This is a genomic window from Streptococcus sp. 20925_1_22 (assembly GCF_041431685.1).
Taxonomy (GTDB): domain Bacteria; phylum Bacillota; class Bacilli; order Lactobacillales; family Streptococcaceae; genus Streptococcus.
In genome coordinates this window covers 1-57,671 of record NZ_JAPVYE010000003.1, presented here as the reverse complement: position 1 = coordinate 57,671, position 57,671 = coordinate 1, and the positions used below count along the sequence as shown (strand labels likewise).

50 protein-coding genes, 3 tRNA genes, 1 pseudogene and 2 CRISPR repeat arrays (1 of these 56 running past the window's edge) are annotated in these 57,671 nt (G+C 42.2%); of the genes and pseudogenes, 9 read left to right on the top strand and 45 right to left on the bottom strand.

Annotated elements, in window-relative coordinates:
- The 5 genes from O3621_RS04725 to O3621_RS04705 form a co-directional block, all read left to right on the top strand.
- On the top strand, positions 1-954 hold the 3' portion of the coding sequence (locus O3621_RS04725) for a cysteine desulfurase family protein (RefSeq protein ID WP_314449670.1). 159 nt of this gene lie to the left of the window's left edge; only the last 954 of its 1,113 coding nucleotides appear in the window; its start codon lies beyond the left edge, outside the window; it ends in the stop codon at positions 952-954.
- 1 nt (position 955) lies between these two features.
- Complete coding sequence (locus tag O3621_RS04720) at positions 956-1,303, top strand: DUF1831 domain-containing protein (RefSeq protein ID WP_314449671.1); 348 nt, start codon at positions 956-958, stop codon at positions 1,301-1,303.
- Between the two features lie 122 nt (positions 1,304-1,425).
- On the top strand, positions 1,426-1,647 hold the full coding sequence (locus O3621_RS04715) for a DUF4649 family protein (protein ID WP_314449672.1): 222 nt from the start codon (positions 1,426-1,428) through the stop codon (positions 1,645-1,647).
- A gap of 120 nt (positions 1,648-1,767) precedes the next feature.
- Positions 1,768-2,415, top strand: a complete 648-nt coding sequence (locus O3621_RS04710; RefSeq protein ID WP_002906518.1) for a redox-sensing transcriptional repressor Rex — start codon at positions 1,768-1,770, stop codon at positions 2,413-2,415.
- A 24-nt stretch (positions 2,416-2,439) separates the two neighbouring features.
- On the top strand, positions 2,440-3,132 hold the full coding sequence (locus O3621_RS04705) for a gamma-glutamyl-gamma-aminobutyrate hydrolase family protein (protein ID WP_295505300.1): 693 nt from the start codon (positions 2,440-2,442) through the stop codon (positions 3,130-3,132).
- A 68-nt stretch (positions 3,133-3,200) separates the two neighbouring features.
- Here O3621_RS04705 and radC read toward each other — a convergent pair whose 3' ends face one another.
- The 3 genes from radC to gyrA form a co-directional block, all read right to left on the bottom strand.
- A complete protein-coding gene (radC, locus tag O3621_RS04700) occupies positions 3,201-3,884 on the bottom strand; it encodes a DNA repair protein RadC (RefSeq protein ID WP_002909693.1) in 684 nt (227 codons plus the stop codon).
- 156 nt (positions 3,885-4,040) lie between these two features.
- Positions 4,041-4,796: a class A sortase gene (locus O3621_RS04695; protein ID WP_125434240.1), complete on the bottom strand. Its 756-nt coding sequence runs from the start codon at positions 4,794-4,796 to the stop codon at positions 4,041-4,043.
- A gap of 14 nt (positions 4,797-4,810) precedes the next feature.
- Entirely contained in the window at positions 4,811-7,270 is a 2,460-nt protein-coding gene (gyrA, locus tag O3621_RS04690; protein WP_164549635.1) for a DNA gyrase subunit A, read from the bottom strand.
- Between the two features lie 194 nt (positions 7,271-7,464).
- Here gyrA and O3621_RS04685 point away from each other — a divergent pair, with 194 nt between their 5' ends.
- Positions 7,465-8,451, top strand: coding sequence for an L-lactate dehydrogenase (locus O3621_RS04685; RefSeq protein ID WP_002909689.1), 987 nt, complete (start codon positions 7,465-7,467; stop codon positions 8,449-8,451).
- A gap of 44 nt (positions 8,452-8,495) precedes the next feature.
- Here the strand turns inward: O3621_RS04685 and O3621_RS04680 are convergent, their stop codons facing one another.
- The 15 genes and pseudogenes from O3621_RS04680 to parE all read right to left on the bottom strand — a co-directional run bounded on the left by O3621_RS04680 (position 8,496) and on the right by parE (position 21,233).
- Positions 8,496-8,912 carry an NUDIX hydrolase gene (locus tag O3621_RS04680; protein ID WP_126435535.1) on the bottom strand — a complete coding sequence of 139 codons (417 nt, stop codon included), beginning with the start codon at positions 8,910-8,912 and terminating at the stop codon, positions 8,496-8,498.
- Between the two features lie 57 nt (positions 8,913-8,969).
- Positions 8,970-9,041 (bottom strand) — tRNA-Arg (locus tag O3621_RS04675).
- An 87-nt stretch (positions 9,042-9,128) separates the two neighbouring features.
- Entirely contained in the window at positions 9,129-10,331 is a 1,203-nt protein-coding gene (gene rpsA, locus O3621_RS04670; protein WP_002897515.1) for a 30S ribosomal protein S1, read from the bottom strand.
- Positions 10,332-10,494: 163 nt separating this feature from the next.
- Positions 10,495-10,566: transfer RNA gene (locus O3621_RS04665), tRNA-Gln, on the bottom strand.
- 49 nt (positions 10,567-10,615) lie between these two features.
- Positions 10,616-10,696 (bottom strand) — tRNA-Tyr (locus O3621_RS04660).
- A gap of 50 nt (positions 10,697-10,746) precedes the next feature.
- Positions 10,747-10,977 carry a DUF2969 domain-containing protein gene (locus O3621_RS04655; protein ID WP_002918960.1) on the bottom strand — a complete coding sequence of 77 codons (231 nt, stop codon included), beginning with the start codon at positions 10,975-10,977 and terminating at the stop codon, positions 10,747-10,749.
- A gap of 105 nt (positions 10,978-11,082) precedes the next feature.
- Positions 11,083-12,108 (bottom strand): annotated as a pseudogene (locus tag O3621_RS04650) (branched-chain amino acid aminotransferase); the annotation flags it as partial.
- 167 nt (positions 12,109-12,275) lie between these two features.
- Positions 12,276-14,726, bottom strand: a complete 2,451-nt coding sequence (gene parC, locus O3621_RS04645) for a DNA topoisomerase IV subunit A (protein ID WP_032914308.1) — start codon at positions 14,724-14,726, stop codon at positions 12,276-12,278.
- 242 nt (positions 14,727-14,968) lie between these two features.
- Entirely contained in the window at positions 14,969-15,787 is an 819-nt protein-coding gene (locus O3621_RS04640; RefSeq protein ID WP_315686248.1) for an aminoglycoside 6-adenylyltransferase, read from the bottom strand.
- Between the two features lie 16 nt (positions 15,788-15,803).
- Positions 15,804-16,340 carry a GNAT family N-acetyltransferase gene (locus O3621_RS04635; RefSeq protein WP_315686249.1) on the bottom strand — a complete coding sequence of 179 codons (537 nt, stop codon included), beginning with the start codon at positions 16,338-16,340 and terminating at the stop codon, positions 15,804-15,806.
- A gap of 29 nt (positions 16,341-16,369) precedes the next feature.
- Positions 16,370-16,975: a protein adenylyltransferase Fic gene (gene fic / locus O3621_RS04630; RefSeq protein WP_315686251.1), complete on the bottom strand. Its 606-nt coding sequence runs from the start codon at positions 16,973-16,975 to the stop codon at positions 16,370-16,372.
- Between the two features lie 13 nt (positions 16,976-16,988).
- Entirely contained in the window at positions 16,989-17,363 is a 375-nt protein-coding gene (locus O3621_RS04625) for a GNAT family N-acetyltransferase (protein ID WP_315686252.1), read from the bottom strand.
- Between the two features lie 30 nt (positions 17,364-17,393).
- Positions 17,394-18,137: a DUF6261 family protein gene (locus O3621_RS04620; RefSeq protein WP_315686254.1), complete on the bottom strand. Its 744-nt coding sequence runs from the start codon at positions 18,135-18,137 to the stop codon at positions 17,394-17,396.
- A 195-nt stretch (positions 18,138-18,332) separates the two neighbouring features.
- On the bottom strand, positions 18,333-19,271 hold the full coding sequence (locus O3621_RS04615) for a hypothetical protein (RefSeq protein ID WP_315686256.1): 939 nt from the start codon (positions 19,269-19,271) through the stop codon (positions 18,333-18,335).
- An 18-nt stretch (positions 19,272-19,289) separates the two neighbouring features.
- The gene (parE, locus tag O3621_RS04610) at positions 19,290-21,233 is read right to left on the bottom strand and encodes a DNA topoisomerase IV subunit B (RefSeq protein WP_002900288.1); all 1,944 of its coding nucleotides are present in this window, start codon (positions 21,231-21,233) and stop codon (positions 19,290-19,292) included.
- A gap of 190 nt (positions 21,234-21,423) precedes the next feature.
- Between parE and plsY the strand changes: the two genes are divergently transcribed.
- The gene (gene plsY, locus O3621_RS04605; RefSeq protein ID WP_315686257.1) at positions 21,424-22,074 is read left to right on the top strand and encodes a glycerol-3-phosphate 1-O-acyltransferase PlsY; all 651 of its coding nucleotides are present in this window, start codon (positions 21,424-21,426) and stop codon (positions 22,072-22,074) included.
- A gap of 39 nt (positions 22,075-22,113) precedes the next feature.
- Here the strand turns inward: plsY and nt5e are convergent, their stop codons facing one another.
- From nt5e to O3621_RS04550, 11 genes are all read right to left on the bottom strand, one after another.
- Positions 22,114-24,261 (bottom strand): cell surface ecto-5'-nucleotidase Nt5e, encoded by a 2,148-nt coding sequence (gene nt5e / locus O3621_RS04600; protein ID WP_371513788.1) that lies wholly within the window; start codon positions 24,259-24,261, stop codon positions 22,114-22,116.
- 162 nt (positions 24,262-24,423) lie between these two features.
- Complete coding sequence (locus tag O3621_RS04595) at positions 24,424-25,692, bottom strand: dihydroorotase (protein WP_125331104.1); 1,269 nt, start codon at positions 25,690-25,692, stop codon at positions 24,424-24,426.
- A gap of 12 nt (positions 25,693-25,704) precedes the next feature.
- Positions 25,705-26,169, bottom strand: a complete 465-nt coding sequence (locus O3621_RS04590; RefSeq protein WP_002900284.1) for an 8-oxo-dGTP diphosphatase — start codon at positions 26,167-26,169, stop codon at positions 25,705-25,707.
- Positions 26,170-26,177: 8 nt separating this feature from the next.
- Positions 26,178-26,831, bottom strand: a complete 654-nt coding sequence (locus tag O3621_RS04585; protein WP_125331017.1) for a uracil-DNA glycosylase — start codon at positions 26,829-26,831, stop codon at positions 26,178-26,180.
- Positions 26,832-26,864: 33 nt separating this feature from the next.
- A complete protein-coding gene (locus O3621_RS04580; protein WP_371513786.1) occupies positions 26,865-27,620 on the bottom strand; it encodes a DUF4336 domain-containing protein in 756 nt (251 codons plus the stop codon).
- Entirely contained in the window at positions 27,617-29,155 is a 1,539-nt protein-coding gene (locus tag O3621_RS04575; RefSeq protein ID WP_371513784.1) for a glycosyltransferase family 39 protein, read from the bottom strand. The genes O3621_RS04580 and O3621_RS04575 overlap by 4 nt, the downstream gene beginning before the upstream one ends.
- A gap of 111 nt (positions 29,156-29,266) precedes the next feature.
- Positions 29,267-29,896, bottom strand: a complete 630-nt coding sequence (gene pyrE, locus O3621_RS04570; RefSeq protein WP_009660524.1) for an orotate phosphoribosyltransferase — start codon at positions 29,894-29,896, stop codon at positions 29,267-29,269.
- An 84-nt stretch (positions 29,897-29,980) separates the two neighbouring features.
- Positions 29,981-30,673: an orotidine-5'-phosphate decarboxylase gene (gene pyrF / locus O3621_RS04565; protein WP_125331012.1), complete on the bottom strand. Its 693-nt coding sequence runs from the start codon at positions 30,671-30,673 to the stop codon at positions 29,981-29,983.
- A 247-nt stretch (positions 30,674-30,920) separates the two neighbouring features.
- Positions 30,921-31,859 carry a dihydroorotate dehydrogenase gene (locus O3621_RS04560; protein ID WP_125331011.1) on the bottom strand — a complete coding sequence of 313 codons (939 nt, stop codon included), beginning with the start codon at positions 31,857-31,859 and terminating at the stop codon, positions 30,921-30,923.
- Positions 31,860-31,870: 11 nt separating this feature from the next.
- The gene (locus tag O3621_RS04555; RefSeq protein WP_371513781.1) at positions 31,871-32,677 is read right to left on the bottom strand and encodes a dihydroorotate dehydrogenase electron transfer subunit; all 807 of its coding nucleotides are present in this window, start codon (positions 32,675-32,677) and stop codon (positions 31,871-31,873) included.
- 205 nt (positions 32,678-32,882) lie between these two features.
- On the bottom strand, positions 32,883-33,740 hold the full coding sequence (locus O3621_RS04550; protein ID WP_002915127.1) for a hypothetical protein: 858 nt from the start codon (positions 33,738-33,740) through the stop codon (positions 32,883-32,885).
- A 308-nt stretch (positions 33,741-34,048) separates the two neighbouring features.
- Here O3621_RS04550 and O3621_RS04545 point away from each other — a divergent pair, with 308 nt between their 5' ends.
- Entirely contained in the window at positions 34,049-34,957 is a 909-nt protein-coding gene (locus O3621_RS04545) for a LysR family transcriptional regulator (RefSeq protein WP_002897493.1), read from the top strand.
- Between the two features lie 79 nt (positions 34,958-35,036).
- Here the strand turns inward: O3621_RS04545 and csm6 are convergent, their stop codons facing one another.
- The 16 genes from csm6 to rpiA form a co-directional block, all read right to left on the bottom strand.
- A complete protein-coding gene (csm6, locus tag O3621_RS04540; RefSeq protein ID WP_111675767.1) occupies positions 35,037-36,317 on the bottom strand; it encodes a type III-A CRISPR-associated CARF protein Csm6 in 1,281 nt (426 codons plus the stop codon).
- A complete protein-coding gene (locus O3621_RS04535; protein WP_111675766.1) occupies positions 36,314-37,483 on the bottom strand; it encodes a type III-A CRISPR-associated protein Csm6 in 1,170 nt (389 codons plus the stop codon). Before O3621_RS04535 ends, csm6 begins: the two co-directional genes overlap by 4 nt.
- The gene (gene csm5, locus O3621_RS04530) at positions 37,480-38,559 is read right to left on the bottom strand and encodes a type III-A CRISPR-associated RAMP protein Csm5 (protein WP_371513777.1); all 1,080 of its coding nucleotides are present in this window, start codon (positions 38,557-38,559) and stop codon (positions 37,480-37,482) included. The genes O3621_RS04535 and csm5 overlap by 4 nt, the downstream gene beginning before the upstream one ends.
- Position 38,560: 1 nt before the next feature.
- Positions 38,561-39,460, bottom strand: coding sequence for a type III-A CRISPR-associated RAMP protein Csm4 (gene csm4 / locus O3621_RS04525; protein WP_111675764.1), 900 nt, complete (start codon positions 39,458-39,460; stop codon positions 38,561-38,563).
- 1 nt (position 39,461) lies between these two features.
- Positions 39,462-40,124, bottom strand: a complete 663-nt coding sequence (gene csm3 / locus O3621_RS04520) for a type III-A CRISPR-associated RAMP protein Csm3 (protein WP_111675763.1) — start codon at positions 40,122-40,124, stop codon at positions 39,462-39,464.
- Positions 40,124-40,513, bottom strand: coding sequence for a type III-A CRISPR-associated protein Csm2 (gene csm2 / locus O3621_RS04515; protein WP_048771740.1), 390 nt, complete (start codon positions 40,511-40,513; stop codon positions 40,124-40,126). Before csm2 ends, csm3 begins: the two co-directional genes overlap by 1 nt.
- Positions 40,514-40,516: 3 nt before the next feature.
- Positions 40,517-42,721 (bottom strand): type III-A CRISPR-associated protein Cas10/Csm1, encoded by a 2,205-nt coding sequence (gene cas10 / locus O3621_RS04510; protein WP_111675762.1) that lies wholly within the window; start codon positions 42,719-42,721, stop codon positions 40,517-40,519.
- A complete protein-coding gene (gene cas6, locus O3621_RS04505; protein WP_111675761.1) occupies positions 42,702-43,436 on the bottom strand; it encodes a CRISPR-associated endoribonuclease Cas6 in 735 nt (244 codons plus the stop codon). The genes cas10 and cas6 overlap by 20 nt, the downstream gene beginning before the upstream one ends.
- Before the next feature lie 200 nt (positions 43,437-43,636).
- Positions 43,637-46,405: direct repeats of the CRISPR family, unit length 37 nt; unit sequence GTTTCCGTCCCCTCTCGAGGTGACTGGGGTGTCTTAC.
- Between the two features lie 103 nt (positions 46,406-46,508).
- Positions 46,509-46,835: a CRISPR-associated endonuclease Cas2 gene (gene cas2 / locus O3621_RS04500; protein WP_048771728.1), complete on the bottom strand. Its 327-nt coding sequence runs from the start codon at positions 46,833-46,835 to the stop codon at positions 46,509-46,511.
- A 2-nt stretch (positions 46,836-46,837) separates the two neighbouring features.
- On the bottom strand, positions 46,838-47,839 hold the full coding sequence (cas1, locus tag O3621_RS04495; protein ID WP_125338508.1) for a CRISPR-associated endonuclease Cas1: 1,002 nt from the start codon (positions 47,837-47,839) through the stop codon (positions 46,838-46,840).
- Between the two features lie 112 nt (positions 47,840-47,951).
- The gene (locus tag O3621_RS04490) at positions 47,952-48,689 is read right to left on the bottom strand and encodes an NAD-dependent protein deacylase (protein WP_101771382.1); all 738 of its coding nucleotides are present in this window, start codon (positions 48,687-48,689) and stop codon (positions 47,952-47,954) included.
- Between the two features lie 11 nt (positions 48,690-48,700).
- Positions 48,701-49,462, bottom strand: coding sequence for a hypothetical protein (locus O3621_RS04485; protein WP_125342458.1), 762 nt, complete (start codon positions 49,460-49,462; stop codon positions 48,701-48,703).
- Complete coding sequence (deoD, locus tag O3621_RS04480; RefSeq protein WP_371513772.1) at positions 49,459-50,172, bottom strand: purine-nucleoside phosphorylase; 714 nt, start codon at positions 50,170-50,172, stop codon at positions 49,459-49,461. The genes O3621_RS04485 and deoD overlap by 4 nt, the downstream gene beginning before the upstream one ends.
- 335 nt (positions 50,173-50,507) lie before the next feature.
- Positions 50,508-51,320 carry a purine-nucleoside phosphorylase gene (locus tag O3621_RS04475; RefSeq protein ID WP_371513770.1) on the bottom strand — a complete coding sequence of 271 codons (813 nt, stop codon included), beginning with the start codon at positions 51,318-51,320 and terminating at the stop codon, positions 50,508-50,510.
- Between the two features lie 28 nt (positions 51,321-51,348).
- Entirely contained in the window at positions 51,349-52,560 is a 1,212-nt protein-coding gene (locus O3621_RS04470) for a phosphopentomutase (protein WP_111675752.1), read from the bottom strand.
- A gap of 13 nt (positions 52,561-52,573) precedes the next feature.
- Positions 52,574-53,251 (bottom strand): ribose-5-phosphate isomerase RpiA, encoded by a 678-nt coding sequence (gene rpiA, locus O3621_RS04465; protein ID WP_111675751.1) that lies wholly within the window; start codon positions 53,249-53,251, stop codon positions 52,574-52,576.
- A 176-nt stretch (positions 53,252-53,427) separates the two neighbouring features.
- Between rpiA and mnmE the strand changes: the two genes are divergently transcribed.
- Positions 53,428-54,801 carry a tRNA uridine-5-carboxymethylaminomethyl(34) synthesis GTPase MnmE gene (gene mnmE, locus O3621_RS04460; protein ID WP_111675750.1) on the top strand — a complete coding sequence of 458 codons (1,374 nt, stop codon included), beginning with the start codon at positions 53,428-53,430 and terminating at the stop codon, positions 54,799-54,801.
- Between the two features lie 33 nt (positions 54,802-54,834).
- Positions 54,835-57,642: a CRISPR direct-repeat array (repeat unit 36 nt; unit sequence GTTTTGGAACCATTCGAAACAACACAGCTCTAAAAC).
- Between the last annotated feature and the right edge of the window lie 29 nt (positions 57,643-57,671).

Genomic DNA, 57,671 nt, shown 5'->3' with positions numbered 1-57,671 from the left:
GCCCTGCATACTCAAAGCAATAAGATTCTTTTTACTTCAGGCGGCACTGAAAGCAATAATACTGCTATCAAAGGCTATGCCCTTCGTCACCAGAACCGAGGAAAGCATATTGTGACCACTGCTATTGAACACCATGCTGTCTTAGAAGTGGTGGAGTACTTAGTAGACAAATTCGGCTTTGAAGCTACTTTTGTTCAGCCGGTGGATGGTCAGATTCGAGCGGAGGATATTAAAAAGGCACTTAGACCTGACACTATTCTTGTGTCCGTCATGGCGGTTAATAACGAGACGGGTGCTGTCCTTCCTATTAAGGAAATTGGTGAATTACTGCAAGAACATCCTGCTGCTTTTCACGTTGATGCCGTTCAAGCAATTGGTAAACTTCCCATCTACCCAGACGAGCTAGGGATTGACTTTCTATCTGCTTCAGCGCATAAGTTTCATGGTCCCAAAGGTGTTGGCTTCCTTTATGCCAAGAAGATGGATTTTGACAATTTCATGCACGGTGGTGACCAGGAAGAAAAGCACCGGGCTGGAACTGAAAATCTAATCTCTATCACAGGCATGGCGGCGGCTCTGTCAGAGAGCATGGAACATCTAGAGGGAAATCTAGAGCATGCGCAAGACTTAAAAAACAGCTTACTTGCTGACTTATCGGACATTGACTTTTACTTAAATGAAAGTCAGCCCAGCTTGCCTTACGTCATCAATTTGGGATTTCCCAATCAAAAAAATGACCTGCTTCTACTTCAAATGGATTTAAATGGCTTTTCCATTTCAACAGGCTCAGCCTGCACGGCCGGAGCTATACAACCCAGTCATGTCTTGCAAGCTATGTATGGCAAGGATTCCAACCGCTTGTATGAGTCCATTCGGATCAGTACTTCGGACCAGACGACTCTGCAAGAGATTCAATCATTTACAAAGAAATTAAAAGAAATTTTAGGAGGATAAGATGGCCTTTCAAACATCTGTTAGCTTAGCAAACTGTGAATATACCTATTCACTTCACCCAAATGTCAAGAAATTTACCTTGCGCGACAATACATTCGCTGAAAGCAAGGTTGGCAACTACGAACTCTCTCGTCTGCTGGAATCTGTTCCCAACAGCGGAAATGGTTTTCTGCTGAAAATAATTGTCAATAAAGATTTAAATGGTTTCAAAATCAACATCACTGAAAAATCAGGCCTGCGCTTGGTCAATATTTTCAAATCAGAAGACAATCACATTATCCAGCAAAAATTTTATTTCTTGATGGATAGCTTGGTTGAAAGAAATATTTTTGAAAAGACACCACAATAAGCAAGATTCTCGCAATTTTGCTTTTTTGGTTTAGACTCTTTAAAAGACCAAACAAGCTTGACTCCTACTTAGAACGCTTGAAAATATCAAATGACTAATCGAACTCAAAGAAAGGATTAACGATGGTTGAACTGACCTATTTGGACTCATATAAGGTGAAACGAACACTTACCTATGAAGACTTCGACGAATTTCTTCTAGCCTTCTCTGGCTGCGTCACAGTTCCTGACTCTCTCAAAGTACTTTCCATAACTTACAATGAGCACCAACTGCCTTTTACAGGGCTAATTGGGGACTTGTATCGCCAGATGTACCAGTTAGACTTGACTCCCTACCAGGACTAAGTTTTTCAACGCTACTATTCCCAGCAATTACTAATTTTCTTTTTTATAAATCAAACATCCTTAATTAGTTGATTTTTTCACAAACTTCCTATAAAATAGAATTAGAAAGGTTGTGATTTTGTGAAAACTGAAAAAAATACTACAATTCCCCGAGCAACTGCTAAGAGACTGTCGCTCTACTATCGTATTTTTAAACGGTTTAATGCTGAGAAGATTGAAAAAGCAAACTCCAAGCAAATTGCAGAAGCCATTGGTATTGACTCTGCTACCGTCAGACGAGATTTTTCTTATTTCGGTGAACTTGGCCGCAGAGGATTTGGTTATGATGTCAAGAAATTGATGAACTTTTTTGCTGACCTCTTAAACGACAATGCTATTACCAATGTCATGATTGTTGGCGTTGGTAATATGGGACGTGCTCTGCTACACTATCGTTTTCATGAGCGCAATAAAATGAAGGTTGTAATGGCTTTTGACATAGATGACCATCCAGAAGTTGGCAGCACAACCAGCGATGGGATTCCTATCTATGGAATTTCCCAAATCAAAGAAAAAATACAGTCAGGAAATGTGCAAACTGCCATCCTAACTGTACCTAGCGTAAAAGCTCAAGAAGTTGCATCAATCTTAGTTCAGGCTGGTGTCAAGGGCATTCTCTGCTTTTCACCAGTAAATCTATCCCTACCTAAGGACGTGGTCGTTCAGTATGTTGACCTGACTAGCGAACTGCAGACTCTGCTCTACTTCATGAGAAAAAATGAACATTAATTTGAAAGAGGTATTTAACACTCAATGAGTAAACCAATTATTGGAATAACCGGAAATGAAAGAGAAATCCCAGACGATCACTTCATCCATATGAGCTATACGGCGACAGGATTCGTTGAGGGAGTTAAAGAAGTTGGCGGAATTCCAATGATTTTGCCAATTGGTGATGAAGAAATGGCAAAACAGTATGTTTCCATTGTTGACAAATTAATCATCACAGGCGGTCAGAATGTATGTCCCCAGTTCTATGGAGAAGAAAAAGCCATTGACAGCAATGATTATCTACTCAAACGGGACATTTTTGAATTAGCTTTAATCAAGGAAGCCCGCCGTCAAAATAAACCAATCTTCACTGTCTGCCGCGGAACCCAACTTTATAATGTCGCACTGGGTGGTACTCTTCATCAAGACATTGAAGATCATTGGCAAGACAGCTCTGCTGAGTACACAACTCAAAGCATGGTGACCAAGAACGGCTCTATTCTGCACGAAATCTATGGCCCTGCATCTGAAATCAACTCTTTCCATCATCAAAGTATCAAGGATTTAGCGGCCGGACTAGAAGTCATCGCCTATGATCCGCGCGATAAGATTATTGAAGCCATCACTTCTACTGACGGCAGTCCTTTCCTTGGCGTCCAATGGCACCCAGAGTTCTTGTTTGGCTCCAGAGAAGGAGACTTAGCTCTGTTTGATTATGTTGTCAATATTCTTTAAAATCCTCTATTCCTAGAAAAACCTCTTTTCAACACGAATAGAAGTTTTTTATATTCAAGTAAATCAAATTATATCATATCTGTCTCCTCTCGGTAGCTATAGTAGTTGGACTTGGACACAATCAAATGATCTAAAAGAACCAAGCCCATCATCTCACAAGCTTCTTTCATATGCTGGGTCACTTCATCATCGTTTCTGCTAGGGACGACTGAGCCTGATGGATGATTGTGTACCAGTATAATAGATGTCGCCAGGTGCTTGAGAGCGTAGTGGAGAATTTCTCTCGGCTCAGCAATGCTTCTGCTTACAGTCCCCATGAAAATAGTCTGCTGGTGCAAGATTTGATTTTGACTATTAAGATAAATAGCAACCAAGCACTCCTGCCTCATGTCTCCTAGCTCTTGCTGCATCTTCTGTGCTAATTTTTGACTGCCCATAATCTGCTCTTTCTGCAGAACCTCTGCTCGGTTAATCCGACGCCCTAATTCGATAATGGCCTGCAGCTCCACAGCCTTAATCGGACCGATTCCAGAAATAGTCTGCAATTCCTGCAAAGTTAAATACTTAAGATCGTTCAAACTGGAAATAGATGATAAAATTCTTTGAGAAACTTGAAAAACAGTTTCTTTTTTGTTGCCTGTCCTGAGAAAGATTGATAGGAGCTCCTGGTTACTGAGTTTTTCAGCTCCTTCTCTCATTAAACGCTCCCGTGGCATTATGCTAATATCATCTTGAAATGAAATACTATACATAGAAACCTCCTTACCTTATAATTCGGAAAAAGAGTTAAAATCAGCAAGAATTGATACAAAAAATCTTTCATTCAGAACAAATTTTAGATAAAAAAACACTCCAAAAGTTAACGTTCTTCCTAACCTTTGGAGTGAAATTTTTTTAGTTTTTTGTCTTTAAATCTGCATTTGATTATAGGACTTACTGAAAGATTCAAGAACTTCCTTAGGAGCCTTATCATACTCGACAGAACCTTCTAATGTTCCCTTGACAATAGTCCGGTTGGTTGCCGCGGCATCCTCACAGGTAACCAAAGTAATCTCTGTAACACCTTCAGTATCCTCAATCAGGTCCGTTCGATCTGGAGTTACCGTTTCGACACTGGTGATTACATAAGTATAGACTTGCTCTTTATCGGTGATATAGATTTTCATACCAGCCTTAGCACGATCCAGTGGGGAAAAGAGCATGTTACTAGCCCCGGTGATGCCAAAGACATGGTGGCTAGCCAAGGCATAATTTCCCTGCCCCATCTGCTGAGTCTCTTTCATCGTACCAGCACCATAATACAATCCAGCATTATCTAGTCCTTTGAAGATCGGCAAATTCATGGATACTTCTGGAATTGAGATACCTCCGATAACAGGCAGTTGCTGAGCTTTCCACTGAGCATTGATAACTGCTTCTGTAGAAAGTGACTCTACCTTATTAAAATCAAAACTAGTCTCAACATTTTTATTTTTATTAATAGAGTCTTTGGAAACCTTGCTGACCTGATATTGGTTGGTATGCCAAACCATAATCATGTTTCGGATTTGCGCATTAAAGATCAAGCCAAGGGCCACAATAATTAATAATGTCGCAACAATATTGATAAAAATATTTCTTTTACTTCTTTGTTTTCTTTTTCGACTTCTTTTTCCTTGTACCATATAGAGGTCCTCTTTTACGATTCGTTTTCTTCCTCTGCTACATCTTCTTTATCGTCTGCTTCGACGCTTGTAAAGGTGACAATCTGAGCATTTTGGTCCAGACGCATGACCTTAACTCCCATGGTTGAACGACCGGTCTGAGAAATATTAGCCACACTGGTCCGAATGATGACACCAGTATTAGTGATAATCATCAAATCTTCTTCGCCAGTAACTGTCATCAGACCAGCAAGAGGCCCGTTCTTATCAGTGATATTGGCTGTTTTAATCCCTTTACCGCCACGGCCCTTGGTTGGGTACTCGCTAGCAAGAGTTCGCTTACCATAGCCTTTTTCGGTAATGACAAGCACTTCGTCTCCCTCAGCAATCACTCCAGCCCCAACAACCTGGTCGCCATCCCGAAGATTGACTCCGCGGACACCAGTCGCTATACGACTCATGCTCCGGACAGCTGTCTCATTAAAGCGGACAGAATAACCAAACTTAGTACCAATGATAACGTCTGCAGCGCCGTCCGTCAGAAAGACATTGATTAACTCGTCTTCATCTTTCAAATTCAAAGCCTTAAGACCGTTCTGACGAATATTAGCAAATTCTGTCACACTGGTCCGTTTTACTACCCCATGACGGGTAGTAAAGAAGAGATAGGAATCATCACTGCGGTCTTGCTGGACATTAATAATAGTCTGAATAGTCTCTCCTTCATCCAGTTTCAAGAGATTGACTACTGGCAAGCCTTTGGCTGTCCGGCCGTACTCAGGGATTTCATATCCTTTGAGACGATAAACTCGGCCTTTATTGGTAAAGAAGAGCAGTCTATCGTGAGTACTCGTTGAAACCAGCTCTTTGACGAAGTCATCGTCTTTGACACCAGTCCCTTGAACACCGCGGCCACCACGTTTCTGAGCGGTAAATTCAGCCTGATTCAGACGTTTGATATAGCCTTTATTAGACAGGGTAATCAAAACATCCGCTTCCTCAATCAAATCTTCATCTTCAAGAGAAAGAACTTCTCCCACCATCAGTTCGGTTCGACGGTCATCCGCAAATTTACGTTTGACCTCATCTAACTCTTCCTTGATAATAGCGATAACGCGCTCTGGCTTAGCCAAGATATCAGCCAAGTCCGCAATCAAAGCAATCAGCTCGTCGTATTCTGACTGAATCTTATCACGTTCCAAACCAGTCAGACGACGCAGACGCATGTCAAGGATAGCCTGACTCTGGCGCTCAGACAGCTCAAACTTAGCCATCAATTCAGCTTGGGCTTCTGCGTCTGTCTCACTATTACGGATAATGCGAATCACTTCATCAATGTGATCCAGTGCAATCAACAAACCAGCCAAGATGTGAGCTCGAGCTTCTGCCTTTTCTTTATCGAAAGCAGTCCGTCGAGTTACCACTTCTTTTTGGTGCTCAATGTAAGCCAACAAAATCTCACGCAAAGATAGAATCTTCGGCACACCATTTTGAATAGCTAGCATATTGAAGCTAAAGTTGGTCTGCATCTGAGTCAGCTTGAAAAGGTTATTTAGAATGACATGAGCAGAGGCATCACGACGTACCTCAATGACAAAACGCACCCCTTCACGGTTAGATTCGTCACGAACAGCTGTGATACCGTCAATACGTTTTTCCTGTACCAGACGAACAATATGCTCATGGACCTTGGTCTTATTAACCATGTATGGAAACTCGGTTACGACAATTCGCTCACGGCCGTTTTTCATTTCTTCAATTTCAGTGCGAGAACGAAGAACAATCGAACCCTTCCCTGTTTCATAAGCCCGGTGAATACCAGACTTGCCCATAACCAGTGCTCCTGTTGGAAAATCTGGTCCAGGTAGGACTTCCATGATGTCGCGAGTTGTTGCTTCCGGATTGTCCATGACAAGCTTAACTGCATCAATGGACTCACCAAGATTATGAGGTGGGATATTAGTCGCCATCCCAACTGCAATCCCTGTCGCTCCATTTACAAGTAAGTTAGGGAAGCGAGCAGGAAGAACTACAGGCTCTCTCTCGCTGGCATCATAGTTATCGATATAATCAACAGTGTTTTTATTAATATCACGAAGCATCTCCAGAGCAATCTTGCTCATACGTGCTTCTGTATAACGTTGAGCAGCGGCTCCGTCTCCGTCCATAGAACCGAAGTTTCCATGGCCATCTACGAGCATATAGCGATAGCTCCACCATTGAGCCATCCGCACCATCGCTTCATAAATAGAGGAGTCACCATGCGGGTGATACTTACCCATGACATCCCCTGTGATACGAGCTGATTTCTTGTGAGGCTTCTCAGGCGTCACACCCAGCTCATTCATACCATAGAGAATCCGACGGTGAACTGGCTTTAGACCATCACGAACATCTGGAAGTGCCCGAGCCACGATAACACTCATTGCGTAATCGATGAAACTAGTCTTCATTTCACTAGTCAGATTAACATTTACTAAGTTTCTGTCTTGCATTAAAAAATGCCTTTCTTTCATATTAAACTATCCTATATTATACCACATTTTCTTTAATTTTTCAGTATTTTGAACCGTTTGTAAAAACGTTTACATCGCTAGATACACAAGTTGACCGTGACAAAATATGTCAAAAGTGGTAGAATGAATGTGTATGGGAAATCTTCCCTAAAAAAATAAGGAGATGTTTAGAAATGACTGCTACTAAACAACATAAAAAAGTCATCCTTGTCGGTGACGGTGCTGTAGGTTCATCTTACGCATTTGCTCTTGTAACCCAAGGTATTGCTCAAGAACTTGGTATCATTGAAATTCCTCAATTATTTGAAAAAGCTGTCGGTGATGCTGAAGACCTTAGTCATGCCCTTGCCTTCACTTCACCTAAGAAAATCTACGCAGCTACTTATGCAGACTGTGCGGATGCAGACCTCGTTGTTATCACTGCAGGTGCACCTCAAAAACCAGGCGAAACTCGACTTGACCTTGTTGGTAAAAACTTAGCTATTAATAAATCTATCGTAACTCAAGTCGTTGAATCAGGCTTTGACGGTATCTTCCTTGTTGCTGCTAACCCAGTAGACGTTTTAACTTACTCAACTTGGAAATTCTCTGGCTTCCCTAAAGAACGCGTTATCGGTTCAGGTACTTCACTTGACTCAGCTCGCTTCCGCCAAGCTCTTGCTGAAAAGATTGGTATCGATGCTCGTTCTGTCCATGCCTACATCATGGGTGAGCACGGTGACTCTGAGTTTGCCGTTTGGTCACATGCTAACGTTGCAGGTGTGAAATTGGAGCAATGGTTGCAAGCTAACCGTGACTTGAACGAACAAGACTTGGTTGATCTCTTCATCTCCGTTCGTGACGCAGCATACTCAATCATCAACAAAAAAGGTGCTACTTACTACGGTATCGCGGTTGCCTTGGCTCGTATCACAAAAGCTATCCTTGACGATGAAAATGCTGTATTGCCGTTGTCAGTCTTCCAAGAAGGCCAATATGGCGTTGAAAATGTCTTCATTGGTCAGCCTGCTATCGTTGGTGCTCACGGTATCGTACGTCCAGTAAACATCCCTCTGAACGATGCTGAAACTCAAAAAATGCAAGCTTCTGCTAAAGAATTGCAAGCAATTATTGATGAAGCATGGAAGAATCCTGAATTCCAAGAAGCATCTAAAAACTAATTATAAAAACATCTCCTGATAAAAGGGGATGTTTTTTTGTTGCTTTAAATGGATTTATTAGCAAAAATTTCAAGCAAATAAGGTACGATGAGCTCTTTCTCTAGGTCTTTTAAAGAAGTAATCCAGACAAAGTCTGTGTGCTCTTCTGGATCTAATATAATATCACGCTGCTCCGTAATTCTACCCGCATAAACTAAGCGTGTGAAAACAGTATCTTTGCTAGCATCAAACTGACTATCTTCATGGATAACCTTATCAATCCGAATCTTTTGATTAACCTCCTCCATAGCCTCACGTAGAGTTGCCTCTCTAGGCAGTTCATTCTCTTCTACACTTCCGCCTGGAATATCCCAATAAGATGGATAAACATTAGGAAGGCCTCGCTTTATCTTAGAGCGTTTGATAAGCAAATACTTCCCCTCTTTCTCGATTAAGGTATGAGCGATTAATTTTACTGTCATTGCATGTTCCTCCAAGAAAGAGCAAAAAAAGACTCCGAAGAGTCCAATTTTAAATCATCCACCCTGAGAGAATCGAACTCCCATCTCAAGAACCGGAATCTTGCGTGATATCCATTACACTAAGGGTGGCAACTAATTCATTATAACTGATTTTCTTTGAAAATACAAGTGAAAATCAGAAAAAGAAGTTGAGAAATCTCAACTTCTTTTATCTAATTACAATTCAATATCGCCAAACAAATCAGCCATTGAGAATCCAGTTTGAGTTTCTGGAAGTTCAAAGTCACGTTTTTCTTGACGTTTTGGACGACGAGGACGTGATTGACGTTTCTCATCTTTTTGTCCTTCTTCTTGAGCTGGACGTTCTTCAAGAGCCTTGATAGAAAGTGATACACGCTCATCAGCAGCATTCACTTCAAGCACCTTAACAGTCACTTCTTGACCAACCTTAAGGGCATCCTTAGGGCTTTCAACACGTTTGTGAGAAATTTGTGAAATGTGAACAAGTCCATCAATTCCTGGCAATACTTCAACGAAAGCACCGAAATCAGTCAAACGTTTTACAGTTCCTTCAATCACATCGCCTGCCGCAAGTTTTTGCTCAACGCCATCCCATGGTCCAGGTGTTGTTGCTTTAAGAGAGAGGGATACGCGTCCTTCTTCTTCGTTCAAGTCAAGAACTTTCACTTCGATTTCATCACCAACTGATACAACAGACTTAGGTGATACGTTGCGCTCATGTGACAATTCAGTCAAGTGAACCAATCCGTCAACTCCGCCAAGGTCAATGAAAGCACCGAAGCTAGTGATGCGAGCAACTTTACCAGTTACAATATCACCAACGTTCAACTTACCAAAGACTTCAGCACGTGCTGCTGCAGCTTCAGCTTCTACAACTTCACGACGTGAAAGGATGAAGCGGTTTTCTTTTGGATCTACTTCTTTGATCTTAGCATCAAACTCTTGACCTACAAAACGCTCAGTGTTACGAACGAAACGAGTATCAAGCATTGAAGCAGGGATAAATCCACGAAGTCCTTCAAACTCAACTGAAAGTCCACCTTTAACAGCACGAGTGCCCTTAACAGTGACAACTTCTTCTTCACGACCAACCAATTTGTCCCAAGCTTTGCGAGCTTCCAAACGTTTTTTAGATACCAGGTAAGTTACGGTGTCTGTATCTTTACCTACTACTTGACGAAGAACAAGCAATTCAAGTGTTTCACCCGGTTTTACAAGGTCGTTGATATCAGCGTCGCGGTCGTTTGTCAACTCACGAAGAGTCAAAACACCTTCGACACCAGTTCCAGCGATTGCAACATTAGCTTGGTTAGCGTCAACAGTCAATACTTCAGCAGTAACGACGTCACCTGGCTCAACTTGGCTAACACTATTTAGCAAATCTTCAAATTCATTCATCTAAAAAAATCCTCCAACAATCAAGCTTTCGCTTGACATACTACTTATTTATTTTCCTAAGCACCCGCAAATGACATTGATCTATCGTTAACGATTTCCATCCTATAAAGAAATAAAACACCTAAAGACATTTTATTATTTTATCAGATCTATTACCTAAGAACTGGGGTAGCTGGATTCGAACCAACGCATGAGGGAGTCAAAGTCCCTTGCCTTACCGCTTGGCTATACCCCAAAAAGAGCGCTGACAAAAGTCACTTTATCATCGTCACAATGAACACTAATGGAGAGAGAGGGATTCGAACCCCCGAACCCGAAGGAGCGGATTTACAGTCCGCCGCGTTTAGCCTCTTCGCTATCTCTCCGACAATCAACGCTATCTATTATAACATTGATACAATGAAAATGCAAGCCCTTATTTGCTTAAATTATAGGTTTCAATTAAAGTTTCAACAGCTCTTTCAAGTTTTTTATAAAAACTTTCAGCATTTCCATTTTTGATGATTGCAAACTGTCCATCTAGTTCAGCAATCTCGCCAATAACCTTCTTGCCAATAGCAAGACGATAACCGTCAAATTGGTCTGCTCCGACTTTCACTTTGCTGTCTGTGATTTGAATTTCAATCTTTTTGTCTTTTTTACTCATAACTTACCTCTTTCAAATTTCTATTGTACACGAAAAAGGCTGACTACGCAAGCTATCTTGGGCTAGAATTACAGAAAAACTGCCCAATCAAGGACAGCTTTTAGATTATACTTTCACAATCCAACCTTCTGGCGCTTCTATATCACCGAACTGGATACCAATCAATTCGTCATACAGCTTGCGAGTGACTGGGCCGACTTCTGTTTCGCTATAAAAGACATGGAAATCTTCGCCGTGCTGGATACCTCCGATAGGAGAAATAACTGCAGCTGTTCCGCAAGCTCCCGCTTCAGTGAATTTACCCAAATCTGCCAGTGGAACATCGCCCTCAATCGGTTTGAGTCCTAGTCTATGCTCCGCCAGATAAAGCAAAGAGTACTTGGTGATGGATGGCAAGATTGAGGGACTGAGCGGTGTTACAAACTCATTATCCTTGGTGATACCAAAAAAGTTGGCCGACCCCACTTCTTCAATCTTGGTATGGGTGGCAGGATCCAGATAAATCACATCAGAGAAATGCTTATCCTTAGCAATCTTTCCTGGTAATAAGCTAGCAGCGTAATTGCCACCCACTTTTGCCGCACCAGTTCCGTGAGGTGCAGCGCGGTCATAGTCATCTGACACAATGAAATTAGTCGGAGTCAGACCGCCTTTGAAGTAGTTGCCGACTGGCATTACAAAAATAGTGAAAATGTATTCTTCAGCTGGCTTCACTCCGATAATATCGCCGACTCCAATCAAGAGAGGCCGAATATAAAGGGTTCCGCCTGTTCCGTATGGTGGAACATATTCTTCATTAGCTCGGACAACCTGCTTAACTGCATCCACAAACATTTCTGTTGGAACCTGCGGCATGAGCAAGCGATCAGCTGTCAGCTGTAAACGCTCCGCATTTTTATCCGGACGGAAAAGCTGAATACTACCGTCCTTAGTTCGATAAGCCTTCAGACCTTCAAAAGCCTGCTGGCCATAGTGAAGGCTAGGAGACGACTCAGAGATATGGAGCGTAGCGTCCTCCGTTAACGTTCCTTCTTCCCACTGGCCATTGCGATAGTATGCTATGTAGCGATAAGGCAGTTTCATATATGAGAATCCTAGATTTTCCCAGTCAAGATTTACAGTCATGGTCTTTCTCCTCTTCTTCCAAACTTCATTTTTAGATACTCCCTATTTTACACCTTTTTAAGATATTTTCAAGTATTATTTTCAATTTTCAGAAAATTTTGTTATACAATCTTTTTTCTGCTATCAAGATTTTAGAAATTGAAAAAACCAGCTCCTGCGAACTGGTTTGATGATTACTTGATGTAAGCTGAGAAGACTTCTTCGTCTGAAATGGTATCAGAAATGAAGCTGCCGTTGCTAGTTCTCTCAGATAGACTGAGATCAGCTAGATTAATCTCATAGGCAGTTCCTTTATTGGAAAGCACCTGCAAAATCTGATCCTCACTAGCTTCTGCTTCTGTGGTGAAGAGGTCAAAGTCCACTGCTTCACCAAAGACTGGTCCGGCTGAAAAGACACGATGCGGCTTGGTCTTAAGCTCTCTCAGAACTTGAAGACCGCGATTTGCCCGACTGGTAACAGGAATATCTGCGACTGCCATACGCTTGAGCGAACCACGCTGAGTCAAGAGGTAAAGTGAGTCTGTATTGGCGATAAAGGCTGCTGCTAGGACATCGTCTTTCTTGAGATTGATGGCTTTAACCCCAGCTGCCTTAGCTCCGATGACAGGAACTTCCTCAATATTGAAGCGAAGGGCATAGCCATTCTTGGTCACGAGCATAACATCATCCAGCTTAATCGGCGCCAGAGCAATGACCTGGTCGTCTTCATTTTTCAGCTTAGCAAACTTAAGCGACTTAGACTTGTAGGTCCGCCAAGGACTAAATTCCTTGCGCTCTACACGCTTGATTTGACCTAACTTGGTCGCTGCAAAGTAGGTTCCCTCCTCAAAGCTGTCCAGTAATTCCGTATAGATAACCTCTTCCTTGGTATCAAAGTTACTGATGGTCTGGCTGAGGTGTTCTCCGATTTCTTTCCAGCGGATATCTGACAGCTCATGAACAGGACGGTAAATAACATTTCCAAGACTCGTAAAGATCAGCAAATGCTGAGTCGTCTTGGCCGGGCTAACAAAAATCAGTCTGTCATCGTCACGCTTGCCCATCTCTTCTAGGGTTGAAGCAGAGAAAGAACGCGGACTGGTCCGCTTGATATAACCAGAACGAGTCACGCTGACATAGGTCTCTTCCTCAACAATCAGACTAGCCGTATCAATCTCAATAGCGTTTGCCGTATCCTGCAGCTCACTGAGACGAGGATTGCCAAACTTCTTCTTGACATCGCGGAGCTCTCGCTTCATAAGATTATACATAGTGCGCTCATCACCGATAATGGCTGCCAGCATGGCAATCTTCTCGCGCAGCTCTGCTTCTTCCTCTTCCAGAACCACTACGTCTGTATTGGTCAAACGGTAGAGTTGGAGAGTGACGATAGCCTCAGCCTGCTCCTCAGTGAAATCATAGCTAACCTTAAGATTTTCCTTGGCATCTGCTTTGTTTTCAGAAGCACGAATCAGGGCAATAACCTCGTCCAAGATGGAAATAACCCGAATCAGTCCTTCCACGATATGAAGTCGTTTTTCAGCCTTGGCCTTGTCAAAACGGCTGCGAGCCAGAATAATCTCCTTGCGATGGGCAATATAACTAGTTAAAATTGGTACAATCCCCACCAAACGAGGCGTGAAATTGTCAATCGCCACCATGTTGAAGTTGTAATTGACTTGCAAATCAGTGTACTTGAAGAGATAGTTGAGAATCAGCTCAGTATTTGCGTCTTTCTTGAGCTCAATGGCAATGCGAAGACCGTCCCGGTCGGATTCGTCCCGAACCTCAGCAATGCCAGCCACCTTATTATTGACCCGCACATCGTCAATTTTCTTGACTAAGACTGCTTTATTAATCTCGTAAGGAATCTCGGTGATGACGATTTGTTCTTTTCCGCCCTTTAGCTTTTCAATCTCAGTTCTGGAGCGCACCACGACGCGACCTTTACCAGTCTCGTAAGCTTTCTTAATCTCATCTCTGCCTTGGACAATGGCTCCTGTCGGGAAGTCTGGACCAGGTAGAAACTCCATGAGTTTGTCCACCTTGGCCGACGGATGGTCAATCATATAGATGACCGCATCAATGACTTCGGCTAGATTATGAGGTGGAATGTCGGTCGCATAACCAGCGGAAATCCCAGTTGCTCCATTGACCAAAAGATTAGGAAAGGCTGCCGGCAGAACAGTCGGCTCCTTCTCGGTATCGTCAAAGTTCCAAGCAAAAGGAACAGTATCTTTCTCGATATCCTGCAAAAGATAGCCAGCCATCTCAGACAGCCGCGCCTCAGTATAACGCATAGCCGCCGGCGGATCACCGTCCATAGAACCGTTGTTGCCATGCATCTCAACGAGAATCTCACGGTTTTTCCAGTCCTGAGACATGCGGACCATGGCATCGTAGATGGAGCTGTCACCGTGAGGGTGGAAATTCCCCATGATGTTCCCGACAGACTTGGCAGACTTGCGGTAGCCCTTGTCAAAGGTATTGCCGTCCTTGTTCATGGAATAAAGAATACGGCGCTGAACAGGCTTCAAGCCATCGCGAATGTCCGGCAAGGCCCGCTCCTGAATGATGTATTTGGAGTAGCGACCAAAGCGCTCTCCCATGATGTCCTCGAGGGACATGTTTTGAATGTTACTCATAGGATACAGAGCCCGTAAAATACAAAGTGAAAATAGGCAATTCTTGCTGTGAGCGATGCTCACAAGAGAATTTATCTTTTTCACACAGTATTTAGGGCGTGTTCAACTCCTTTCAAAGAATGTAGAGTATTTTTTTATAAAATAAAGGATATTTTACGGAAATTAGTCCCGTGTTCAGTTACTATAAGTAACCAAACTATCCTTTCTGTAGTTTAATGTTTTAAATTACGTTCTTTATATAGTCAGTGATTGGGAAGTCTTGCCTCAGCATACTCAATCATCTTCTCTGCGCTTTCTTTGTCATAGTGGAAGCCAGTTTTGAGAGAGAAAGCTTGTGCTTCTTTGTGGAAAAATTCCATGGTAGCAAAGAGAGACCTGGTGATTTTTTTCTGTTCGGAAAAGTCAAGCAAGGCTGCAAATTCTTTCTCTTTCTCAGCAGGCAAATACTGAAAGAGGTACTTGTAGTTCTTGCCAACATCAACCGTCCCCTTATCTGCTGCCACTTGCCAAGCTAAAAGCTTGAGCAATTCTTGTTGACAGATTCCATACAGATGATCCGTCGCATAGACAAGGTGGTTTCGATGAATGCCCTTGACTACATAAGCTGACACCCACCAGAATTCATTGCAGGATTTGTCAAAGTCAGTCGCACTGGCTGGTGCCGTCCAATAGCGCTTGGGTGTCGGTGCATAAGGAGCAAACAGCCCCTGCACGTCATCCAGCACAGTGAAATCTGCTTCGCTATCCACCCACTCTTTGATGTGCACCTTAGGACAAAGGGTCAAATCTATCCGATTGCCATCTTCAAAGAGCATGAGATAGAGGCGGCGATGGTCTAGTAGGACATGCTGCTCAATCATGCGCTTGCCAAACTTTTCCAACCAAGCAAGGTCAGCCACCAGAGCATCCAAATCCTCCACAATGTAGACCACATCATAGTCTTGGAACTCATCCCTGGGAGCATTTGGATTTGTCCGCGAGCCGGACATAGCAACAGCCTCGACCAGTAGCGCTTTTGCGGTTTGCAAAATCACATCAAACATTTCGGATTCAGTTCTCATGGGAATACCTGCCTTTTTAGTGGAAACTCTCGATTCTGTAGAGGACATGCCTATAAAGCGGACTGTCTGCTAGAACTTTTTCATTATCAAATTCTTTGACAAATTCCATGCCTAGCTTTTGCATGACTTTTTGCGAAGGGAGATTGAGTAAGGATGTAAAAGAGTATACTTCTGACAAGCCAGCTTGCTGAAAAGCAAAGTCTAGACAGGCTTGGGCAGCCTCCGTCGCATAACCACGATTCCAAAACTCTTTTCGCAGACGCCAGCCTATTTCTACAGCTTCTTTTCCAGCAAAAATCTGTAAACCCGAATGGTGCAGACCTACCAAGCCGATGAACTCCTGACTGGACTTTTCTTCAACAGCCCAAAGACTGTAGCCATAAGCCTCAACTTCATCTTGAATGCCCTGATAAAGACGCAAGGACTCTGCTTGACTATATGGCTTTGGGAAATACTGCATGACCTCTGGATCCTGATTCAGAGCAATCAAAGCTTGCAAATCAGATTCCTGCAAATCCCGTAAAATGAGACGGTCTGTTTCAAGAATAGTCATCTAATCACTCCTCCACAAACTTTCTTATCTCACAAGTCCTCAGCTTTATATAGGCTATAACCTTCATAGTAGTAACTATGGTCAACGCCCTTCATGTAGAGGTTGCGGTTATGAATGTCCTTTGTGAGGGCTTGCTTGAGGACATGCTTGATTTCTGTATCTCGAATGGGGCTGCGCTCCATAGCTAGGAGGTAATCTTCCTTGTCCACTTGAGACCAGTCCACGACTTGCCCCAGCTCAGCCTTGAGTAGGTGATCCAGCCAAAGCCTCATGCTTCGGCCATTTCCCTCGCGGAAAGGATGGGCAATATTTAGCTCCACATACTTTTCGACAATCTGATCAAAGGTCTGCTGAGGCATGCGATCAGCATTTTCCAAGGAAGCTACCAGATACATGACAGGCGCAAAACGAACATTCCCTTTAGAGAGATTGACTGTCCGAATCTGACCAGCGAAGTCATATATTTCTTCAAACAAGAACCCGTGGATAAAGGCCAGAGTGGCATAGGTGCCAGCTGCTTTATCGTCCAAAAGCTGCTCTTCAAAAAGCTCTTTAGCTCGGGTCTTGCTGATTTTTTCTTCCATCTTGGCTAGTTCAAGCGAATCCGTCAGGCACAGTTTATTGTCAAGAGTCATTGGCTGTCTCCTTTCATTCAGATTTTCTAAATCCTGTACCAACAGGCTTAAAACTTATTGCCCGATAAAATCCATCTGCTTCAGATATTAATTCAATCCGTGTCAAGGGATATTTTTTGCGGATCTCCTCAATCAGCTGCTGTCCCAGTCCTTTTCTGCGGTAGGACTTATCAATGATCATTTCAGCTAAAAAGGTCGTTAGTACTTCATCCGTCAGATAACGGGCAAAGCCAAGGATTTTCTGGTCCTCTTCAAGCACCAAGTAATGAGACAGATTTGTTGAAAATAGAGATGTCACTTTTTCCTCTGTAAAAGAAAGCCATTTTTCACTTTGATAAAGGCTATAAATAGCTTGACAATCTTTTCTGCTTGCAGGTCTGATAATCATCTTCTATTCCTCCAAATCTGTTAGACTTAATTAACGCTCCGCCACTTCTTCTTTCACCTTCTTAGCTGGTTTGCGTTTTTTATAGCGGCTGCGAATGGTGTTGAGGTGGTCGCGGAGATTAACCACGTGAGTTCTTTCAGGATAAGCGTAGGCAATGATTGCAGTGAAATCCACTAGAAAATCATAGATTTCTTGCAGTTTGAGGCGGACGTTCTTATTCTGGCTCAGTGTCTTGCCCTTGAGCTCAGTCAGTCGCTCCTTGTAGACTTTTTCAAAGGCCTTCTGAGCAGCAGCCAGACTGTCGACATGGGCTTCCAGATGAAGCTTAGCCAGCGCTGTCTGGTAGGCTGGTTTTTTCAGCTCTTGGAGTAGGTGGTTGATGCCCTCGGTCTCCTTTTCCAAGCTAGTTGCAGCTAGACCGGTGTAGTTTTTCAGGAGCTGAGACAGGGTTTCGTAAGCTTCCTTGGTCGCTGCATCCTTAACTCTTGCAAAGGCCCGAACCAAAGACTGGAGTGTGCCCAAGGCATCATCGCGCTCGCGGTCAGCCTGATCCAGACTAGCCACCAGCTTGCTGGACTTGGTCTGATGAAGCCCGCCCTGCAGCTGTTCCAGAAGTTTGTCCATCTCATCCAGCTTGGTCGTGTAAATGCCATCCACCTTATTTTCCTTGATAAATGCCGCAACCTCGCTCCGACTCTCGGACATGAGCTGGAAAAATCCGTTGTTTTCTAAATTACGTACAGTTAAACTAGTGATTCCATATTCTTTTTTCATAAAACTCCTCTTTCTTCATGTGTTTTTTAATCTTTTGCTCCAAAACCGCTCGGAACACATGTAAACGTTCGGCTTTTGCTCTAAAAACTCAAATTACACATGTAGGATTTGGTTTTTTGCTGCTAGATAAGAAATTCTTCATGTGGGATTTCTTGTTTTAGAGCTAGGGAAGGTAATTTCAAATGTGGGATTGAGTCATCCTTCTCTTAAAAACGTTAATTCTGATAAAATTCTAGCTTCATCCAAGCTTAGAATAACAAACAAGGATGAGGTGTAGATATCATCGTACCATTGTTCTAGTTTATCATTAGTCATATCAAGATGATATTGTTTAGCATTGTTGTGTCTTAGACCAAAATTATTATACATTTCAAAAAGCTTTTCAAACGCAATAATCTTTTGATTATTAACTTTGAACACCTCCTTTAATTCCTCAGAATTATTCAGTTCTTTTCTCAATGGCTCAAGGTAGTTCGCTAAAGTAATAAGTATTTCTTTCTTACGCTGAATATTTCCCTTATTTGCAAAATGATTATATTCTAAAACCTTTATCGCATCTTGCATATTCGATTCAGATAAAATCTGAGAAACTTCCGAAGCATAAACATTCTTTTCAACAATGATTCTATTACCATTATCTAAAGTAATCAATTCATGATTTGTTTTATCTAAAGAATACTCTAATCTTTCACATAATTTTTCGTATTGATCCATTAGAGGAGTATAATTTATAACTTCTGCCCAGATTTCCCTTTCATCATCAGTTTCAGGAATATAACCTGCATAATGATATATTTTTTCAAATTCCTTAGACGTCACATAGTTTTTTACAAATTTATCTTTATTTATTATTTCTGAATATAAATCTGAAATAAATTCAAAAACAGTATAAAGGCAATCAACACTGGTAAAATGTTGATAAATGACTGTAAATTTTTCTTCAAATGTAACATGCTGTCCTTTCTTCTCCACTGGATAATACTTTTTATATCCATTAGAAAAAAATTTCTGAAGATTAGTTTTATAATTTTTTATATAGATATCTTCTTGCAGTATTTTTTTTACTATGTCTATTTCTTTCTTAGCATCAAAGCGCATACTTTTAATAAACTCAAAATAATTCTGTCTCACCATAATATTTCCTATACTATACTAAAACACAGTCGCTTCTTCCAGCGTAAACTTGACATTATCCTCGATCCACTTGCGCCGTGGTTCGACCTTGTCGCCCATGAGGACATTGACACGGCGTTCGGCTCGGGCTAGGTCTTCAATGGTGACACGGATGAGGGTGCGGGTGTCAGGATTCATGGTCGTCTCCCAGAGCTGGTCGGCGTTCATTTCACCGAGCCCCTTGTAGCGCTGAAGCATGGCTCCCTTGCCAAACTTGCGGCGCAGGTCATCCAGCTCGCCATCGGTCCAGGCATACTCAACAACTTCGCTCTTGCCCTTGCCCTTGGACATCTTGTAGAGAGGCGGCAGGGCGATATAGACGCGGCCAGCCTCGACCAGCGGGCGCATATAGCGATAGAAAAAGGTCAGCAGCAAGGTCTGGATATGGGCACCGTCGGTGTCCGCGTCGGTCATGATGATAATCTTGTCATAGTTGGCATCCTCAAGGGTAAAGTCTGACCCAACACCCGCTCCAATCGTGTAGATCATGGTGTTGATTTCTTCGTTCTTGAGAATATCAGCCATCTTAGCCTTGGCGGTATTGATAACCTTCCCACGCAGGGGCAGGATGGCTTGGAACTTACGGTCACGGCCTTGCTTAGCAGAGCCACCGGCAGAGTCTCCCTCGACCAGATAGAGTTCGTTCTTGGCTGGGTTCTTGGACTGAGCTGGAGTCAGCTTACCAGAGAGCAAGCCCTTGTCTTTTTTATTTTTCTTGCCATTCCGGCTTTCGTCACGCGCCTTGCGGGCCGCTTCCCTGGCATCTCTAGCCTTGATGGCCTTGCGGATGAGGTTAGATGCCAGCTCACCATTTTCCAAGAGGAAGAAAGTCAGCTTGTCAGAGACGATGGAGTCCACGGCCGGACGAGCCAAAGGACTGCCTAGCTTGTCCTTGGTCTGGCCTTCAAACTGCAGGTGAGCCTCAGGGACCAGAATGGACAGGACAGCAGCCAGACCCTCGCGGTAGTCTGAGCCTTCCAGATTCTTGTCCTTTTCCTTGAGCAGGCCCGTCTTTCTGGCATAGTCGTTCATAGCCTTTGTGATAGCGGTCTTGAGCCCTGTCTCATGGGTACCGCCGTCCTTGGTGCGGACGTTATTGACAAAAGACAGGATATTATCGGCATAACCGTCGTTGTACTGGAGAGCCACCTGAACTTGAAAGCCGCTCTCCTCGCCCTCGAAATAGAGGACAGGAGTCAAGGTTTCCTTGTCTTCATTGAGATAGCTGACAAAGTCTTCAACCCCATTCTCATAGTGGAACTCTACTTCTTCGCCAGTCCTCGCATCAGTCAGCGACAGACGGACATTCTTAAGCAGGAAGGCAGATTCCTTAAGTCGTTCCGCAATGGTGTTGTACTTGAAGTCTGTCGTTGAAAAAATCGTGTCATCCGGCATGAAGGTCACTTTGGTCCCAGACTTGGACTTAGGTGCAGTGCCGATTTTCTTGAGTGTGGTGACAGGTTTCCCACCATTTTCAAAGCGCTGCTTGTAAACAGTGCCATCGCGTGTGATTTCCACTTCCAGCCAGCTAGACAGGGCATTGACAACAGAGGACCCTACACCGTGGAGACCGCCCGAGGTTTTATAGCCACCTTGACCAAACTTACCGCCGGCGTGGAGAACGGTGAAGATGACTTCAACCGTAGGAATCCCCATAGCGTGCTTGCCGACTGGCATCCCGCGTCCGTGGTCTGCGACCGTCAGACTTCCGTCTTTGTTTATCGTCACATCGATCCGGTCGCCGAAGCCTGACAGGGCCTCATCAACAGCATTGTCCACAATCTCCCAGACCAGATGGTGGAGTCCAGCTCCGTCGGTCGATCCGATATACATCCCTGGACGCTTGCGGACGGCATCCAACCCTTCTAATACCTGAATGGCATCGTCATTATAATTGTTAATATTGATTTCCTTTTTTGCCACAAGAACCTCCTAATGATTCATCTTTTCTATCTTACAAGTTTTTGGCAAATATTGCAAAGATTTTTTTGAAAAAACTGCTGATGAGAGCGGATTTTACACGAAGAACAATCCAATATCCGAGTAGACATTTCCTGCTATAAATTCTATCCTTTTCTATTGTAAGAAAGCGAAATAATGGTATAATAAAATCATGATGAACACGATAATTGGATTAATACTCGCATACTTACTGGGCTCTATTCCGACCGGACTTTGGATTGGGCAAATTTTCTTTAAAAAGAACCTGAGAGAATACGGCAGCGGCAATACCGGAACGACCAATACTTTCCGTATTTTGGGAAAGACGGCGGGGACGGCTACTTTTGCTATCGACTTTCTCAAAGGAACTGCAGCGACCCTGCTGCCTTTCTTTTTGCATATTGAGGGAGTTTCGCCGCTTGTCTTTGGCCTCTTGGCCGTAATCGGTCATACTTTTCCCATCTTTGCTGGCTTTAAGGGCGGCAAGGCCGTGGCAACCAGTGCAGGGGTTGTTCTGGGCTTCTCACCTGCCTTTTTTGTCTATCTGATTGTCATCTTTGCCAGCATCCTCTATCTAGGAAGTATGATTTCTCTGGCAAGTGTGCTCTCAGCAGTCATCGCTATCCTGTCGGCGCTGCTCTTTCCTCTAGCTGGCTTTATACTGCCCAACTATGATCTCTTCTTCACTCTGATTATCATTGCGCTGGCTTTGATTATTATCCTCCGGCACAAGGACAATATCCAACGTATCAAACAGAAAAAAGAAAACTTAATTCCTTGGGGCTTGAATATCACACATCAAAATCCTGAGGCTAAGAAATAAAACGGAAGTGAACAACTTCCGTTTTATTGTGTCTTCTATCTAGTCTTCTTTATGACTTTTCTTAATTCCTGCCAATCCAAAGAATCCTAAAACCATACCAACTAAGCTCAGGGCAACTGCTGATTCGCTGCCTGTCTGTGGCAGTTCTTTAGCTGCAGGTTCCTTAGTGAAGGTCTTGGCAACATGGACAGGTACTTGCTTAGTTTGTTTTGGAGTATTAACCAGTGGCGCTGCCTCTTTTCCAGGATCAGCTGCTTTGGCACCAGCTGGGTAGGAAGCTGCATTGGCCGGATCTGTTCCTTGCTTGATTTCTTCAATATCTTTGTAGCCATCACCATCTGTATCCTTAGTAGATGAAATAGAGATAGCGCGTGAGTTTGGATTGATAACCGCATAGGCTGTCAAATCAGCTTTTGCCAGATAGTCTGCGAAGGCCACATCCATAGATGGTCCTTCCTCGCGAGGGCCACCCAGCATGGTATAGCCATCCCCACCAGCAGCCAAGAAGTCATTGGTCGTCAGATAGTAGGTCTTATTTGGATCAAGAGGCTCATAAACACCCGTTTCTTTGTTCTTAATCTCAATGTGGAGGACACGTTGATTAGCTGGCAGAGTGGTGTCGTAGTAGACTTTAGCTCCAGAGATTTGCAGGTAGCCACCGCTTGGTTCTAGCAAGGGTTGTCCGTTCTCATCCAGCACAGGCTTGCCATCTTTCTCCTGAAGAATAGAGCCCAGAGATTTGGCAAACATATCTGCGATATTTTGACCAGTCACCTTGATTTGAGAAATAGTGTTCCCAAAAGGCAATACGGCGATGACATCTCCCTTGGTGATGGGCTTGTCTTTGGCAATAGTTTCGCGCAGGCCGCCACCGTTAGTAACAGCCAAGTCTGTTTTATTGGCAAAGCCAGTTTGACCATAATCGTAGAGAGCATCGGCTACGACATTACCCAGATTGGTTTCGCGAACGCGGACATTTTCACGGTCGCCATTAAGCTCTACAGGACTGTTTGCTACGATAACCTTGGCATTATCTGCGTCGTACCTAGCTTTAATCTTGCTGACCATGTCTGCTACAACTGGGTCTGGAGTGACTTTTTTAGCTATTTCAGCAGGAATTTGCTGAGGATTTCCCAGAAGTTGATTAGCTTTGAAAGTTACTTTTCCGATATTATGGAGGTAACTACCGGTCTGGTTGTAGGTGACATTATCGCCATAAGTCGTAGACTCTACTGTATGGGAGTGGCCGTCAATAACGGTTACGCGCTTGCCCTTGAGCTTAGGATTTTTAGAAAGAGCTTCAGCCAAGGTTGAACCGCGCCACTCAGTCGGTGTGGTCGTGTCAACGCCCAAGTGAGCTAGAACAACATAGTTTTTGTAGTTCTTTCCTTCTGCCGCTGCGCGTGCTTCGATTTCGTCAATGACGCGATTAACTTCTGTGATTGGATCAGTGAAGGTCACACCTTGGACGTTTTTAGGGTGAGTTTTTGTAGCAGTTTCTGGTGTTGTCACACCGATTACTACAAACTCATCTCCCTCAACCGCTGGGTCCTTGTCAACAATGGTAGAGGCTTGGAAAACCCGAGCATTGTTGGCATAGGTATTGGAACTTAGGAGTGGGAATTTAAGAATTTCCTTGTATTTCTTTGCCTCATCTAGACCAAAGTCAAACTCATGGTTTCCGACTGCCATAGCATCATAGCCTATTTCATTGAGGATTTTCGCTCGTTCTTCCCCTTTTGAGCTATTTGAAATTGGCAGACCCTGGAAGGCATCACCCGCATCCACAACAAGCACTTTAGGATTTTTAGCGCGCTCTTCCTTAATAACAGTAGCCAACTTAGCATCACCGATAACGCCTTTTTCCTCTACGATGCGGCCATGCACATCGTTAGTATGGAGAATCGTAGCCTCTGGCAGATTTTCAGACTGGGCTGGTGCTGCAGCGGCTTCTGTCGCAGCTGGACCAGCTGTATTCTGACTATCTGCTGGCTTTTCTTCTGCTGAAGCTGCTGGAGCAGTTGGTTGCGCTGCAGAAGCTGTCTCAGCAGCTGGCTGATTGGTCAACTCGGCCGCCGCTGGCTCTGGACTAGCAGCTGCCTCTTCTGCAGAGACTTGATGCGACAAAAAAGCAGGTGCCAAAAGCACTGTTGATAGAACAGGTAAGATGAAAAATTTCTTCTTCATATAACGAACACTCCTCTTTAGTATTTTGTTATATTATACCTCTTTTTGGTTTAAAAAGGAACTATATCCTTAATATTTCAACAAACATTCGGTTTTTCAGAAATTTTCTGGAAAGTTTTCTGTGTTAAAAAGACTCTGAAATTCATCAGAGTCTGAACTATATTATCCTTCAAAGACAATTTCCCCATCACAAATAGTAAACTTCACTTGGCCTTTAAGATTTTCACCAACGAAAGGTGAATTGGCAGCCTTGGAGGCAAAGTGATCAGTCACAAGTCTATTCTCTTCTGGGTCAAATATTGTCAAATCGGCAGGACCATCCTGAGCAATGAAGCCAGCATCGAAACCATACAACTGAGCCGGATTAAGAGTCATTTTCTCCAAAAGTTCCATCAAACTCAGATGACCAGCCTCTACCAGATAGGTCAGCCCCAGTGAGAGCGAGGTCTCAAGACCAGTCATACCAGAAGGCGCTTTAGTGATGTCTTCAACATTTTTCTCGTCAGCATGATGGGGAGCATGGTCCGTCGCAATGACAGAAATGACACCAGATTTGAGCCCATTGATAACCGCCAGACGGTCCGATTCTAAGCGAAGAGGCGGATTCATCTTAGCATTGCTGCCTTTGGTCAATAGCAAAGCTTCTGTCTTAGAGAAGTGCTGAGGTGCTGCTTCAGCAGTGACTTGAGCGCCTAGCTTCTGAGCGAATTCCACCACCTTTACACTCTCAGCCTTGGACAAATGCTGGATATGCACATGAGCCTTTGCATCATAAGCAATCATGACATCGCGGGCAATCATGCTGTATTCTGCCACACCTGTCGCACCGCAGATATGAAAATGCTCTTTGGCGATATGTTCGTTGAAACCAAGTATGCCGTTGAGATTAGGATCTTCCTCATGCAAGCTGATAAAGGTGTCATTTTTACGTGCTTCCACGAGCGCCTTGCGGACAATGCCAGCGTTGGTCAGCGGAATACCATCATCAGAAAAACCTACTGCACCAGCTGCCAAAAGACCTTGGAAGTCTGTCAGATGCTGCCCATCAAAATTCTCTGTAATTGTTGCAACCGACTTGATATGGATATTTTCACGACTAGCCGACTCTAGCACTTCTTTCAGAGTTTCAACTGTAGAAATGGTCGGATTGGTATTGGCCATCATAACAACTGTCGTAAAGCCCCCTGCTGCTGCTGCCAAAGCCCCTGTATGAATGTCTTCCTTATGAGTCTGGCCTGGCTCCCGAAAATGAACGTGTATATCCACCAAACCTGGAGCCACCACCAAACCACTGGCATCAATAACTTTTGCTCCTTCTGCCTGCAAATCTTGTCCAATTTTGACAATTTTCTTCCCCTCAACCAAGAGGTCGGAAATTTGGTCAAAACCAGTCTTAGGATCCATAACTCGTCCGTTTTTGATTAATAGCATCATCTTATCTCCTTATTCGTAAAAGTCCACCTGCGTATCCAATAGCTTATCTCCGTCATAAACAAACTTTGCAGAAAAGAAAGGCTTGTCTTCTAAAAGCCACTCAACAAAAGTATGATCGCCTTCCCAGGTTGGTTTAGATAAAACCTGGTCATAGGGCACCCATTCCAAAGTCCCTTCGTTGCATTCAATCAGTTCACCCTCGAACTCAGTCACCTTAAAAACATAGGTGTACCAGTCCAAGTCGGGAGTAAACTCTGGAAAAGTAATAACGCCTTTGAGAACAGGTTTAGCCTTTAGTCCTGTTTCCTCTAGAATCTCGCGTGCAGCGCATTCCTGCGGGGTTTCTCCTCGCTCTAGCTTGCCACCGACACCAATCCACTTCCCAGCATGAACATCATTGGGCTTTTTGTTGCGGTGCAGCATGAGAAACTCCCGGCCATTATCGATATAACAAATCGTTGCTAACTGAACCATACTACCTCCTAAGCTAACCAATCGATAGGATCCAAGCCCTTAGCCACTAAGAAATCATTGGTACGAGAAAAAGGTTTACTACCAAAGAAACCACGGTAAGCAGACAGCGGACTTGGGTGAGCTGACTCGATTATCAAATGTTGCGAATTGCTTATCAAGGCTTTTTTCTTGCGGGCATAGGAACCCCATAGGATAAAGACAACTGGATCAGACTTTTCATTAACTACTTTGATAATAGCATCTGTAAAAGGCTCCCAGATTAAGCCGGCATGCGCATTGGCCTGGCCAGCCGGCACTGTCAGACCAGCATTGAGCAAGAGAACACCCTGCTGAGCCCAGGAAGTCAAATCATGCGACTCCTTCACTCCAATATCATCAGCCAATTCTTTGAGAATATTCTGCAAAGAAGGCGGAGCTGGAATGTCATCAGGTACAGAGAAACTCAAGCCCTGTGCCTGTCTCGGTCCGTGGTAGGGATCCTGCCCTAAAATAACCACCTTAACATCCGCTAAATCTGTCGTCTGAATCGCATTAAATACCTTTTCCCGAGGTGGGTAAATGGTCCCTGAAGCATACACTTCATCTAAAAAATGATTGATTTTTGCAAAATAACCTTCCGGCAGCTGCTCCTTAATCAAAGCATGCCAAGCTGAATGCTGCATATATGTCTCCTCTTATTTTCTACGATAAAAATTCTATTGCTTAATCCACCTAAGTGCTCTTCTGAGTTCTGCTGTACCATTTTCCAGAAAACAAGAACCGTGAGCTAGGATGATTTTTTCTGGTTGCCAAGCCAGCATCTGCTCTAGACATTCTTTGGCTTCTTTTTGATGACCGATAAAGGTCATACGGTAGTCAATAGGCGTCTGACCATCTGGAGCTGCAACTCGAACTAACTTATAAGCCTTGCCACGAAGCTGACTTGGAAAACGCTCTGTTTCAAAATTCTCAATCAAATCTGTCAAAATCAAGGTTTGACTGTCCCTATGAAAAAAGACAACTTCCTCAATATAAGTACTTCCCTTGAAAACCAACTGTTCTATCTGGCCTGCCCAAGCTTCAGGAGCCTCATCCGTCAGCTTTTCATCAAAAGAGACTGGAATTTTCTGCTTGGCCGCTCTCTCCTCAACACCTGGACTAGACCAAGCAATTGCCTCCGGATAACGCTTCTTCCAGTCAGCTATATAGGCATAGTGAATCTTATTAGGTGAAACGAGATGTGCGACTGGTCCCAAAGCATCCAACTGGTCAAACAAGGCTTGATTTGGCTGAATTGGTGAATGACACCAGAGCTGGCCATTTGCTAACTTGATGACAGTCATGCGGGTAGAAAAAGGCAACTTTGTCACCACTGCATCCATCTCAATCAAATCACCGTCAACAATCCAGATATTCTCAGCAATGGACTTCAAGCTATAAAGCGGTTCATAGGTAGGAACAGGTTTTTTCATTTCAAAGAGTCCTTCTTTCTAATCCAAAAGCGAAACTTCCCTAGAGCTTGTGGGTACTGGGCCAATCCTAGGGCAGACAGAACCAAAATCTGTGGCAAAAACTGAATCAGATAACGCGTCTTTCCTCCCTCAAAAATCTGCAGAAAGAGCAGGCCGCCAAAAACAGCTAAGGTTAGAAAATTCAGTTCATCACTGGAGCGGTATTTCCAAAGAGCAAAGACAAGTCCTGCTGCCATGACAATCCAAACCACCTGCTTGGACAGCGAGAAATAGACAAATTCTGACTTGTCAGTATTCAAGAAGAAGTCACGGACAAACTGAGTTAAAGGATTATCTTTCGTATCTTGGTAAAAAGGCGATATATAAGGTGTCTTTTCATTTTCAACACTGCGGTAGAGCCAGCCTAAATCACCTTCTGCTACAGTCAGAGACTGCTTGTGGAAGAGATGATGAGCTAAAGTCAAAGGATTATATTCACTTAAGCGCCGCTTGATTTCCTTGATAACATATTCCTTGGCAAACATGCCATTGTTATAGTCATATTGCTTATCGGGCTCAATATACTGCAAGAGCCCTTCTTTCATATCTTCCTGATTGTGGCCATTAAAGGTCAGACCTAGATTGATAAAGAGCATGGGACCTTTTGCTAGTCCCTCTCCCTTCATAATCGGCACTTCCGTCTGATGCTTGGACCAGTAATGCAGCGGGGCGTAGCTAATCGCAAAACTGCAAGCAAAAACGACTAGTGTCAGAAAGAACTTCTTCCAATTCTTTTTAAAAAAGAGGACTCCGAAGACAGCTATCAGCAAAATCATTACTGTTGGTCTAAAGAAGAAAGCCAGACTAGTCATCAGCCCAAGCAAAATACTGCGCCAAACCAGCTGTCGGCTAGATTCCTCTCCCTTCAGCAATCCCAAAACTAGGAAAATCTGCAAACTGATGAAAGGCAGGGGCGGAATATCGGTATACATTGAAAAGAAATAAGGAGAAAAGCCCAGTAAAAGCACATAAAGACTAAAGACAGCATCTGCAGCCTTTTGGGAAAAATACTTTTGGCAACCCTTATAGAGAATCAAGGCCGTTACGTTAGTATAAACAATATTTAAGGCCTGCATGACCCATAGACCAGATTCTCCAAATACATTAAAGAAAAAACGCTCGTAGAGAAATAGTGAGACATTGTTAGGATTCCGGGTCAGATAGCTGGAAATGGAGCTTTCTTTCAGAGTTTTGAAAGCCCCTGTAAAGACCACAGCTGCGTCACGCCTAATCAAAAGCTCTGCCGAAAAGAGCATAATCAGCTGAAAAATAAAGGCAGCTAACATAATAAGAAGTTTATGCTTCATCAGCCAATGATAAGCTTTTTCTAGCAAATGCCGATAGCGATAGGCCAGATAAGCCAAGCCGGCAAAAGCAATCATAGCTATACTATTCAGCTCTGCAACATGCCAGATGGCAATCAGAAACCAGTGAACAGCTGTAATCAGCAACACTTTCTGTAATATCGAAAAGGATAGATGATAAATCTTAGACATAGCTCTATTATACCAAACACCGAGACTTTAAGCCATTTTTAAAGGCAAGACAAGGACGTTTTACTGAAAAATGACCTGAATAAGAGTCAGATCATTTTATTTCTATTCGGTCTAGGCCTGCCAATTCTCTTGGTCATGCTTAAATTTCTCAAGCAAGGACAAGCCCTCAGGACTGACATACCCTTCTGCTTCAGCTAGAGTGATTAGCTCTGTATAGTTAGAAAGGGTCACCAATTTGACACCTGCTTCATCGAAGTTCTTTTCTGCCTTTGGCAGCTCATAGGTAAAGATAGCCGCTGCTCCAACCACATCCGCACCTTCACGTTTAGCGGCAGCGATAGCATCCAAGACCGAACCTCCAGTCGAGATTAAGTCCTCAATGACAACCATCTTCTGCCCAGGCGCTACGCGACCTTCGATTTGATTGCCTGCTCCGTGATCTTTTGGTTTGCTGCGGATATAGGCAAATGGCAGGTTCATCTTATCAGCGATAATGGCTCCGTGAGGAATACCTGCTGTCGCAGTTCCAGCAATGACTTCTACATCTGGAAATTCCGCCCGAATCTTTTCAACGAAACCATCCTCTATCAAGGTCCGAGTTTCTGGATAAGCCAAGGTCACACGGTTATCCGTATATATAGGTGACTTGATGCCCGACGCCCATGTAAAAGGCTCTTCCGGCTTCAAATACACAGCTTTGATTTTCAATAAATCACGCGCAATCTCTTTTGCTAAAGTCATTTTTTGCTCCTTATAAATTTGAATGTTTATGATGCTATTAATTTTGACAAACGATTTAATTCGAATTCCTTGTTTTTGCTTAGCCTAGCTATTCCACTGCTTCTTGATCTCGTGATAAGCATCCCAAGGATTCTCAGCTTGGATAATTGGACGACCGACTACAATATAATCACTGCCGATTTGATGAGCTTCCTGCGGTGTCATGACCCGTTTTTGGTCGCCGATTTCTGATCCAGCTGGCCGAATACCAGGCGTCACACAGAGAAAGTCATTTGCAGTAGCCGCCTTTATCAGTTCCACTTCTTGAGCTGAGCAAACTACGCCATCCAAACCAGCTTCTTTGGCCTTCCGAGCGTAATTGACAACAGACTCCTGAACCGTAGTCTGGATGTTTTGGCAATCCCGCATATCATCCTCACTGGTCGAGGTCAGCTGAGTTACCGCAACCAACTTAGCCTTATCCCCCAAGACCTTCTTAGCTTCGCTCATCATCTCCACACCACCCGCTGCATGAACTGTCACCATGTCAATACCAAAGGTACCTAGGACAGACATGGCTGAGCGCACCGTATTGGGAATGTCGTGCAGTTTCAAATCCAAGAAAATGCTGTGTCCAAGACCTTTCAGATAATGAACGATTTCTGGACCAATGGCATAGAAGAATTCCATGCCGATTTTGACATAGAGTTTTTCATCTTCCGGAAAATGCTCCAAGAAATCTTTGACATCATCAAAAGATGGAAAGTCGAGGGCGATAATAGGCCGTTCTTCACGCATGAGGGGAAAATCTCCTTTTAAATTATTATCTTCAAAAAAGTCCATTAGGCATTTATATCTCAAAACCAACCTTCGCATTAGGCTCAGAGCCATAGAAAAACCTTGCCCGAGAGCAAGGTTACACGAAAATGTGGCAGTATCTGCCATTCAAACGTATGTACCTTAGTAGCCTCTCTGGACTTCTTTAAAGGTTATATTTAGTTCATTCTATAATTTCACAGCAGAATTGTCAAGTAAAAATGTAACTTTAAAGCAAATTCTCTCGAACTTCTTTTCGTAAAGTTTCAAGACTTTCGATGCCGTATTTATCCATAGCCTTAGGCAGATCTTCAATGATGGTTGGGCAGGCATAAGGATCCGTGAAATTGGCAGTCCCTACCCCAATGGCTGAAGCACCTGCTATAAACATCTCCAGAGCAGCCTCCGCAGAATCAACTCCCCCCATACCAATAATAGGAAGTTTACTTGCTTGCGCCACTTGACGGATTAGCTTGAGCGCTACCGGAAAGACAGCCGGGCCCGACATACCGCCTGTACCATTAGCGATAATAGGCTTGCGCGACTTCAAGTCAAACCGCATACCTACTAAGGTATTAATCATGGTAAAACCAGCAGCACCAGCGTCTTCAACAGCCTTAGCTACCTGAGTGATGTCTGCCACACTCGGAGTCAATTTGACATAGACTGGTACAGCAGAAGCATCTACCGCTGCCTTGGTTGCTTCGTAAGCCAACTCCGGAACTTGACCAATCAACAATCCAGCATTGCCATGGTCTACATTAGGACAGGAGATATTTAGCTCAATAGCCTTGACATTAGAGGCTTGAGAAATTTTTCCAGCCACTGCGGCATATTCTTGATTGGAAAAGCCCGCTACATTAGCGATGATTGGAAGGTAGGGATAATGCTTTTGCAGCCAGGGCAGTTTTTCAGCTAGAACAACCTCAACACCTGGATTTTGCAGGCCAATGGCATTGAGCATACCAGCTGGCGTTTCTGCCACACGCGGAGTTGGATTGCCAAAGCGGGGGTCCAAAGTCGTAGCCTTTATCATGATAGAGCCTAGCAAGTCTAGGTCATAGTATTTGGCATATTCCTGACCGAAGCCAAAACAGCCAGATGCTGGAATAATTGGATTTTTCAGGTCCAAGCCTGGCAAAGAAACTCTTAAACATTGGTCACTCATTCTTTCCCCTCCTAAACAATAATCGTGCCCGTCTCAAAGACCGGACCGTCTTCACAAACGCGCTTATTGACTGACTCGTCCTGACCTGCAACATGAACTACGCATGCATAGCAGGCGCCCATGCCACAAGCCATACGAGACTCCATGGAGAGATAAGCATGCGGATGGTCCTGAAACTTACGATCGACATACTGGAGCATGGCTGGCGCTCCACAGGAATAGACAGCAGCATAGTCTTGGGGCAATTTATCTACAACTGCTGATACATAGCCCTTGCGACCGTAAGAACCGTTATCCGTCGTGACAATGACTTCGGAGTATTTTTTCATTTCTGATTCCAAAATGACAGCAGCTTTATCAGCAAATCCCAATACAGCCGTCACCTGAGCACCCTTGGCATGCAATTCTTTAGCAACCTCAAGCAGAGGTGGAACACCAATCCCACCACCGATAATCAAAACTTGGTCACCTGACCTTACAGGGGTCAAATCAAAACCATTTCCCTGAGGCCCCATAACATCAAGATAAGAACCAGCAGGAAGTTGAGAAAAAATAGCTGTTCCGCCGCCTTCTATCCGATAAATAATGCGACAAGTCAGATTGTCTCGGTCAATCTCCGCGATTGAGATAGGCCGGCGCAAAAGCTTGCTGTCATCTGGTACCCGAATATGTAAAAACTGCCCAGCCTGCATCTGGCTGACCATTTGCCCCTTTAGAGTCATAGAAAAAATATTAGGTGCAATTTTGACTTGCTCCAACAGCTCCATCTGCTCGAGCATAATCTTTCCAAATCTCTTTTTACAACTGTCACTAACCATGACAACCTCACTTTCTACAAGAAAAAACCTCGCCGCAGCAAGGTTTCGCAAAAACAAGGCAGCTAACTGCCTCTTATACCGCTTTTCCCACCTTGCAGCCTCACTGGACTTGATTAAAGGTTAAATTGTAAACATTATATCGTTAGAGATGAGGAATGTCAAGGTGACTACAAAAAAATAATGCATCAGAAAATAAAATCTAGAACTAGTTCAAATTTACAGAATCTTTTTTCACAAGATACCAGCTGCCCGAATCTATCTTAATAAACTCTAAATCGACTTGCCTAAGCTTCATATTGCTTTCATCTGGCTTAGGTGACACATAAGAAACTTTTAAATTAGAAATATAATCTTCAGCTGACAGATTTTGATTTTGCGGTGGTCCATACAGACTGATAATTTCTTCATAGGTAGAACCCGTTTGAGAATTTCCTTCCTTATTTTCCAAAAGCAAACTATCGAACGCTGCTTGAGTCCAAGTGAAATCTCTGCTCGCTTCGGTATCAATGGGTAATTTAGAACTATTTAAATTGTAGTATTCTTTAGAGATAAGTTTGTATTCATCTTTAAATTTTTCAAAAACTAAGCTTACATAAGCATACTTATAACGCTCGATACTATGCCATCGCAACCGAATTTGAGGAGTTTCTTTCCCATAATTCAAGGCTATCCATCCTTCACCCGAATCAGGCCTCCCATATCTGCTGATTATCGCATCCAGACTTGTCCCTCCAAGATTTTTGTCAAATCTTAAACCATCAAAATCCTGAACTTCCCAAGAAAATTGATATTCTTTTTCGTCACTTATCAACTTTCTAGCAAAAATTTCTGCCTCATTTTGTTCAGAATCAGAACTTGTAGAATATACTATTTCCTGTGTTGAACTAGTTTTTCTAGAAGTTGAATGTTTATGCGAATGAAGAAATGAAAAAACAACAGCCGTCAAAACAAGTGCTCCGTAAACTAAAGAACCTATGACAATAAATGCAGTCCTTTTATTCTTTTTCTCCTCTATGGAAATATCCGAAAATATTTCTTCGAATGATTCATCATCTTTTTTCATAACTTCTTGATTTAATTACCTTACTAACTTATAGATTTAGTTTAGACTACATATATAGTATTCAAAACAGATTTCATTAACCCTATCTAATAGACTAAGACCAACTTTTATTTTATCATGGCTATTTCAAAAAATCAAAATCCAGATGCAACCAATCTTATAAAAATCTTTATTCAAGTAGATTAAGAAAATCTACTCCCACCATTCTATATCCATAGTAAAATATAGAAGTTATTACATATGTGAAGTTTCTCCTCAGAACTAGCAATCACTAGAAAAATCAACTAAGTTTGTGATAAAATAGTCCTATGAGAATTCAACAGTTACACTATATTATCAAAATCGTCGAGACTGGCAGTATGAACGAAGCTGCCAAGCAGCTTTTCATTACCCAGCCTAGTTTGTCCAATGCTGTGCGAGATTTGGAAAATGAAATGGGCATCGAGATTTTCATTCGCAATCCCAAAGGAATTACCTTGACCAAGGACGGCATGGAGTTTCTTTCTTATGCCCGGCAGGTAGTTGAGCAGACGCAGCTTCTAGAGGAGCGATACAAAAACCCTGTCGCCCACCGAGAGCTTTTCAGCGTTTCTGCTCAGCACTATGCCTTTGTGGTCAATGCCTTTGTCTCCCTGCTTAAAAAAAGCGATATGGAGAAATACGAGCTCTTTTTGCGGGAAACTCGGACTTGGGAAATTATTGACGACGTAAAAAACTTCCGCAGTGAAATCGGCGTCCTCTTTCTCAATAGCTACAACCGCGATGTCCTATCCAAGATGCTGGATGACAATCACCTGATTGCCACTCATCTCTTTACAGCTCAGCCCCATATCTTTGTCAGCAAGTCCAATCCGCTAGCCAAGAAAAAGCTGGTTCAATTATCTGACTTAGAAAACTTCCCCTACCTCAGCTATGACCAAGGGACTCACAACTCCTTCTACTTTTCTGAGGAAATTCTCTCTCAGGAACACCATAAAAAATCTATCGTGGTCAGCGACCGTGCGACCCTCTTTAACCTTTTGATCGGTCTGGATGGCTACACGATTGCAACCGGTATCCTCAACAGCAACCTCAACGGAGATAATATCGTGTCAATCCCACTGGACATTGATGATCCGATTGAGCTGGTCTACATCCAGCACGAAAAAGCCAGCCTATCCAAAATGGGAGAACGCTTCATTGAGTATCTGATTGAGGAAGTGAAGTTTGATAAATAATAATAGATTAAACCCGTATCGGGATAACCGATGCGGGTTTTTTTACAGTTTAAAGAACCATAATTGATTACAAGCTGGCTTATTTTAACTGATCAAGTAAAAATTCATTTTTCTTATCAAAATAACTAAACCATTCTACATCAAAGGAGTAATTATACTGAAGCATTGCTTGCAAAGCTCTGATTAATTTCAGCATTCTTTTATTATTTACAGTCTGACTATCAATCTCCATCAAACCGTGAGCAAGGTTATTTCGCTCTCCATTGAAACTTTTTACAACCTTGATACTGTCCATCAAATCCTCATCTTCTTTATAAAACTCTAAAATATTATAAAATGACAGCAGATTCAAAACAGAATTGTATTGAAAAATTCTCTCTTCTTTTTCAATACTTCTCTCCTTCTTTAGAATAGAATCAATATAAGTTATAATTTCATCAGAGTCTGAGTGTTCTGGATTTAATCTAGGTAAATTGTCAGTTCTGATAATGAGGTTAGGATGCTCTTTACGAAGAAGCTCTTCTAAAAGAAATTCGGCAAGAGATTTTGATTTTATCAAAACATCAGCAATATGTCCTCGACGATTTAAAATATCAATCATTAAAAAGTAGTTGATTGCTTTAGCCTCTTGAGCACTAAAATCTTGATTTGAAATATCTGCTAGCAGTGATTGTTTTCTAAACACATTAACAAAATTTTCCAGAATAGCACATACTTTCTTTTGCTTTGTTTTAGACAGAATTTTGTTATCTTTTTTCGTCAGAATTGCAAGCGCTGCTGCATAATCATACTGCTTGATAAGTTGTCTCAGGTAGCGTTTCACCAAAGACTGATTAAACTTTTCAGATTTATCTTCTAAGCTACGATTCTCAAAGCTACTACTATTATCTATATTTGTATCAATTAATTCTTCAATATCAGGGCCGGAAGCTGGATCAAAACGTCGATTAGCTGATTTATCTGGAGTCGCAACTTGCACAGCTCTAGTATTATAATCATAGATTCGATTAGCAGCAAACATCGCAGAAATTATTTGAGGAGTCGCAGAAGAAAGATTTAAGATTAGTTCATCTTCATCATTTTTATAACGCTTAATAATCTGAGTGATTTCTTCATACATCTTATCAAAAATATAGACTTCATCGTTTTTTAAAATAGTCGAATCGACAACAATGATTGGCGAATAGCCTTCAATAGACTGAAGAGCCGTTTCTATCCATTCCTTCTTAGCTAACATCTCCTCGCTATAAATTAAAACAATTTTTTCTGGACGATATATTCGAGTTAGATGCAGCAAAGCTCCATCGTGATTCTTCATAATGGGATCTGTCGTCCCAACTGCAGATATTAAAATTTTCATTTTGCATTCAAACTTTCTAACAATCTATCATTTGTGTTTTCATAGAAATCTAATAAACTTTTATCAAAAGAATAGTAGGTTAAGATTAATTTCTTCAAAGCTTTCAGTGCTCTGCTTAATTTCTTAACATCTTCCGGACTTAAGGAATCCAAAGTATGCGCTATTGCATTTCTAGAGGAAGTCAACTCTCTAATCGGTTTCATTTCCTTCAATATTTCCCACTCTTGATTGTTCTTTAAAATTGTTATATAGTCACCAAAAAGTATATAATTCCTATCAAAATAATTTTCAATATTCCTCAATTCTTGAGGATAATTTTTATTAATATAGTCTTCAGCAATAAATTCTAAAAGCGATCTCATTCGGATAAAACTTTCACCAACATTGCTTCTTTTTTTCTGAATATCAATAATCAGATAAGCATTTAAAACTCGCTTAGTAGTTTCGTCCAGCTTCCGCTTTTTTAGTCTCTGGGGAATATCCTGTCTATCCAGAGCATCCACGAGATTCTTTAATTCTTCTTTAACTTTTCTTAGATTATCATCAGAAATCAAGCTATTCAAAACATCTAAGGCAGCTCTGTAATCATATTTTTCAATCAAATTTTTAGCCGTTCGTTTTAAAAGTGCTTGTCTGAACTTCTCTGATTTATCTTCTATCGTCCTATCCTCAAAATTAGGACTATTATCCTCGTTTGTCTCAATTAATTCATCAATATCTTCTTCATTATCATGTTCTAACCTCTCGTTAGAAGAACCAGTCGGACTAGGAACTTGAACAGCTTTTACATTAATATCATTCAATCTATTAATAATAAATAGAGCAGACTTAATCTGAGGCGTCCCGCTAGATAAATTTAAAATAAATTCATCAGTATTATTAAAAAATGCTGGATTTAGAAATCTCTCAATTTGTTCATACATCTTATCAAAAATAAAAACTTCGGAATTCTTAATGATTGTTGGGTATTGCTCTATTTCAGGACTATAAGATTCTTCAATAGAGTGAAGAGCTGCTACTATCCTATCATGTCGTAGAACAGTTCTTTCTGAATAAATGATAATGATTTTGTCTGGTCTGTATTTCCTAGCTATATGAAGAAGAGCACCATCGCGAAAACCTCGAATAGGATCTGTATCACCCACCGAAGAGATCAAAATTCTCATTTAGAAACCTCCTGAATAATAAAATTCACTTTTCCCATTTCGTAAAAATTATCTGTGTTTCTAACAAGAGTTCTAGTATCACCATTGACACAGAACTTTAGATTGGGAGCTTTGGTTAATTTCAATACGCCCTTACGAACCATTTTAGTTTTCATTCTACTATATCGTTTTTGTAGAATTCCGTCAGCCTGCTTAAATACTGTTTTTGTCCAAGCACCACTTCCAGATCCTAAATAAAGAGGATACTGAACATTTTTTTGATAATATTTTTCGTCAAACTCCTCCAAGAAAAAAGCTTTATAGTTATTATAAAATTTAAACGATAAATTACCAAGCTGTTCAATCATCTTCGCCGCTCTATCAGATGTAGTAGTAATAACAAATTCAGCAATCGTAAGAGGGGGAAGAGATTCTCGATATAAAGGAATTGGTTTAGCATTTTTTGTGATAGCAGAATAATCCCATTTCTGTGCTAGTATCAAATCTTGACTTTGAAATTCTCTGTTCTTGATTTTCAACGAGAGACTGTCACTAATCCTGATTTCATTAAAGATGTCATCAAAATTTTCATTCTTCTTTGCTCCCCAAGGAACTACTCTTTTATTTTCTCGTTTTTTTTCTGAAACAAAATTTGTCTTTTCCCACTGAGAATGCGCATTGAGCAAAACAGTTCGAATAGCGCCTTTTAACGAACTACCTGGAATATAAGGCTTTCCAAATCCATCTCGGATATATTTAGAAACTTCATTTATAGTTCCCTTGGTAGATTTATCTTTTTCAAAACTTGTCTCTTGGATTTTATAACCACCGAAATTTCGCTCCCTGATTCTATTTCCCTCTACAAATGAAATTAATCGATTATTTCTAGATGCTTTACCATGCTCCATCAGAAAAGACTCAAACTTATCTGATAACCCTTTCTCAACCATAGATGAGTAAAACTTTCCCATATCAGGAAAATAGTAAGCTCCATTTTCATAAATAAACTCGCGACTAGTATACTTCTCTCCGCTTCCGATATGTAGTGGCGCCATAGTACGAAGAGTCAGCTTAAATGTTCTGTATTCATGTTTCATACTAGACCTCCAATTTATAAAAAAGCGGTTTGGCAAAATTCCAGACAGGATGTGAGAAATTGACCGGCCTTATATCAGCAATCTGCCCTCGAAATGATTTTGAAAAAGTTGAGCCAGCTTTAAATTTGTAGAAATCTTGCTTCCTAAAATTACTTTGATAGCTGTTGCTAAAGGCAAAGCCACTTGATTTAGCCAACAAGTACTGTCCATTGCAAATAGCTTCTTCTAAATCATCATCATTTGGCAGTGCTGTTGTTAGTGTCATAACATTTGATACAGCTTCAAAAGCTAAGTGTTTAGACAGTTTCTCTGGTACATCCTTTATTTCAAGATGAAACCTTCCATAGCCAGAACTTCTTTTTCCGCCCAGTCCAGAAAATTGCAGTGCAGTCATAAGTTCATCAAAAAGCTGACTTTGTTTAGCAATAAGGTATAGAGAAACATTCTCTTGATAAGTAATTGTTCTAACCTGGAATAAATGTCCATCCATAAAAGGCTGATTTTTGGTAACGATATTTAGTTTTCCAAACTCCTCATTATCTAATACTTTTCCATTCAAAAAAGCTTCAAAATCATCTAAACGGATGTAACTTAATTTTTTTGTTTTTTTCGCTTGCTTTCTCAGCTCAACAAGGTCATTCATTTGAGGTAATTTATCCATTTTAGGATAGCCGATTGGTTTTGGTAAAAATGGCATATCAACAAAAGGGAATGCATCTGATAGCACAAAATCATCCTGTCGGACTAAAGATAGAAAATCCTCTTCTTTGCCCATCTTAATAGCTTCAATAAACAGCGCCGAAAATAAACGATCAGCTGTAAAAGTAAAAGCAGTACTATCTAATTTACCAGTACCGAAATGAGCAGTCTGAAAGCTCAAGAGATACATTTTATAGGCCATTTTAGACCTCCGTTTTCAATAACTCATTCAAGTTGCTAGTATCATAAGTTCCGAAGACTGTCTCAAGTTGCAAATCTTCGAAAGAAACTTTTCCATACCCACGGCTTCCAGAACCTCCAAGATAGTCCAACTCTAAAAGTTTTAGACCATCAACAATAACTTTTAAATCTTCTTCTGCCTGTTCGGCTGACTCATCTGTAATTTCATAAATCAGTTCAAAATTAAAGACACTTTCTCGAATAGCTCTTTCAATTTGACGCGGGTTTGCCTCAGCTGTAATGCGGTCAATAGTATTCTCAAACTTAACCTCAGTATATCCTCTAGCACCCTTTTTATCTAATTCGTCAGCATTTATCAAAAATGCATCTCGAAAAATCAATCTACCAATTCTAAATTTTTTTGAACTATGATTACCAAAGAGGCGACTTAAAATGTCTCCATCATCTTCAGGTGAAGAAGCCAGTGTCTCATTGTAAACCTTAGCTAACAGACTTCTCATTTTTCCTTTAATGCTAGACCCAGGAATAATTGGATAGTTAGTAATCGGATCTTTAATGACAGGAGAATCAGTTGCACCAATGGCTGCAAAAGCATTGCTAGCGCCGATATGTAAGCCAGTCTTCAAGTGAATATTAGCTGAAATTTTTACTTTTGCGTATGTCATTAATCTTTACCTCCATAAAACTTGAAATAAGCAACTAAGGCTTCCATATAGCGACAAAAACGTTGCAGAGATACTTTGTCTTTAACTTCCTTTAAAGCTTCTAGCAAATCACTTTGTAATAATAAATCTTCAACTGGATAGATTTTCTCACCTCTAAATCTTATCTCATTCCGGCGTGATTGATAGACTAGTCTAACTCTTAAATACGACAAATCAGAATTTAACTCTTCAAAATTTCTAACATTACTTTTATCTGAAATGCTACTTGTAAGTGATAAAATATTCCTAATTTGACTTGTAGTCAAAAAAAATTCATCATTTTTCTTCCTTAATTGTAATATTGCCTTTTCTGCCTTATCAACATAATTTTCATCCGTTAAAATTGCCATTTCCTAATCCTTTCTAGTTTCATAAAGATAGAGTAAGAGAGCTGCCTCAGCCTCTTTTCGTTCTTTTGCTCCAGCATTGTACCAGCTGAAAAAGAGATTTTTAAACTCTCTAAAAGCTTCTTTGTCTTTGGAACTATTCTCAAGACGTGCTAAATAATAAGCCAAACGAGCTACATTGATTTTCGTATAGTCTCTCAAAAGTTCAATCAAACGGTAGATAAATACCTTTCCTCGCTCATCTTGACTCTTAAAGAAGGAGCGAATGTTAATCAGCTTACCTTGATAGATTTCAGTGATAAAATCATCAAATTTAAATGTGAATTTCTCCTCAAATAAACTAAGACTATCTTTGTCATTTGCTTTTGCAGCCTCTTCCAAGTCTCCAGTATAAGACGCCATAAGACTGATAGGGGTTTTATCAGCAAACAAGCCAATACCAGCAGAAAGTGTCAACTTCCCATCAGACCATTTTAAGAAGGCTTGCCTCAATTCCACTGTAAAATCAATCACATCTTTCCAAGCACCAATAGCAAAGACATCATCCCCACCAGCATAGATAATCGTCATCTTTTTCCCATCCGCAAACTGCTGAATATAGAACTTAAAAAACAGACTCATATTACGAGAGAAAATCGCTGATCTTGAAAGACTACTGTAGATTCCATCTTTTTGATGAGAAAACCCTGCCATAAAGGCTGCACCTAAATCATCCACATCCAAACGAACAACAGCCAAACGACGAATTCCTAAACCAGTATCTTTGTCCTGAGCCATATCAGCATACTCATGAATCTCTGCATAGCGATAGTCACCCGCAAAAATATGAGTTCCTGACTGATCAAGTGACCACTTATTCTTGACATAGAAACGGTCTGTTTGCAAGGCTTGATCACCTTCAGCTGTTACCAGTACAGCATCGGGACCGATTGGCAAACCTGCTGCTCCACCTCTGCAAACTCGGAAGGTATCATCTGAAATCCTTTTTGAGAATTTTCTCAGTTCATCACAAATATGGCAGAGAGAATGCTCTTCATCCTCATAAACTTGTTTTGTAAGCTTCTCTACAGAATGGCAGATTTCACACTCTCTTTCAGAATTATTTCCACCTTTGTTTAAGAATTTCAAGGTCTCTGCATCATATCGTGAAAGCTTCTTATCAGAAATCATCCGGCTGGTCTTTTGATAGATAGTTCGATATGCAGCAAGCGAAGCTATTGATGTAGACTGGACTTGTCTAGTAATCTCCCCTGCCGCAAATGCTGTCCATCCAAAAGCGACATAGAGTCCTGTCTGGAAGTTCTCTAGTAAGAACTGATTAAAAGATGCTTCAAACTCCTTTAAAAGAGCGGTTGTTTTCTCTGTATTTGCCAAGATGAAGTAAGCATGACCTCCTCCGACGTAGAGTAGATTTGTTCTTGAAAGCTCTAGTTTTTCCAGCAAGCTATCAACGATATGTTCACTCATTAAATCAAGGTACAAACTTCGGGCTTTCAGCTGTTTAGCTGCTCCGCCACTTGAGATATTATAGATAAAATCCTGAATACCGGATACATCAAAACTCGCAAGTAGAAAGACCTTTTCTTGGCTAAAGGCATCCAGCCAGTCATCTCCATGCTCCTCTAGATAATCCCAGATAGCAGCTGCAAATCCTGCCGTTAAGAGACTATGCTGAGATACATTAATATCTGCAAAATCTTCCAGACCTGGACTTACAGGTACAAATGAACAGAGAGCTTCCAGTGCGTGAAGGAGATTCGGTATACTTTCTACGCTGAAAGAATGCTCTTTCAGAATAGCTGCCAATTTATCAAGAATCCTCTTATAGTCCTGCTGAGTAATTGGAAGGCCTCCTAGATCAGCTGACTCTGGTAGCCTTTGTTCATCCTCTAACAAAGTCAAAGGCTTATAAAGGTAACTCCTTTTCTCTTTGAAAACATTAAAAATATCAGCAAGTGGCTTAAAATGATCCGATAAAACTTCCGAAGCATCTAGATCTAAGCCACTAGCCATTTGATTGGCTAAGAGAATGATTTTTTCACTGCGCTCTTTCTGTTGACTGTCTATGTCCGACCAGTGCGGAGCGTTTTGCTCAAGCCAGTTCTTAACCAGTTCCTCACTATAGTCTTCCTTGTTTTCAGCTCTTGCGATAAGGCTGCCAAAGTTGTAAAACAAGGCCTGGTAAATCAAATCAAGTTTTTCTTTCTTCAATTCTCATCCCTCCCATTCCTAAGCTGCATTTAGCTCCGACTCCAGAATATTCCCCGAATCTCAGAAGCATCTGGGCATAGGCCTTTAAGGTAGACGCTCCCTGGATCCGAATAGTTACCCTGCCCTCAAAGGCGGGGTATTTTCGTCCATGAATCGGGAAATAATGACTCTTCAGACGATAACTGCTGATTTGGCTATGCTCTGCTAAAAACTCCAGCGTTTCCTCCTCTATCTCTGCTTTGCCTTCTACCAGCCGGCTGTACTTCTGCATGAGGCTCTGAAAGATTAGACGTGTATCTGGAAAAAGGACAAACTGTCCCTGACGTTTAAAGGTCGTCGGAGTATAGAAGTTCAGGCTTATCAAGTGCGAAGCCTCATCTCCCTGAAAAATCTCCAGCAAGGACTGGGAAGAAAGGGACTGGATCTCGATATTCTTCACCAGAATCTCCTCAGAATAAGTCTCTAATTTTATCGTTTCAAGACTCAATAGCTGGGGCAATATCTGCTGCTCCGCTTCTTCCGAAAGTAAGTTTACCGTCCAAATAGACTCCTCCCGCTCCGAACGAAGATTCATCGAATATGGATTGGTCTCTTGCTGATGGAGGAAGGAGGCAAAGTCATCCGACAGCTTCTCCATGAGAAAGCCCTGCAGTTTACAGACTAAGTCATCATCCTTCAAAGATGCCTTTGAAAGATGCAATCGTATTTTCTTCACATTTCCATTCCTTTCTATAATAAGAAAAAGCGCCTAAAAACGGTGAAAGTATTTTTCACCGAATCTAGGGCGCCCTTTTTTAGTTATTATCAGTACTGTTTTTACGATTGTTATTATATCAAATCTTGAAAGCGATGTCAAGATTTTTCTTATTTTAAATATCTAATCCTATTTTAAAAATTGCATCATAATTCCCCCAGTTTGCAGTCCCCTCTCGAGGTGACTGGGGTTTCTTATGGGTGGTATTCGAGCTATGACTTTGTCAAATAAAGTGTTTCCGTCCTCTCGCGAGGTGACCGGGGATTGTTACCAGATGGAACAAATACTACCAATAATGGCTTGATTGGGTTTACGTCCCCTCTCGAGGTGAATCGGTTTTCTTACTTACGGGACTGAAGAGTATGAGTCAGATCGCGGTATGTTTCCGTCCCCTCTCGAGGTGACTGGGGGTTCTAACGGACATGAACGTTATTAGATATGTGGGAGGTATTTAATTTTCGTCCCCTCTCGAGGTGAATGGAGCCTCTTACTAAATGCCTTCCACAATCCTAAATAACGTGTAAAGTTTCCGTACCCTCCCGAGGTGACTAGGGGTTCTTACCAAAACAAGCACTCATTGAATTTAATAAATCTAACGGGTTTCCGTCCCCTCTCGAGGTGATTGGGGTTTCTAACGGACTAGAGTATTACAGTTACCGAGAACAAACAGACATGTTTCCGTTCCCTCTCGAGGAGTCTGGGATTTCTAACTGGCTCTACATCACAGCTTTTGGCAAGGTTGCTGAAAAGTTTCCGTTCCCTCTCGGGCAGACTGGAGGTACTAACCGTTACTAGACGAGCGATGTTTCATAATCTCCTTGTTTCCGCCCCCTCCCGAGGTGACACTGGAGGTTCTAACGAACTGAGTGTTCGGTTCAAAATGGATGTTCGCGGTGTGTTTCCGTCCCCTCTCGAGGAGACTGGGGGATCTTACTTTTACAGGGACTAAAAAAGGCTATGAATGGTGGCGGGTTTCCGTCCCCTCCCGAGGTGACTGGGGGTTCTTACTATCGTGAGTATCGTGCCTAAAATCAAGGAAAAGGCACGTTTCCGTCCCCTTTCGAGGTAACTGGGGTTTCTTACATAGTATGAAACCAACCACAGGGGTAGAGGTATGACCGTTTCCGTACCCTTTCGAGGTGACTGGGGGGTTCTAACTGATGAAGTACGCTTGATATCTCTCAATCCACAGTATGGTTTCCGTCCCCTCCCGAGGTGAATGGGGGGTCTTACATAGCTTGAAACTAAAAGATAGTTATTTTGGAGAAGAAGTTTCCGTACCCTCTCGAGGAAACTGGGGTTTCTTACGAAAGAGAGGAATTTACTATGGATAAATTTGATTATAAGTTTCCGTACCCTCTCGAAGTGAATGGGGATTCTTACGCTAGAAAATTGAAACAACAACGTAAAACCTCCGTTTCCGTACCCTCGCGAGATGAATGGAGTTCTTACACAAAGACGAACACGGCGTATTTCAATTAGGACTTAGTTCCCGTACCCTATCGAGCTGACTGGGGTTTCTTACAAAGACGTTGCTGTTCCTGTCCTTATTGGCGTTACTAGTTTTCCGTACCCTTCCGAGGTGAATGGGGGTTCTGACCGATTGAGAGTAAAGAGGGCGAAGAAAACTGCTAGGTTTCCGTACCCTCCCGAGGAGACTGAGGGGTCTTACCAAGACAAAGTTGAAGTGTCTGAAGACTTCCTGGCTTTTCCGTTCCCTCTCAAGGAGACTGGGGGGGCTTACAAGCTTGCTCACTATGTCTATGAGACTAAGACCTATTTGTTTCCGCCCCCTCTCGAGGTAACTGGGGTTTCTTACCATATCGGTCGGTTTACCCCTCTTGTTCGCAGAAACAAGTTTCCGTCCCCTCTCGAGGTGAATGGGGGTTCTTACACTCACGAAAAAGTTATTGAATGGTCACAACAATACTGTGTTTCCGTCCCCTTTCGAGGTGACTGGGGTGTCTTACAATCAACAATCTTAACAGAAAGGAAAGGCAACGCATGTGTTTCCGTCCCCTCTCGAGGTGACTGGGGTGTCTTACCACTTATGCTATATACTGTAAAACTATCAGATGAGCAAGTTTCCGTCCCCTCTCGAGGTGACTGGGGTGTCTTACAGAATTGAAGTTGACAATACCACTATCCCATTTGCGTTTCCGTCCCCTCTCGAGGTGACTGGGGTGTCTTACAAATGGAATACTTAACTGAGAAATTGGTTAAGGGTGCGTTTCCGTCCCCTCTCGAGGTGACTGGGGTGTCTTACCTGACGCAAATCATCTGTCAACACATAGACAGTCTGGTTTCCGTCCCCTCTCGAGGTGACTGGGGTGTCTTACAACTTACCAACATTACCTTTAAGTGTTTCTGCAACATCCGTTTCCGTCCCCTCTCGAGGTGACTGGGGTGTCTTACCACTTGGGACGATAATAATGAGTATGTAGAAGGCTCGTTTCCGTCCCCTCTCGAGGTGACTGGGGTGTCTTACTAAACATTGAACTATTTTCAAATTCTGTTGTTTTGTTTCCGTCCCCTCTCGAGGTGACTGGGGTGTCTTACCAATATTAAGGATCGTAAGTATGCTGATGCTGATAGTTTCCGTCCCCTCTCGAGGTGACTGGGGTGTCTTACTGATAGCTTTATAGACTTAAAACAAGGTGGTGTATATGTTTCCGTCCCCTCTCGAGGTGACTGGGGTGTCTTACTTCTTCCTTATACCATTTGTAGAGACGGTAACCGGCATAGGTTTCCGTCCCCTCTCGAGGTGACTGGGGTGTCTTACTCGTATGAAGAACTATTAGAAGCACACGAAGCTGCCGGTTTCCGTCCCCTCTCGAGGTGACTGGGGTGTCTTACCGTCGATGCTTATACGGAAATTTAGATCTTGTATATGGTTTCCGTCCCCTCTCGAGGTGACTGGGGTGTCTTACCCCATATCTTGTATAGGGTCTTCGCGTCGAACCACTAGATCTAGTTTGACATCCCAGTTGGAACTTATCCTTATTATACCATGAAGCCAACAAAATTTAAAGATTAAAAGAATAATATCTCTTCCAGCAACTCAGCGCCAGCATAGGGATTAAAGACTACAGTTTCTTCTTTATGCCCGACATATACGATGATATTGTCTCCTTCATCGGCTTGATAAAAGTCTCTTATATCTTTTATCAAAAGTTCAAAATTCAGCTTTTCTATATCGACTTCGAAGCAAGAACGCTGAACCCTTGTACCATAGCCTTCCAAAAGCTTGGCTAGTTTTAAACGCCTTTTATTACTTACGATATCATAAATAACCAGACAAAACTTTGTTTTCTTCCTGGCAAATTCCTTGCTGACACTATCAAGATTATAAAAAGTCATCTTCACTCTCCCGTATAACTGCTGATATAGTCCTCAGCATTCCTTGACTTAAAACATCGAATCAAAGACTTGACTTGCTGATCTGCCATGTACAAAAAAGTGTAGCGATTCTTATCCAATTCGACATAATGATGGATTTCTAAGATGCGCTCCCTCATAGCTCGAGAAAATACTTCAATCCCTTCCGAAGTCAAATGCATTTCATCCCCCATCTTCTCAAAATGCTCCCCCCTAATATCACCATGCTTAATCAGACTCATCACAGTATCATCTACGATGACTGGCCGCCACTCTTCCATTAGGTCGCTGGCTAGTACTGCATGATGGGTATGTGGCTGATGGGTAACTCCAAAGCCTGCACTAAGACCATTTTTCCGAATCAAGCCAATAAAACAGGAATACAAAATTGAATACCCAAAATTTAGCAGCGCATTAAAACGATCTAAGGATGGCCTCCTATTGCGACAATAAAACTGAAAATCTTCTTCTACCAGTAGATTTAGATAGTAGAAATAAGATTTAGCAATTCTGCCTTCAATCCCCATAATTTCTGATATGCTTTTGGCAGATTCAAGGCTCTCACAAGCAGATTTAAAACGTTTAAAATCCTCTTCGTCAAATAGCCCTTGCTCATCGTATGCTTTTAGCAGATTTAATTGATTCATGATTTTTGCCGAAGCTATCCTCTGCGACATCTTCAGACAGAAACTTTTATCAAAAGAAGCTTGGGCCTGCTCTCTCTGCTTTTCATAGTCCGCTTCCTTAAAAGAATCCATCGAAAATAAAAACTCACCCTTGCTAGAAAAATAGAAGACTGGAATCCCATGGCGAGATAAAGATTTCAGCAATTGTGTTGATAACTGAGAATTACCAAATATAAGAATGTTATCAATTAGACCTAATGAAATAGCCTTGAGCATAGTGCGTTCTTGGTTCTTTATCATTAACTTACGATCACTAATTGATAAACTGTATGAAGAGTTCTGAATATACAAATCGGCCATATTAAAACACCTTCTTTTTATTTAATATTTTAATATACCTATTTTAAGTTGTCAATAAAAACCCTTGCAAAATCTACAAGAGTCTTTTCTTTCTTATTTTTAGAAATAGATTCTAGTCATCTCTTCTCAATTTCCCCAACACTTCTCCTATCTTACCCTCAATGACTAGATCTGCCTGGCTGTCTTGAGGGATGCTGGTCTTGTTGATGACAACCAAATGCTTACCTGCAAAATACTGGATGAGGCTGGCTGCGGGATAGACGACTAAGGACGTGCCGCCGATTATCAGTAGGTCTGCTTGATGGATAGCTTGAGCTGCCTGCTGGAAAACTTCCATATCTAGAGGTTCTTCATAGAGGGTCACATCTGGCTTGACAATACCGCCACAGTCAAGGCAGTGAGGAATGGTACCCTGCAGAGCCAGAAAGCCATCCAAATCATAGAATCGCTGACAATTCAGACAGTAATTTCTATCCGCACTGCCATGTAGCTTGAGCATCTTTTTCGAACCGGCCATTTCATGCAAACTATCGATGTTTTGAGTTACCACAGCCTTGAGCTTGCCCGTCTTCTCCAAGTCTGCCAAGTAGACATGAGCAGCATTGGGCTTAGCATCCGGATAGAGCAGGTACTTCTTGTAAAAGTCAAAAAACTCCTGCGGATAGCGCTCAAACATAGTGTGAGAAACCAACTGCTCTGCTGTAAAATGCTGTCCTAGCTTGACGCTATATATCCCATCTGAACTGCGAAAGTCTGGAATATTGGACTCCGTCGAAACCCCCGCGCCACCAAAAAAGACGATATTCTGACTTTGGTCTATTAATTCTTGCAGCCTTGCAATCTTATCCATCCTGCTACTCCTTATAAGAGACTTTCTATGACCGCATTCGCTCGGTCAAAGTAAAAAGGTTCCCTCTGAAAAACTATGCCCGTCTCCTGCGCCAAATCAATCAGAAGCTCCATAAAGTGCTGAGATGAGAAACCTGTCGTCCTGTGCAATTCTTCCTCATCAAAAGGCTTGATAAGATGAGCCAACGGATTGCGGACTGACTTTTCTAACTCTCTTAGCTGCTGTGCCGATTCTTTGACAGATTCGGACAAAGCCAACTGCAAAATCAGCTCCGTCAAACTAGAAGAATTGACCGTGCTTTCCGAATGAAAATTTTGCAGGACAGGATTGTCAGAATTTCGCATCTTTTCAAACTTCCAACGGTCGTAACTAGCCCCTCGCGAATTATAAATATAGCAGTCAATGTCCGGTATTTGCATGCGAATCAGCCGCATAAAAATCCGATAAATAGCTGGACTAACAGCTCGGATAAAGTCAATCAGCTGCTCATTTCTCAGCTTGGCTTCAAGGTCATAAAGGTAATTGACCAGCTGCTCATCCGCTTCATTTTCATGGTAAAAAAGCTGAAAATCAGCTAGGTCAGACCCAGTGATTTCCAACTTTAGATTCATCATAGATTGGATATTGAGCTCTCTTCGCTCCGCTAAGGCCTCAAGAAGAAGGAGCAAGTCAGACTGGACACTGCTTCCTGCTCGCTCAGCCAGCTTATACGCATAAGCATAGTCATAGCGGGAAATAGCAAAGAGAAGAGCTTCTTTGACATCTACTTTCATGCTTCTGCAATCAAGGTTTCCAAACCAACCTTCATCATATCGGTAAAGGTATTTTGGCGTTCTTCAGCTGTCGTATCCTCTTCAGGATTGACCAAGCTATCAGAAATGGTCATGATAGCAAGAGCGTCCACATGGTGTTGAGCTGCCAAGTAGTAAAGAGCAGCCGCTTCCATTTCCACTGCCTTAACGCCCCACTTACCAAGCTCGATGTTCTTTTCAAAGTAGTTTGAATAAAAGACATCAGATGACAAAACGTTCCCAACGTGCGTCGTCATACCGAGATCTTTGGCGATATGGTAGGCCTTATCTAACAAATCAAAGCTAGCGATTTGTGGGAAATCATACTGTGGCCAGTCATTGCGGATAATGTTGGAGTTGGTTGCAGCCGCCTGAGCCAAAACCAATTCACGGACATGGACATCAGCATTCAGCGAGCCCGCTGTTCCAACACGAATCAGCTTTTTCACACCATAGTCAACAATCAGCTCACGCGCGTAGATAGAGATTGAGGGCATTCCCATCCCTGTCCCCATAACAGAAACACGCTTGCCTTTGTAAGTACCTGTATAACCAAACATGTTACGGACTTCATTGAAGCAAACAGCATCTTCTAGGAAATTCTCCGCAATAAACTTAGCCCGAAGCGGATCCCCCGGAAGAAGAATTTTATCAGCAATCTCGCCTTGCTTAGCAGCAATATGAATAGACATAGTTAAGATACCAAACCCGTCAAAAGCAAAGGGAAAATAGGAGATGGCCGCAGTGAGCGATGCTCGCAAGACCAACTATCTTTTTCCCACCGCTTTTAGGGTGGGTTCAATTCCTTTCTTTCTTAATTTTAATATTCCATAGAAAGACTAACCCGAGTTCAATTCAAACTCAGACGCCCTTCCTTTCTGTATTTATTTGAAAGATAGTTTTTCGCTCGTGTTCAAATCTGAACAACTCACTCTACCTTTCTTTAGTTTAATGATTTTATCGGCTAGATAGAAAGGCTGTTCCGGATTAAATTACCAACCCAGACACTACGCCTTTCAACATTTTTTTACAATTCAGCAAGCGTTTCTTTAAGCAGTCGTTTGAAATCACCCTTGACACGTTCTGTTACTCCAACCACTTCCTCATGATTAAGCTCTTCTTGGAAACCAGCAGCAAAGTTTGTAATGCATGAAATTCCAAGGACTTTCAAACCAGAATGTGCTGCTACAATCACTTCAGGAACAGTAGACATGCCGACTGCATCCGCTCCAAGCGTCTTATAAGCACGGATTTCTGCAGGTGTTTCATAAGTTGGTCCAGTTACACCGATATAGACACCCTCATCCAGCTTGATACCAAGCTTATCAGCAACTTTATGAGCGACGGCACGGTATTCTGGAGTGTAAGATTTAGACATATCAGGGAAACGTGGACCAAATTCATCCAAGTTTTCACCAATCAAAGGATTTTGACCAGTCATATTGATGTGGTCAGTGATGGCCATCAGTGTACCAGGGCCATAGCCAATACCGCCAGCAGCATTGGTCACAATGACACCTGTCGCACCAAGAGCCTTCATCACACGCACTGGGAAAGTAACGATTTCTAAAGGATTTCCTTCATAGAAGTGGAAACGGCCTTGCAGCGCCAAGACTTTCCGTCCTGCCAAGTCTCCATAGACTAATTTACCAGCGTGCCCAACAACGGTTGAGCGGCCCCAGTTTGGAATATCCGCATAGTCAAGACTAACGGCATTTTCGATTTCAGAAGCCAATTCTCCCAAACCAGATCCCAAGATCAGACCAAATTCAGGTTCTGTCATACCTTTTTCTTTTAAGAAGACTGCTGTTGCTTTGATTTTTTCTGATAAGCTTGTCATAAATATTTTCCTCACTCTCTTATTATGCTTATACCAATTTGTCCAAGAAGCTTTCACCAATCATAGCCTTGTCCACTCCGAAGTTTTCAGCAACGGTAGCTGAGATATCTGCAAAGTGTCCGACAGGAATATGACCATGACCGCTCAGCGATTTTCCGAAGACCAAGAGCGGAATGAACTCACGAGTGTGGTCCGTTCCGGCATAGGTCGGATCATTACCATGGTCAGCAGTAATCATGAGCAAGTCATCTTCACGCATGTTTTCTATAATTTCTGGGATGCGAGCATCAAACTCTTCCAAGCAGTCACGGTAGCCATGTGGATCACGGCGGTGACCATAAAGAGCATCAAAGTCTACTAGGTTAGTAAATGAGAAACCTTCTTTGAAGTTTTCATCTTTCAAGGCTTTGACCAATGTATCTACACCATGATTGTTAGACTTATTGTGTCCCATGTCATGATTGATTCCAGCACCGTTAAAGATGTCATTTATCTTACCAACAGAATAAGTATCAATTCCGGCTTCATTGAGCTTGTCAAGTACAGTTGGATTGAACGGAGATACGGCATAGTCGTGACGATTTGCTGTACGAGTGAAGTTACCTGGCTCACCTACATAAGGACGAGCGATGATACGTCCCAGAAGCGCAGGACGTTCCAAGGTAATAGAGCGGGCGAATTCACAGATACGATAGAGCTCTTCCAAAGGAATTACTTCTTCGTGTGCCGCAATTTGCAATACTGGGTCAGCTGAGGTGTAGATAATCAGCTCGCCTGTTTCCATCTGACGAGGACCAAAGTCATCAATAACTGCTGTACCAGAGTATGGCTTGTTAGCCTCACGAATGACCTTGCGACCAGAAAACTCTTCAATCTGAGTCAGGATTTCTTCTGGGAAGCCATTCCAGAAAGTATCAAAAGGCTCAGTAATATTGAGACCCATGATTTCCCAGTGCCCTGTCATCGTGTCTTTTCCAAGCGATACTTCTTCCAGCTTGGTATAGTAGCCGCTAGGATTTTCTTCTTGAGGAACTGTCTTCAAAGGAGTAGGACGCTCGATATTTCCTAGACCGATCTTAGCCATATTTGGCACATTCAGTCCTACCGTTTTGGAAATATGTCCCAGAGTATCTGAAGCACCATCTGGTACCCCTGCATTGACAAAGTTATTGGCATCTGGAGCAGCACCGATACCAACTGAGTCCATGACTACCAAGTGAATACGATTAAATTTTGGCATAAAATACCTCTTTCTATTTATTGGCCTCTAAAACTTGGAGACCCGATTTTCCAGCAACAATGACCTTGTCTACCATTTGATTAAACAATCCATGCTCCACTACTCCCACAACATGATCAAGTCCTTGTGCAAACTCAACTGGATTTTCAATCACACCTAAATCTAAGTCAATAATAAAATTCTGCATGTCTGTGATAAAACGCTGGTCGTCCTGCTGACGAAATGCCGGCTTATAGCCCGCACTCTCAAAGCGACGAAAGAGCTGTTCAGCACCGTACTGAACAACTTCTACTGGTAGCTTGAAGGCACCTAACTTCTCGACCATCTTGCTCTCATCGACTACCCAGATATAGTGCTTTGTAGGCACCGCTACGACTTTCTCCATGAGAAGTGCGCCACCACCGCCCTTGATACCGTTAAAAGTGGCGTCAACCTCATCAGCTCCATCAACTGTCACATCAACAAAGTCAACTTCATCAATGGATTTGAGCGGAATACCTAAACCTTCCGCCTGTTTGCTAGTGACACTGGAAGTCGTCACAGCTGTAATCTTCAGTCCTTCTTCTTTTATACGACGGCCAATCTCTTCGACAAAATAATAAGCGGTCGAACCCGTCCCGAGACCAACTATCATCCCGCTTTGGACAAATTCAGCAGCCTTGATTCCTGCCAGTTTCTTTAGATTTTCCATAGCACCTCCTCAAATCACACTACTTTTATTATAACATGATTCTCACTAACATGAAAGTGTTTTCTTTACCAGACTTAAATTTCATTCCTTCCACTTGATAATCGAAAGCCTTGCTCCTCCTTGATTTTTGCGTTACAATTAGATTAATTGATTTTAAACACAAGGAAAAATACTGTATGATTACCAGAGAATTTGATACAATCGCTGCGATTTCTACACCTCTTGGCGAAGGAGCCATCGGTATCGTCAGACTAAGCGGGACTGACAGCTTTGCTATTGCCCAAAAAATCTTCAAAGGGAAAAATCTGAGCGAAGTGGAAAGTCACACACTCAACTACGGTCATATCGTTGACCCTCAAAAACAGGAAATTCTAGACGAGGTTATGGTTGGTGCTATGCGCTCTCCCAAGACCTTCACGCGCGAGGATATCATTGAGATAAATACCCACGGTGGGATTGCGGTCACGAATGAAATCCTACAGCTGGCTATCCGCGAAGGTGCGAGAATGGCTGAGCCTGGCGAGTTTACCAAGCGGGCCTTTCTCAACGGGCGTGTGGATTTGACTCAGGCTGAGGCTGTCATGGACATCATCCGCGCCAAAACCGATAAAGCAATGAACAACGCTGTCAAGCAGCTAGATGGCTCCCTCTCCAACCTTATCAACAATACCCGTAAGGAAATTCTCAACACACTGGCTCAGGTCGAGGTCAACATCGACTATCCCGAGTACGACGACGTGGAAGAGATGACGACCCAGCTTATGCGAGAAAAAACGGCTGAGTTTGAGGCTCTGCTGAGCAATCTCCTCAATACTGCACGACGAGGTAAGATTTTACGCGAAGGCATTTCCACTGCTATCATCGGCAGACCAAACGTTGGCAAGTCCAGCCTACTCAACAATCTTCTGCGTGAGGACAAGGCCATTGTGACTGATATCGAGGGTACGACCCGTGATGTGATTGAGGAGTATGTCAATATCAAGGGTGTGCCGCTCAAGCTCATCGATACCGCAGGCATTCGGGAAACCGATGACCTTGTGGAGCAAATTGGAGTTGAGCGCTCTAAAAAAGCTCTGCAGGAAGCCGACTTGGTCCTCTTAGTTCTTAATGCCAGTGAGCCTTTGACAGATCAGGACAGACAATTGCTCGAAATCAGTCAAGATAGCAATCGAATCGTCCTGCTTAACAAGACTGACCTAGAAGAAAAGATTGAGCTTGATCAGCTCCCTACTGATGTCATTAAGATTTCTGTCCTCCACAACCAAAATATTGATAAAATTGAAGAACGCATCAATCAGCTCTTCTTTGAAAATGCTGGTATCGTCGAACAAGACGCTACCTACCTGTCCAACGCCCGCCATATCTCCTTGATTGAAAAAGCTCTGGAAAGCCTGCAAGCCGTCAACCAAGGCTTGGACATGGGGATGCCGGTAGATCTTCTCCAAGTCGATATGACCCGCACTTGGGAAATTCTCGGCGAAATCACTGGTGACGCCGCACCAGACGAGCTTATCACCCAACTCTTCAGCCAATTCTGCTTAGGGAAGTAGAGAACAAAAGGACTGATATACTCAGTCCTTTTTATGATGAATAAAAACAAAACAACACAGCTCTAAAACGAGGTTGAAAAAATTCTTGAAAAAGAAGCTGTTTTGGAACCATTCGAAACAACACAGCTCTAAAACGCTCAACCGTTTAAAACGCTCTGCGACCTTGTTTTGGAACCATTCGAAACAACACAGCTCTAAAACACGAAGTCGTTGAAAAAAAAGGCAAGAAATGTTTTGGAACCATTCGAAACAACACAGCTCTAAAACTCATTGACTTGATTTGCGTTTAATGCTAAAGTTTTGGAACCATTCGAAACAACACAGCTCTAAAACTAAAGTTTCTTCTCAAGATCTGCAAGTTTAGTTTTGGAACCATTCGAAACAACACAGCTCTAAAACATCACCTTCCTCATTTACGATATTGATTGAGTTTTGGAACCATTCGAAACAACACAGCTCTAAAACCAATCTCCTACTCGTGATGTGTTGACGCAGGTTTTGGAACCATTCGAAACAACACAGCTCTAAAACGCAAGAGCCTAGACAACGAGAAGGCGTCCGGTTTTGGAACCATTCGAAACAACACAGCTCTAAAACGCAACAGCTCCTGAGCCAAGTTTAGCCGCGGTTTTGGAACCATTCGAAACAACACAGCTCTAAAACCTTCTGTACCAGTTGGAGCAATGTAATTTGGTTTTGGAACCATTCGAAACAACACAGCTCTAAAACCTCCTTGACGTTTAACACACTATTTGCTAGGTTTTGGAACCATTCGAAACAACACAGCTCTAAAACAGATGTCCTAAAAATATAGACCGGCAAGCGGTTTTGGAACCATTCGAAACAACACAGCTCTAAAACTGCGATGTGCTGCACTTCTGTATCCGTGAAGTTTTGGAACCATTCGAAACAACACAGCTCTAAAACAGTCACGTCTAGTTGCAAATTATGCCCCCAGTTTTGGAACCATTCGAAACAACACAGCTCTAAAACACTATGCAAAGGAGTAAAGATGTTTAAGAAGTTTTGGAACCATTCGAAACAACACAGCTCTAAAACTAATGTTTGAGGATAATTTCTCGTCCGGTAGTTTTGGAACCATTCGAAACAACACAGCTCTAAAACTGATGATCAGAACGCTTTGTCGCATTGATAGTTTTGGAACCATTCGAAACAACACAGCTCTAAAACCTGCTACGCGGCGGCTGTCGATGTCAAGCTGTTTTGGAACCATTCGAAACAACACAGCTCTAAAACTATTTGGTATTTCTTCCGATACCGCCTAAAGTTTTGGAACCATTCGAAACAACACAGCTCTAAAACATATCCGTCAAATTTTTAATCATCCGATCGGTTTTGGAACCATTCGAAACAACACAGCTCTAAAACTGATTTGGTTTCGCGTGTCAATGACGGGCGGTTTTGGAACCATTCGAAACAACACAGCTCTAAAACTAATCTTTGGTGAGGGAGCTGAAGCAGTTGGTTTTGGAACCATTCGAAACAACACAGCTCTAAAACATCGGCTTTTTTGACAGATAACTGAACACTGTTTTGGAACCATTCGAAACAACACAGCTCTAAAACTAAATTTTTATACATCCAATGGGTTACCGTGTTTTGGAACCATTCGAAACAACACAGCTCTAAAACATCGGCTTTTTTGACAGATAACTGAACACTGTTTTGGAACCATTCGAAACAACACAGCTCTAAAACGCCCCCTCCTTTCACCCAACCCCAAACCCAGTTTTGGAACCATTCGAAACAACACAGCTCTAAAACAGCCCCCCACCCGCTCCGGAAGGATTGGTTGTTTTGGAACCATTCGAAACAACACAGCTCTAAAACTTAGCGCTATGGCATCAGCTATTAAGAAGAGTTTTGGAACCATTCGAAACAACACAGCTCTAAAACAAGTCGTATCGGCGATATGCTCTTTAATAAGTTTTGGAACCATTCGAAACAACACAGCTCTAAAACAGAGATGAAAGACCAAGCATAGAATTTAATGTTTTGGAACCATTCGAAACAACACAGCTCTAAAACTTGCTTAAGATTACATCTCATGAAGAAGTAGTTTTGGAACCATTCGAAACAACACAGCTCTAAAACTTCAAGGACTTGTATTACATATATCTTACAGTTTTGGAACCATTCGAAACAACACAGCTCTAAAACTATCATATCCATTTTCTCTAATTTCATAATGTTTTGGAACCATTCGAAACAACACAGCTCTAAAACATAACGAACAAGACACCTTTGGAAACACCAGTTTTGGAACCATTCGAAACAACACAGCTCTAAAACAGTTATTATGATTATCTAGCGAATACTAATGTTTTGGAACCATTCGAAACAACACAGCTCTAAAACTTACTTGTAATATCTATCACATAGTTACCAGTTTTGGAACCATTCGAAACAACACAGCTCTAAAACTAATGCTTGTAATATAAGTAAGCATAACCAGTTTTGGAACCATTCGAAACAACACAGCTCTAAAACCTTGTATTAAGATTAGTTACAATCTTTTCAGTTTTGGAACCATTCGAAACAACACAGCTCTAAAACCTCTAGGATTCCCAAAAATCCACCAACAAGGTTTTGGAACCATTCGAAACAACACAGCTCTAAAACTTCTAGGTTCATACTTTTCCTTGAGTTCCAGTTTTGGAACCATTCGAAACAACACAGCTCTAAAACTCGGTGGGCGTGAATATCCAGAGAGTAAAGGTTTTGGAACCATTCGAAACAACACAGCTCTAAAACTGTAGGGTTCAGGAAATCAGTCGTGCGGCGGTTTTGGAACCATTCGAAACAACACAGCTCTAAAACAAGAATTAAACCAATTTGGCAAGGTCAAA

Excerpts from the sequence above, each read along its gene's own strand:
- O3621_RS04720 (WP_314449671.1), top strand. The coding sequence starts at position 956 with ATGGCCTTTCAAACATCTGTTAGCTTAGCAAACTGTGAATATACCTAT.
- O3621_RS04715 (WP_314449672.1), top strand. The coding sequence starts at position 1,426 with ATGGTTGAACTGACCTATTTGGACTCATATAAGGTGAAACGAACACTT.
- O3621_RS04705 (WP_295505300.1), top strand. The coding sequence starts at position 2,440 with ATGAGTAAACCAATTATTGGAATAACCGGAAATGAAAGAGAAATCCCA.
- radC (WP_002909693.1), bottom strand. The coding sequence starts at position 3,884 with ATGTATAGTATTTCATTTCAAGATGATATTAGCATAATGCCACGGGAG.
- O3621_RS04695 (WP_125434240.1), bottom strand. The coding sequence starts at position 4,796 with ATGGTACAAGGAAAAAGAAGTCGAAAAAGAAAACAAAGAAGTAAAAGA.
- gyrA (WP_164549635.1), bottom strand. The coding sequence starts at position 7,270 with ATGCAAGACAGAAACTTAGTAAATGTTAATCTGACTAGTGAAATGAAG.
- O3621_RS04685 (WP_002909689.1), top strand. The coding sequence starts at position 7,465 with ATGACTGCTACTAAACAACATAAAAAAGTCATCCTTGTCGGTGACGGT.
- O3621_RS04680 (WP_126435535.1), bottom strand. The coding sequence starts at position 8,912 with ATGACAGTAAAATTAATCGCTCATACCTTAATCGAGAAAGAGGGGAAG.
- rpsA (WP_002897515.1), bottom strand. The coding sequence starts at position 10,331 with ATGAATGAATTTGAAGATTTGCTAAATAGTGTTAGCCAAGTTGAGCCA.
- O3621_RS04655 (WP_002918960.1), bottom strand. The coding sequence starts at position 10,977 with ATGAGTAAAAAAGACAAAAAGATTGAAATTCAAATCACAGACAGCAAA.
- parC (WP_032914308.1), bottom strand. The coding sequence starts at position 14,726 with ATGAGTAACATTCAAAACATGTCCCTCGAGGACATCATGGGAGAGCGC.
- O3621_RS04640 (WP_315686248.1), bottom strand. The coding sequence starts at position 15,787 with ATGAGAACTGAATCCGAAATGTTTGATGTGATTTTGCAAACCGCAAAA.
- O3621_RS04635 (WP_315686249.1), bottom strand. The coding sequence starts at position 16,340 with ATGACTATTCTTGAAACAGACCGTCTCATTTTACGGGATTTGCAGGAA.
- fic (WP_315686251.1), bottom strand. The coding sequence starts at position 16,975 with ATGACTCTTGACAATAAACTGTGCCTGACGGATTCGCTTGAACTAGCC.
- O3621_RS04625 (WP_315686252.1), bottom strand. The coding sequence starts at position 17,363 with ATGATTATCAGACCTGCAAGCAGAAAAGATTGTCAAGCTATTTATAGC.
- O3621_RS04620 (WP_315686254.1), bottom strand. The coding sequence starts at position 18,137 with ATGAAAAAAGAATATGGAATCACTAGTTTAACTGTACGTAATTTAGAA.
- O3621_RS04615 (WP_315686256.1), bottom strand. The coding sequence starts at position 19,271 with ATGGTGAGACAGAATTATTTTGAGTTTATTAAAAGTATGCGCTTTGAT.
- plsY (WP_315686257.1), top strand. The coding sequence starts at position 21,424 with ATGATGAACACGATAATTGGATTAATACTCGCATACTTACTGGGCTCT.
- nt5e (WP_371513788.1), bottom strand. The coding sequence starts at position 24,261 with ATGAAGAAGAAATTTTTCATCTTACCTGTTCTATCAACAGTGCTTTTG.
- O3621_RS04595 (WP_125331104.1), bottom strand. The coding sequence starts at position 25,692 with ATGCTATTAATCAAAAACGGACGAGTTATGGATCCTAAGACTGGTTTT.
- O3621_RS04590 (WP_002900284.1), bottom strand. The coding sequence starts at position 26,169 with ATGGTTCAGTTAGCAACGATTTGTTATATCGATAATGGCCGGGAGTTT.
- O3621_RS04585 (WP_125331017.1), bottom strand. The coding sequence starts at position 26,831 with ATGCAGCATTCAGCTTGGCATGCTTTGATTAAGGAGCAGCTGCCGGAA.
- O3621_RS04580 (WP_371513786.1), bottom strand. The coding sequence starts at position 27,620 with ATGAAAAAACCTGTTCCTACCTATGAACCGCTTTATAGCTTGAAGTCC.
- O3621_RS04575 (WP_371513784.1), bottom strand. The coding sequence starts at position 29,155 with ATGTCTAAGATTTATCATCTATCCTTTTCGATATTACAGAAAGTGTTG.
- pyrE (WP_009660524.1), bottom strand. The coding sequence starts at position 29,896 with ATGACTTTAGCAAAAGAGATTGCGCGTGATTTATTGAAAATCAAAGCT.
- pyrF (WP_125331012.1), bottom strand. The coding sequence starts at position 30,673 with ATGCGTGAAGAACGGCCTATTATCGCCCTCGACTTTCCATCTTTTGAT.
- O3621_RS04560 (WP_125331011.1), bottom strand. The coding sequence starts at position 31,859 with ATGAGTGACCAATGTTTAAGAGTTTCTTTGCCAGGCTTGGACCTGAAA.
- O3621_RS04555 (WP_371513781.1), bottom strand. The coding sequence starts at position 32,677 with ATGGTTAGTGACAGTTGTAAAAAGAGATTTGGAAAGATTATGCTCGAG.
- O3621_RS04550 (WP_002915127.1), bottom strand. The coding sequence starts at position 33,740 with ATGAAAAAAGATGATGAATCATTCGAAGAAATATTTTCGGATATTTCC.
- O3621_RS04545 (WP_002897493.1), top strand. The coding sequence starts at position 34,049 with ATGAGAATTCAACAGTTACACTATATTATCAAAATCGTCGAGACTGGC.
- csm6 (WP_111675767.1), bottom strand. The coding sequence starts at position 36,317 with ATGAAAATTTTAATATCTGCAGTTGGGACGACAGATCCCATTATGAAG.
- O3621_RS04535 (WP_111675766.1), bottom strand. The coding sequence starts at position 37,483 with ATGAGAATTTTGATCTCTTCGGTGGGTGATACAGATCCTATTCGAGGT.
- csm5 (WP_371513777.1), bottom strand. The coding sequence starts at position 38,559 with ATGAAACATGAATACAGAACATTTAAGCTGACTCTTCGTACTATGGCG.
- csm4 (WP_111675764.1), bottom strand. The coding sequence starts at position 39,460 with ATGGCCTATAAAATGTATCTCTTGAGCTTTCAGACTGCTCATTTCGGT.
- csm3 (WP_111675763.1), bottom strand. The coding sequence starts at position 40,124 with ATGACATACGCAAAAGTAAAAATTTCAGCTAATATTCACTTGAAGACT.
- csm2 (WP_048771740.1), bottom strand. The coding sequence starts at position 40,513 with ATGGCAATTTTAACGGATGAAAATTATGTTGATAAGGCAGAAAAGGCA.
- cas2 (WP_048771728.1), bottom strand. The coding sequence starts at position 46,835 with ATGACTTTTTATAATCTTGATAGTGTCAGCAAGGAATTTGCCAGGAAG.
- cas1 (WP_125338508.1), bottom strand. The coding sequence starts at position 47,839 with ATGGCCGATTTGTATATTCAGAACTCTTCATACAGTTTATCAATTAGT.
- O3621_RS04490 (WP_101771382.1), bottom strand. The coding sequence starts at position 48,689 with ATGGATAAGATTGCAAGGCTGCAAGAATTAATAGACCAAAGTCAGAAT.
- O3621_RS04485 (WP_125342458.1), bottom strand. The coding sequence starts at position 49,462 with ATGAAAGTAGATGTCAAAGAAGCTCTTCTCTTTGCTATTTCCCGCTAT.
- deoD (WP_371513772.1), bottom strand. The coding sequence starts at position 50,172 with ATGTCTATTCATATTGCTGCTAAGCAAGGCGAGATTGCTGATAAAATT.
- O3621_RS04475 (WP_371513770.1), bottom strand. The coding sequence starts at position 51,320 with ATGACAAGCTTATCAGAAAAAATCAAAGCAACAGCAGTCTTCTTAAAA.
- O3621_RS04470 (WP_111675752.1), bottom strand. The coding sequence starts at position 52,560 with ATGCCAAAATTTAATCGTATTCACTTGGTAGTCATGGACTCAGTTGGT.
- rpiA (WP_111675751.1), bottom strand. The coding sequence starts at position 53,251 with ATGGAAAATCTAAAGAAACTGGCAGGAATCAAGGCTGCTGAATTTGTC.
- mnmE (WP_111675750.1), top strand. The coding sequence starts at position 53,428 with ATGATTACCAGAGAATTTGATACAATCGCTGCGATTTCTACACCTCTT.